The following is a 57,295-nucleotide window of genomic DNA, read 5'->3' as shown; positions in this document are numbered from 1 at the left end:
TCAACAGTTCCTAGGCGGCGTCCACGCCGACCCGCAGCTCGAAGGAGACCCCACACTCCTGCAGCAACGCCTCCAGGTCATGGACCTCCCCGGCACCCGCGAAGCGCGAGTCGACGTAGGACTCCCCCGGTGTCGAGTTGATCACCAGCCCCGCCTCACTGAGCTTGAGCGCTTCGTGGCACCGCACGGCCCCTGGTTCAGGCCGCCCAATAGGCGCGCGCCTTCATCGAGCGCCGCGGGATCTTGTAGTCCTCGCGCAGCACCCGGGCGATCTCGCGGGTGGTGCGGTTGTCACACGCCACCCAGCCGAAGTGATCCGGGGCCTCGAACGCCGCCGCGGCCACCGCATCGATGAGCGCCCCGCCGTTGTCCGCCCGGTCCACCCAGGTGACATTGTCTCGGGCGGTGGGCAATTCGCGGTCATCGTCGTGTGCGGACTCCAGGAACACCCGCGCCGGGGCGTCACCGATGGCGTCGAGCAGCGAGTTGATCGCCGGCAGCGAGGCGGCGTCACCGACGATGATGTAGCCGGCGGGGGCCGGTGCCGGGAGGGCGAAATCGCTGCCCAGCACCGTGACTTCGAGGACGTCGCCGGGCCGGGCCGCGCGCGCCCAGCGGGTCGCGACACCGTCGTGCATCGCGAAGTCGATGTCCACCGTGCCCGCGGCGGGATCGGGGTTGACCAGGGTGTAGCCGCGCTGGTGAGCGCGTGCACCGTCCGGGAACCAGCCCCGGATCCACATCGTCGGGTGAATCAAGCACTCGGCGAGCAATCGTTGGCCGGTGAAGTGCAGGCGCAGATAGTTCGGGGTGATCTCGGTCCGGCCGGTCACCGTGAGTTCGTAGTCGCCGCCGCGCCAGAGCTTGACGAGCATGCCTTCCAGACCGCGTGTGGCCATCAGCCCACCTCCCCTTACGAAGGCAAGGCTACCCTAATAACTCGCAGGCGGACTACCTACTGCGGACCCGGGTGAACCGGTGCAACACCCAGGCGAGCGGAATCGTCGCCACCATGGTCGCGACGAACAGGCCGATCATCGACCCGGTGTAGACCGGCTTGCGCAACACCTCCACCATCACCAACTCCATGACGACCAGGTGGATCAGGAAGATCTCGTACGAGATCTCGCCGAGGAAGACCATCGGCCGGCTGGCCAGCAGCCGCGAGTACCAGGACCGGTCTCCCGCCCTCGTCGCCCCGGGCAGCGCCAGCGGTGCCACCACCAGCGTCGCAATCGCGGCGTAGAAGACGGTCTTGACGATGGCCTCGCTGAGCAGCGCCGGCGAGGTGGTCGGCTCCCCCGCGATCGGGGTGGACGCGATGAAGTAGCTGACCACCGCCAGCGGGATGCACACCAGCCCGTAGGCCCGGGCGCCGGTCGTCTCGATCACCGCGAGCAGCATCCCGCCGACGAACCAGGCCAGGTAGGTCGGTAGCCACAGCCGGGCACCGTCGGGCAGAAAGTCGGTGGTGTGCACCAGGGTCAGCCAGGCCGGGCTGACCGCGAACAGCACGGCCAGGCCCAGATACATCAGCCCGGGCCGCCAGCGGCGCCGGCACAGCAGCACCAGCAGCAGCCAGGCCAGTGCGGGCAGCGCCACGTAGAACGCCGCCTCGACCGCCAGGCTCCACATCTGGGTGAGGCCCTGGTGCAGGAAGGAGTAGACGTAGTTGTCGGCGTAGATCTGGGTCAGGGACAGGTTGCGCAGCAACCCTTCCCAGGTGTGGCCGGGGTTCGGCCCGGCCTCCCGGAAGTGGTAGATCGCGTAGGCGGCGAGCACGGTCACCACATAGGCGGGCATGATCCGACGCACCCGGTGCCAGGCGTACCGGCGCACCGACGGGGCCGGCAATCCGGCCGCGGAAGCCTTCACCCAGGGTCGGAACAGCAGGAACCCGGACAGCACGAAGAAGATCGGCACCCCGATCTCCGCGCGGGACAGGGTCAGCCCGTAGTAGCCCTGCGGGTACTTGCCGGTGGTGTACGCGGCATGCGTCAGCACCACCAGCAGCGCCGCGACTGCACGGACACCGGTGAGCGCGGCGACCCTGTCGGTGACAGTGACGGACTCCAGGCCACCCTGGACGTCGCGCTGCAGCGTCACGAGTCCTTGCGGCGGGGCTTCTGTCCGCCGCGATCCGGCTGCAGGTTGATCAGGATGCCCTGGATACGGGTCTTCTCCAAGGCCTTGAAGACCTTGCCGGGCAGTTTGGCAGGCAATTCCACCAACGAGTGATCGACCCGGATGTCGATGTGGCCGAAGTCGCTGCGATTGAGCCCGCCCTCGTTGGCGATGGCGCCGACGATCGCGCCGGGAGCGACCTTGTGCCGTTTGCCGACTGCGATCCGGTAGGTCGCCAGATCGGTACGCGTGCTGTGCTTCTTGCGCTCGCGACCATCCTCGCGGGGGCCGCGGTCGCGTTCGGTGCGCTCCTTGCGCTTCTCCGGCGGCGGCTCGGTCATCAGGAACGCCTCGCCGTTGCGCGATTGCACGGCCAAGGCGGCCGCGATATCGGCCAGCGGTACGTCATTGTCCCGCCCGAAGTCCTCGATGAGGCGACGGAACAGGTCCACACCCGGCGCATTGAGCGCCTCGCTGATCGAGTCGCGGAACTTCTCCACCCGCTGCGCATTCACGTCGTCGACCGAGGGCAGCTGTGACTCGACGAGCTTCTGCCGGGTGACCCGTTCGATCGAGCTCAGCAGGTGACGCTCCCGCGGTGTCACGAACAGCAACGCGGTGCCCGATCGGCCGGCCCTGCCGGTCCGCCCGATCCGGTGCACGTAGGACTCCGGGTCGTGCGGGATGTCGAAATTCACCACGTGCGAGATGCGCTCGACGTCCAGGCCGCGGGCAGCGACGTCGGTGGCCACCAGGATGTCGATGGTGCCGTCCTTGAGCTGAGCGATGGTGCGCTCCCGCTGGGCCTGCGCGATGTCACCGTTGATCGCCGCGGCCGCGAACCCACGGGCGCGCAGCTTCTCGGCGACCTCCTCGGTGGCCTGCTTGGTACGGACGAAGACGATCATCGCGTCGCCCTCTTCGACCTCCAGCAGCCGGGTCAGCGCATCCATCTTGCGCGGATAGGACACCTGGTAGTAGCGCTGGGTGATGTTCTCGGCGGTCTGGGTCTTGGACTTCACCATGACCTCGACCGGATCGTGCAGGTACTTGGCGGTGATCTTCTTGATCGCCGGCGGCATGGTCGCCGAGAACAGCGCGACCTGTTTGTATTCGGGGGTATCGGCGAGGATGCGTTCCACGTCTTCCGCGAAGCCCATCTGCAGCATCTCGTCGGCCTCGTCGAGCACCAGGTAGTCCAGGTGCGAGAGGTCCAGGCTGCCCTTCTCCAGGTGATCGATCACCCGGCCGGGGGTGCCGACGACGACTTGCGCGCCGCGCCGCAGCCCGGACAGCTGCGGACCGTAGGAGGAGCCGCCGTAGATCGGCAGCACGTTGACGTTGAGGTGCGACCCATAGCGCCCGAACGCCTCGGCGACCTGCAGCGCCAGCTCGCGGGTCGGGGCCAGCACCAGGGCCTGGGTGTTCTTGCTGGCGGTGTCGATCTTGGACAGGATCGGGATCGCGAAGGCCGCGGTCTTCCCGGTTCCGGTCTGGGCCAGGCCCACCACATCGGAGCCGTCCAGGATGGCCGGAATGGTCTTCGCCTGGATCGCCGAGGGTGACTCATAGCCGACCTCGGTGACGGCTTGCAGCACCGCCGGGTGAATTTGCAGGTCCGCGAAGGTCAACTCGGCAGTGGGGGTGGGTTCATCAGGCAACGTCATTTCAGGTAGCAGTCTAGAGTGTTCGCGGCGCCGTGCCGGAATCAATGGGCGGCCCGGTACGGTTCGATTCTGTGAGGTGCCCCGCGTTACGAGCTCGAGTTCTGGCGTCCGCTCCCCTGCTGGCCCTGGCGCTGGTCGCCTGCGGGTCGAGCGATTCGACCGTCTCCAAGACCCCCGACGCCCGTACCACCGAGGCGCCGGCGCCGAGCAGCCAGACCGTCGCCGCACCCGCCCCCAGCGCCCCGCCGGCCGACACCCCGGCCCCCGATCCGTGCGCGGTGAACCTGGCCGCCCCGGAGATCGCCCGGGCGGTGTCCGAGCTGCCCCGGGACCCGCGCAGCAATCAGCCGTGGAACCCGGAACCGTTGGCGGGCAACTACAACGAGTGCGCACCCCTGTCGGTGGTGATCGTCAAGGCCAACACCAACGCCGAGAACGCCAACACCCGCGCGGTGATGTTCCATCTGGGCAAATTCATCCCCACCGGCATCCCCGACACCTACGGCTTCAACGACATCGACGAGACCGTCAGCACCGGTGACACCGTCGGGCTGAAGTACACCAACGGGGTGCCCGGTCTCGACAGTGTGGTGCGGTTCCGGTGGAACGGCGCCGGGGTCGAACTCATCGGCAACGTCGGCTGATCCCGCCGGTCCGGACCGACGAACAGGTGTGACGGACCAGTCACAAATCGCACCGGCCCGCCCCGGCGCCCGGATTCGCCCGGCTGTCGGTGCTCTCCCCTAGCCTGGGTGCGTGTTTGTTGCCGAGGGACGGGTCATCTACAGCGCATCCGACCTCGCAGCCGCCGCGCGGTGCGAGTACGCGCTGCTGCGGTCCTTCGACGCCCGCCTCGGCTGGGGCCCGGCAGTCAGCAGCGACGATGACCTGCTGGCCCGCACCGCCGATCTCGGCCATGACCACGAGCAGCGCCACCTCGACGAGATCCAGGCCCGCACCGACGTCACGGTGATCGACCGGCCGCCCTACACGGTGTCCGGGCTGACCGCCGCCGCCGAGCAGACCATGACGGCAGTGCGCCGCGGAGACCCGGCGATCTACCAGGCCGCCATGTTCGACGGCCGGTTCGCCGGATTCGCCGACTTCCTCACCCTGGAGCCCGGCCCGGACGGGCCGCGCTACCGGCTGCGTGACACCAAACTGTCCCGGTCGGTGAAGGTGGAGGCGCTGCTGCAACTGGCCGCCTACGCCGACACCCTGACCACCGCGGGGGTTCCGGTCGCCGACGAGGTCGACCTCGTGCTCGGGGACGGGGCGGTGTCCAGCTACCGGGTCGACGAGCTGCTGCCGGTCTACCTGCCGCGCCGAGACGCCCTGCAGCGCCTGTTCGACACACACCTGGCCGGCGGTGTCCCGGTGTCCTGGGCCGACGAGCGGGTGCGGGCCTGCTTCCGCTGCCCGGAGTGCAGCGTGCAGGTCAAGGAGACCGACGATCTGCTGCTGGTCGCCGGGATGCGCACCACCCAGCGGGCCCGCCTGATCGACGCCGGTATCACCACCGTGCACGACCTCGCCGCCCACACCGGGCCGGTCCCGGAACTGCCCAAGCGCACGGTGGCCGCGCTCACCGGTCAGGCCCGGCTGCAGATCGCCGACCGGGTGGACGGCCGCCCGCCGTTCGAGGTGGTCGACCCGCAGCCGCTGATGGTGCTGCCCGACGCCGACAAAGGCGATCTGTTCTTCGATTTCGAGGGCGACCCGCTGTGGACGGTCAACGGCCGGGACTGGGGCCTGGAATACCTGTGGGGCGTGCTCGAGGTCAACGGCGACTTCACCCCGTTCTGGGCGCACGACCGCGCCAGCGAACGCCAGGCGCTGATCGACTTCCTGGAGATGGTGCGCAAGCGACGCAAGCGCTACCCGCGGATGCACGTCTACCACTACGCGGCGTACGAGAAGAGCACCTTGCTGCGGCTGGCCGGCCGCTACGGCGTCGGTGAGGACGCGGTGGACGACCTGCTGCGCAACGGGGTGCTCGTCGACCTGTACCCGTTGGTGCGCAAGAGCATCCGGGTCGGCACCGAGAGTTACAGCATCAAGTACCTGGAACCGCTCTACATGGGCAACGAGTTGCGCGACGGTGAGGTCACCACCGCCACCGACTCCATCACCCAGTACGCCAAGTACTGCTCGCTGCAGGAGCAGGGCCTGCTCGAGGAGGCGCAGGGGGTGCTCAAGCAGATCGAGGACTACAACCACTACGACTGCCGTTCCACCCGCCGGTTGCGGGACTGGCTGGTGGCGCGGGCCATCGAATCGTCGGTCCCGCCGCGCGGCCCCCAACCGGTGCGCCCCGCCGAAAACGGCACCGCCGCAGACGTTTCCGACGATCTACACCGCAAGATGATGAAGTTCGCCGGCGACGGTGTCGAGGAACGCACACCGGCCCAGCAGGCCGTCGCGATGGTCGCCGCGGCCCGCGGATTCCACAAACGCGAGGACAAACCGTTCTGGTGGAGTCACTTCGACCGGGTGAACAACCCCGTCGACGAATGGTCGGACAACTCCGGGGTTTTCGTCGCCGAGGCCGCCGAGGTGGTCACCGACTGGCATCAGCCGCCACGCGCCCGTAAACCGCAGCGTCATGTCCGGCTGACCGGTGAACTGGCCAACGGTGAACTGGCCCGCGACATGTACGCGCTGTACGACCCACCCGCCCCGGCCGGACTATCCGAGGACCCGGACCGGCGCGCCTTCGGCTCGGTCGCGGTACTGGAATGTGACGACCCCGAGGTACCCACCGAGGTGATCGTCTGCGAGCGCCAGCCCAAGGACGGTGAGGTGTTCGACCAGCTGCCGTTCGCGCTGGTCCCCGGCCCGCCGATCAACACCCGCCCGCTGCAGGAATCCATCGAGGCCACCGCCGCCGCGGTCGCCGCCGGCCTGCCCACGCTGCCCGCCGACGCGGTGACCGATGTGCTGTTGCGCCGGGCACCGCGCACCCGCAGCGGCGCCGCCCTGCCCCGCCCGCAGACCCCCGACGGCAACGCCGAGGCCATCACCGCGGCCCTGCTGGACCTGGACGACTCCTACCTGGCCGTGCACGGGCCGCCCGGCACCGGGAAGACGTTCACCTCGGCCAAGGTGATCGCCCGGCTGGCCGGCGAGCACGGTTGGCGTGTCGGGGTGGTCGCCCAGTCCCACGCCGTGGTGGAGAACCTGCTCGACGGGGTGGTCGCCGCCGGCGCCGATCCGGCCCGGGTCGGCAAGAAGAAGGCCCGCGACGGGGTGCGCTGGACCCAGGTCGCCGAGAAGGACTACCCGGACTTCATCGCCGCCGACGGCGGCTGCGTGATCGGCGGCACCGCATGGGATTTCGCGAACGACGGGCGGGTGCCGCGGCAGAGCCTGGACCTGCTGGTGGTCGAGGAGGCCGGCCAGTTCAACCTGGCCAACACCATCGCGGTGGCCTCGGCGGCGCACAACCTGCTGCTGCTCGGCGACCCGCAGCAGCTCCCCCAGGTCAGCCAGGGCACCCACCCCGAACCGGTGAACGAGTCCGCGCTGGGCTGGCTGGTGGAAGGTCACCACACCCTGCCCCCGGACCGCGGCTATTTCCTGGAGGTGTCCTTCCGGATGCATCCCGACGTGTGCCGGCCGGTGTCCCGGCTGTCCTATGACGGGCGACTGCTGCCCTTCGAAAAGGTCAGTGCGGCAAGGTATCTGGACGGTGTCGCACCGGGCGTGCGGACACTGGCCGTCGAGCACAGCGGCAACTCGACCGACAGCCCCGAGGAGGCCGACGCGATCATCGCCGAGATCCGCGCACTGCTGGGCACCCCGTGGACCGACGAAGACGACACCGTCGCGCTCGACCAGCACCACATCCTGGTGGTGACCCCGTACAACGCCCAGGTGGTGCTGCTGCGGCGGCGACTCGACGCGGCGGACCTGCCCGATGTGCAGGTCGGCACCGTCGACAAGTTCCAGGGCCGACAGGCCCCGGTGGTGTTCGTGTCCATGACCGCCTCCTCGATCGACGACGTGCCGCGCGGCATCGGCTTCCTGCTGAACCGCAACCGGCTCAATGTGGCGATCAGCCGCGCCAAGTACGCGGCGGTGCTGGTGCGTTCGGCGCAGCTGACCGATTACCTGCCCGGACAACCGGACGGGCTGATCGACCTCGGAGCGTTCCTCGCCCTCACCGCGTGTGATACACCGGCGGGGTGACCGAACCGCTGTCCGCCGCGCTGCTCGAGGCACTCGCCGGGATCGTCGGCGCCGGCCAACTGAGCACCGACCCCGATGTGCTGACCGGTCGCGCGGTCGACTACACCGGGCGCTACCGCGGCGCCGCCGGGGCGTTGGTGCGCCCGGGATCGGCGGCGGAGGTGGCCGCGGTGTTGCGGGCCTGCCGGGACGCCGGGGCGTATGTGACGGTGCAGGGCGGGCGCACCAGCCTGGTCGCGGGCACGGTGCCCGAGCGCGGGGATGTACTGCTGTCGACCGAGCGGCTCACCGCCATCGAAGCCGTCGACACCGTCGAGCGCCGGGTGCGGGTGGGGGCCGGGGCGACCCTGGCCGCGGTGCAGCGCGCCGCGGGTGCGGCCAGTCTGCTGTTCGGGGTGGATCTGGCCGCCCGGGATTCGGCGACGGTCGGCGGGATGGCCTCCACCAACGCCGGCGGTCTGCGCACCGTGCGCTACGGCAACATGGGCGAACAGGTCATCGGCCTGGATGTCGCGCTGCCGGACGGCACGGTACTGCGCCGGCACAGCGAGGTCCGCCGGGACAACACCGGCTACGACCTGACCGCGTTGTTCGTCGGCGCCGAGGGCACCCTCGGCGTGATCACCGCCCTCGATCTGCGGTTGCATCCGGTGCCCGCGCACCGGGTCACCGCGGTGGCCGGGTTCGCCGATCTGGACGCGTTGATCCGGGTGGGCCGCCGCTTCCGGGACGCCGACGGGATCGCCGCACTGGAACTCATCGACGCCCGCGCGGCGCTGCTGACCGCCGAGCACCTCGGCATCGCGGCCCCGGTGACCGGGGACTGGATGCTGCTGATCGAACTCGCCGGGGACACCGACCACACCGAGAGCCTCGCCGAGGCGCTGGAGGACGCCGAGCTGGCCGGCGAACCCGCGGTCGGCATCGACACCGTCGCCTCCCAGCGGCTGTGGCAGGTACGGGAATCCGTCGGCGAGGTGCTGGGCGCCTACGGTCCGCCGCTGAAGTTCGACGTGTCGCTGCCGCTGGCCGCCATCCCCGGGTTCACCACCGCCGCGGTGGATCTCGTCGCCGGGCACGCCCCGGAGGCGATCCCGGTGCTGTTCGGTCACATCGGGGAAGGCAATCTGCACCTGAACCTGGTGCGGTGCACCCTCGACGGGGACGCCGAACGTGCGCTGTACTCGGCGATGATGGCGCTGATCGCCGAGCACGGCGGCAACGTCAGCTCCGAGCACGGGGTCGGCAGCCGGAAGCGGGACTATCTGTCGATGGCCCGCACCGAGGCCGACATCGCGGCGATGCGCACGGTCAAGACCGCGCTCGATCCGACGGGATATCTCAACCCTGCTGTGCTGTTCCGGTGACCACCGGCGGCCTAGCCTCGCTGGTATGGCTATCGACGGTCCCGCCGCGCGTCGCTTCGTGTACCTGTCCGCGCGACTGCTGGACCGGCACCGCATGGCCGCCCTGCTTGACGACGCCCCGGTCGAGCCGATCCTGAAAGCCCTTGCCGCCTACCGCAATCCCGACGGCGGCTATGGGCATGCGCTGGAGCCCGACGTCCGCGGACCCAACAGCGAGACGACCTCGACCCTGCACGCCCTGGAGATCCTCGACGAAATCGGCGCGCTGTCGCATCCGCTGGCCGCAGTGTCGGACTGGGTCACCGCGGTGGCCGACCCCGACGGGGGTGTGCCGTTCGCGCTGCGCACCTCCGCCGGATACCCGATGGCCCCGTGGATGGCGCCGGTCGGCGGTTCCCACCTCACCTTCGGTCTGGCCGGGCTGCTCGGCGCGGCCGGCGACGATTCGACCTGGCTTCGGACGGCCACGCACTGGTGTTGGCGGCGCACCGAAGACGTCGACAACCTCGGTGGATACACGCTGAAATTCGCGTTGGCATTTCTGGACCGGGCCGCCGACGCCGACCGCGCGGCACGGGTGATCGAGACGCTGCGGCCGCTGGTGCGCGCCGACGGTTCGGTGCCGGTACAGGGCGGCACACCCGACGAGGCGCTGTCCGCGCTGACGCTGTCCCCGCAGCCCGGTCTGCGCAGTCGCGCGCTGTTCAGCACCGAGCAGATCGAGACCGGACTCGACGCGCTGGAGGCCGGCCAACAGGACGACGGCGGATGGCTGTTCGACTGGTCCGCGTGGGCGCCCGCCCAGTCCACCGAGTGGCGGGGACTGGTGACGTTGCGGGCGCTGCAGACGCTGCGCGCCAACGGCCGGATCTGAGCCCGTCAGTCGTCGCGGGAGTGCCGGCCGCGGGCCGGGCGGGCATGCCGGCCGGCGGGCAGGTCGTCCTCGGTGACCGCCGCCGGCGGTTCCGTCGGCTGCAGCCAGCCCTGCTGATCGCTGTGGAATCCGTTGCGGGCCGGGTGCTCCGGCGGGGCCGGCCAGCCGTCGAGCACGCTGTCCCAGGCCGGCTCCGGTTCGTGCTCGGGCTCCTCGGTGGGATGTGACCAGGTCTCCACCGGGCCCGGATGCCAGACCTCGACCGGGGCGTGCAGCGGGTGTTCCACGTGGTCGTAGAGACGGTCGGTGATCGGGTCGTCGGTGACGACCTCGACGATGTCGGTGGGCGGGTCCGCGGGCGGGGTCACCGGCTGCCAGTCGACCGTGTACTCGATGTAGTCGTCCTCTTCGTCCCACGTCTCGTCGAGCGAATGCTGTTCGTCGACGGGCGCGGCCTGCGCGGGGACCACGGCGGGAACCGGGACCGGCGTCGTGCTGAACCCGCGCAGGAAGATCGCCCCGGCCACCCCGAACAGGGCGACGAACGCCGGCAGCAGCAGCGATTGGGACAGCGCCTCGGAGAACGGGCCGAACAGGAAGCGCGGCAACTCCGGCGCCGGGCCCTCACCGCGCACCGGGGCCCCCGCGCCGGACAGTTCCGCACCGATCCGGCTGGTCATGAACGCGGCCATGGCCGCGCTGCCCAGCACCGCGCCGACCTGCCGGGTGGTGTTGTACACCCCGGAACCGGCGCCCGCCGACTCCGGCGGCAGGTTGCGGGTGGCCGTCGCCGCCAGCGGCGACCAGACGAACGACATCCCGATTCCCATGAAGAGCAGCGGCAGCACCAGCCGCCAGATCGGCGTCGCCGGCGTCAGGTCGATGGACAGCCAGGTCAGTCCGATGGCCAGCATGGAGAACCCGAACCCGATGATGGGCGCCGGGTGGGCCCGGTCGACGATCCGGCCGACCAGTGGGGCCAGCGCACCGGAGGCGATCGCCATCGGCGCGGTCAGCAGCGCCGAACGGGTGAAGGACAGTCCCGCCACGATCGGCGCGAAGAACATCACCGGCAGGATCATCGCGGTGACCGCGAAACTGATGATCGCCACCCCGACGGTGGACAGCGTGAAGTCACGGTCGGCGAAGATGCCCAGCGGGATGAGCGGCTCCCGCGGGTTGACCGACTGCCAGTAGACGAACACCACCATGAGTGCGGCGCCGGTGGCCATCAACGCCCAGATCCACGGCGCCCAGTCGTGCGACTGCCCCTCCTGCAGACCGAACACGATCAGGAACATCGCCAGACCCGACAGCACCACCCCGAGGATGTCGAAGTCGTGGTTCGTGGTGGGCAGCGTCGGCACCAGCCAGTACGCCAACCCCAGACCGATGATGCCGATCGGGACGTTGACGAAGAAGATCCACTGCCAGCCGAGCCCGTCGACCAGCACGCCGCCGGCGATCGGGCCGACCAGCGTCGCGACGCCCGCGGTGGCACCCCACACGCTCATCGCCACACCGCGCCCGGCGGCCGGGAAGATCCGGGTGATCAGCGACAGGGTCTGCGGGGTCAGCAGCGCCGCCCCGAATCCCTGCACCACCCGCGCCGCGATGAGCATCTCGATCGACCCGGACAAACCGCACCACAGCGAGGCGGCGGTGAACACCGCCAAGCCGATCAGGTACAGGTTCTTCGGCCCGAACCGGTCCCCGAGCCGGCCGGCCACCAGCAGCGGCACGGCGTAGGCCAGCAGATAGGCGCTGGTCACCCAGATGACACCGTCGTAGTCGGTGCCCAGCACCTCCATGATCCGCTTGTTGGCGACCGCCACGATGGTGGAGTCGACCAGGATCATGAAGAACCCGACCAGCATCGCCCACAGGGCGTGCCAGGGGTTGGCGGAACCGGCCCCTCCGGTCAGCCGGGGAGCCACGGGCGCGGGTCGATCAGAGCGGTACTCGGACATCTACTTCGTCATCGGGGAGATCGGCGTCTTCGGACAGATCAAGGATCTGCCCGACGGTACGTACCCGCCCGAATCCCGACAAGTCAGAGACGGTCACATCCCGGCCGCGAAACGCTCACTCAGGCGGGTTCGGCGAGCGGGTCGCCGAGTACCTGGTCTGCCGTGAGGTCGTCGGCGTCCTCGTCCGCCGGACGGGAGGAGGTGCCGACGAACAGCATCGCGGCCAGCGCGATCCCGGACCCGACCAGCATCACCAACGCCAGCGCGAACCCGTCGTTGCCGAGCACGCCGACCACCGGGGCGGTCACCGCGCCGAGCCCGAACTGGGCGGCACCCAGCAGCGCGGCCGAGGTGCCCGCGGCGTCGTGGTGCCGGGACAACGCCACCGCCGACGCGTTCGGCAGCACCAGGCCCATCGCGCCGAGGATGACCATCACCGGGGCCAGGAATCCGGCCAGGCCCGCGATGCCGGTGACCGCGAGCACCACGAAGACGGCAGCGGCGAGGACGGAGACGATGAGCGCGACCCGCAGCACCGCCTGCGGCGAGAATCTGCGCAGCAACACCACATTGGACTGTGTCGCCCCGATCAGGACGATCGCCCCCGCCGCGAACACCAGCGCGAAGGATTGCTGGTCCATCCCGTACTCACCCTGCAGCACGAACGGCGCGGCCGAGATGTAGCCGAACAGGCCGGCCATGCTGAGCGCGGCCACCAACACCAGGGTGACGAACCGGAAATCGCGCAGCAGTTCGCCGTACGTCGAGACGATGGACCGCACATGCAACGGCCGGCGGCGGGCCACCGGCAGCGTCTCCGGCAGCGCCAACGCCGCCAGCAGCAGCAACAGCCCGGCCAGCACCACCAGCACCGCGAACACCCAGTGCCAGGACGCCTTGAGCAGCACCACCGCGCCCAGCGACGGCGCGACGACCGGGGCCACCCCGAGCACCAGGATCAGCCGCGACATCACGGTGGCCGCCGCGGTGTCCACATAGAGATCGCCGACGACGGCCACGGCCACCACCGCGGCCGCGGCGGCGCCGAAACCCTGCAGCACGCGCCCGGCGCCGAGCACCCCGACGTTGGGCGCGAACAGGCACACCAGCGAGGCCAGCATGTGCAGCACGATGCCGGCCATCAACGGCAGGCGGCGCCCCAGCGAATCGGACAGCGGCCCGATCACCAGTTGCCCGAACGCCAGCCCGGCAAGGGTGCCGGTGAGGGTCAGCTGCACCACCGCGGAGCTCACCGAGAGGTCCTCGGCGATACCCGGCAACGCGGGCAGATACATGTCGATCGTCAGCGGGCCGAGCGCAACCATCAAACCCAGGACGGTGATCATCCGGAGCCTGCTGGGCGCCACTGGCTCGTTCGTCACGCCCAGGGATGTTGCCACGCCAAGGCGCAGCGCCGCACACCGGTTTTTTCTTCCCGGATCCCGGCGTGACCACCATCACCATGCCCCGGGTTGACGACCGGGCACCCGGAGTGCGCCCCCGCTCGTTGACGGAGCACTAGCCTGGGTATCCGGCCCCCTGGGAGACATTCCGGGGATGCGAGGGGAGAACGCCGATGAACGCTCGTTCCAGCAAAAAGAACCTGCCCGCGGTACGCGAGGGGGCCGACGAGGATCCCAGCGCGGTCGCCAAACTGCTGTCCCAGGTCCTGGAGCGCAGCACCCGGCTGCAGGGTCCGGCGGTCACCGCCTACGTCAACCGGCTGCGCGCCGGCCGGCCCGACGCCACCCCGGCCGACATCGTCGCCGCGCTGGAGAAGCACTACCTGGCCGCGGTGATGGCCAGCGGCGCCGCGGTGGGGTCGGCCGCAGCGTTCCCGGGTATCGGCACGCTGGCCGCGATGTCCGCGGTCGCCGGCGAGACCCTGGTCTTTCTCGAGGCGACCGCGGTGTTCGCGCTCGCCGTCGCCGAGGTGCACGGTGTGCCGGCCGATCATCGCGAGCGCCGCCGCGCGCTGGTACTGGCCGTGCTGGTCGGCGAGGACAGCAAGCATGCGGTCGCCGATCTGCTCGGCACCGGCCGCACCAGCGGGGCGTGGATGGCCGACGGCGCCGCAACGCTGCCGCTGCCCGCGGTCGCCCAGCTGAACAACCGGCTCGTGCGGTACTTCGTGAAGCGCTACACCCTCAAGCGCGGCGCGCTCGCGTTCGGCAAGTTGCTGCCGGTGGGTGTCGGCGCGGTCGTCGGCGGTGTCGGGAACCGGTTGATGGGCAAGCGCATCATCGCCAATGCCCGCCTGGCGTTCGGGAACCCACCGGCGAGGTGGCCCTCGACGCTGCGCATGCTGCCGACCGCGCAGCCATGACAGCGGCCCGCACGCGTTCACCTATCTAGATATGTCGGCCGATAGCTCGAGGCGTTAGCCTTAAGCGGCCGAGTGCGGAAAATCAACAACCAGCGGCGGGTGTGTCAGACGACGTCTGCCGCGACGGACGGAATCGAGGCGAATAGCTGCTGTGAGCAGTTCACCTTCCCCCTTTGGACAGAACGAATGGCTCGTCGAAGAGATGTATCGCAAATTCCGCGAGGATCCTTCGTCGGTCGATCCCAGCTGGCACGAATTCCTGGTCGATTACGCCCCCGAACCGATCGATAATTCGGCAGAGACTGCCCCTGCCAAGACCTCCGCCCCGGCGGCGCCCCAGGCCTCCCCGAAGAGCGGTGCCAACAGCGACGCGCCGGCCAAGAAGCCTGAGTCGAAGAAGACCGACACCACCAAGGCCGACACCAAGACGCCCGAGGCGAAGAAGCCCGAACCCAAGAAGGCCGAGGCCAAGCCGGCCCAGCCCGCCGCCAAGGCGGCCACCGACGGCAGCGAGAACGCCGTGCTGCGCGGCGCCGCCGCGGCCGTGGTCAAGAACATGAACGCCTCGCTGGAGGTGCCCACCGCGACCAGCGTGCGGGCCATCCCGGCCAAGGCGATGATCGACAACCGCGTGGTCATCAACAACCACCTCAAGCGCACCCGCGGCGGCAAGATCAGCTTCACCCACCTGCTCGGTTACGCGATCGTGCAGGCGGTCAAGAAGTTCCCGAACATGAACCGGCACTTCGCCGAGGTGGACGGCAAGCCCAACGCGGTCACACCAGCTCACACGAATCTCGGTCTGGCGATCGACCTGGCGGGCAAGGACGGGTCCCGCCAGCTGGTGGTCGCGGCCATCAAGAAGTGCGAGACCATGGCGTTCGGCCAGTTCATCGCCGCCTACGAGGACATCGTGCGGCGCGCCCGGGACGGCAAGCTGACCGCCGAGGACTTCTCCGGGGTGACGATCTCGCTGACCAACCCGGGCACCATCGGCACCGTGCACTCGGTGCCGCGACTGATGCGCGGCCAGGGTGCCATCATCGGCGCCGGTGCCATGGAGTACCCGGCCGAGTTCCAGGGCGCCTCCGAGGAGCGCATCGCCGAACTCGGTATCGGCAAGCTGATCACGCTGACGTCGACCTACGACCACCGCATCATCCAGGGTGCGGAATCGGGCGACTTCCTGCGCACCGTGCACCAACTGCTGCTCGACGACGAGTTCTACGACGAGATCTTCACCGAGCTCGGTATCCCCTACGAGCCGATCCGGTGGCGCACCGACAACCCGGACTCCATCGCGGACAAGAACGCGCGCGTCATCGAGCTGATCGCCGCCTACCGCAACCGCGGGCACCTGATGGCCGACATCGATCCGTTGCGCCTGGACAAGACCCGCTTCCGCAGCCACCCCGACCTCGACGTGCTCACCCACGGGCTGACGCTGTGGGATCTGGACCGCGAGTTCAAGGTCGACGGTTTCGCCGGTGCCGAGTACAAGAAGCTGCGCGACGTGCTGTCGGTGCTGCGCGACGCCTACTGCCGGCACGCCGGTGTGGAGTACACCCACATCCTGGAACCCGAGCAGCAGCGCTGGATTCAGGAACGCGTCGAGACCAAGCACGGCAAGCCGACGGTCGCCGAGCAGAAGTACATTCTGTCCAAGCTGAACGCGGCCGAGGCCTTCGAGACCTTCCTGCAGACCAAATATGTTGGGCAGAAGCGCTTCTCACTGGAGGGCGCGGAGACCGTCATTCCGATGATGGACGCCGCGATCGACCAGGCCGCCGAGCACGGTCTCGACGAGGTCGTCATCGGTATGCCGCACCGCGGCCGGCTCAACGTGCTGGCCAATATCGTCGGCAAGCCCTACAGCCAGATCTTCGGCGAGTTCGAGGGCAACCTCAATCCGTCCCAGGCGCACGGGTCCGGCGACGTCAAGTACCACCTCGGCGCCACCGGCACCTATCTGCAGATGTTCGGGGACAACGACATTGCGGTATCGCTGGTCGCCAACCCCAGCCACCTGGAGGCGGTCGACCCGGTGCTGGAGGGCCTGGTCCGCGCCAAGCAGGACATGATCGACTTCGCGTCCGCCGACGAGCACGATGCGTTCTCGGTGGTGCCGATGATGTTGCACGGTGACGCCGCCTTCGCCGGCCAGGGCGTGGTCGCCGAGACGCTGAACCTGGCGCTGCTGCGCGGCTACCGCACCGGCGGCACCATCCATATCATCGTCAACAACCAGATCGGTTTCACCACCTCCCCGCACGACTCGCGGTCCAGCGAGTACTGCACCGACGTGGCGAAGATGGTGGGCGCGCCGATCTTCCACGTCAACGGCGATGATCCCGAGGCGTGTGTCTGGGTGGCCAAGCTGGCCATGGACTTCCGTCAGCAGTTCAAGAAGGACGTCGTCATCGACATGCTGTGCTACCGCCGCCGTGGGCACAACGAGGGCGATGACCCGTCGATGACCCAGCCCGGCATGTACGACGTGATCGACACCAAGCGCGGGGTGCGCAAGACCTACACCGAGGCGTTGATCGGCCGCGGTGACATCTCGATGAAGGAAGCCGAGGACGCGCTGCGCGACTACCAGGGCCAACTGGAGCGGGTGTTCAACGAGGTCCGCGAGCTGGAGAAGCACGAGATCGAGCCGAGTGAGTCGGTCGAGGCCGATCAGCAGACGCCGAAGGGGCTGAACACCGCCGTCGACAAGGCGGTGCTGGCCCGCATCGGCGACGCGCACCTGGCCGCCCCGGACGGCTTCAACGTGCACCCCCGGGTGCAGCCGGTGCTGGACAAGCGCCGCGAGATGGCCTACGAGGGCAAGGTCGACTGGGCATTCGGGGAGCTGCTCGCACTGGGTTCGCTTGTCTCCGAAGGCAAGACGGTCCGCCTCACCGGTCAGGACGTGCGCCGCGGCACCTTCACCCAGCGCCACGCCGTCATCATCGACCGCAAGACCGGCGCCGAGTTCACCCCGCTGGACCTGCTGACCACCGACGCCGACGGCAACCCCAACGGCGGCCGTTTCATGGTCTACGACTCGGCACTCTCGGAGTTCGCCGCGGTGGGCTTCGAGTACGGCTACTCGGTGGGCAACCCCGACGCGATCGTGTTGTGGGAGGCGCAGTTCGGTGACTTCGTCAACGGCGCCCAGTCGATCATCGACGAGTTCATCTCCTCCGGTGAGGCCAAGTGGGGCCAGCTCGCCGATGTGGTGCTGTTGCTGCCGCACGGCCATGAGGGCCAGGGACCCGACCACACCTCCGGACGCATCGAGCGGTTCCTGCAGCTGTGTGCCGAGGGTTCGATGACGGTCGCCATGCCGTCGACACCGGCGAACTACTTCCACCTGCTGCGCCGGCACGCACTGGACGGCATCAACCGGCCGTTGATCGTCTTCACCCCGAAGTCGATGCTGCGCAACAAGGCCGCCGTCAGCGAGGTGCGGGACTTCACCGAGGTCAAGTTCCGGTCCATCCTGGAGGAGCCCACCTACGAGGACGGCATCGGTGACCGGTCGAAGGTGACCCGGGTGCTGCTCACCAGCGGCAAGATCTACTACGAGCTGGTGGCCCGCAAGAACAAGGAGCAGCGCGACGACGTCGCCATCGTGCGCATCGAGCAGCTCTACCCGCTGCCGCGGCGCCGGCTCAACGCCACCCTGGAGCAGTACCCCAACGTGAAGCAGTACTTCTGGGTCCAGGAAGAGCCGGCCAACCAGGGTGCATGGCCGACGTTCGGGTTGTCGCTGCCGGAGCTGTTGCCGGAGAAGCTGACCGGCATCAAGCGCATCTCGCGCCGTGCCATGTCGGCCCCGTCGTCGGGTTCGTCGAAGGTGCACGCCGTCGAACAGCAGGAGATCATCGACGAGGCGTTCGCCTGACTTTCGCGAGCGTGCGTGTCTGCGCCCCGACACTCCGGTGTCGGGGCGCAGTTCGTGCACGCTCGTGGCGCTAGAAGCCGAGCAGCCCCAGCGGCACGGGGGACTCACCGTCGGCGATCGAGGCGACCGCGCCCGGGCAGAACGCCGAGATCGCGAAGCCGGTGAACATGGTGGCCGGTCCGAGCGGACGGCCGATGGTGTCGGCGACCCGCCCTGCGACATCGGCGACGTCCTGTCCCCCGTCGGCCAGCATCGGGCACACCGACCGGCCCGCCGAGATCGCGTCGGCCGGGTTGATCCCGCTCAGTGCGGTGCCGTCGAGGGTGCTCAGGAAGTCACCGGCGGGGTCAGCCTGCGCCGGCGCCGCGCAGAGCAGGCCGGCGGAGAGCGCCGCAGCCGCGGTCACCATTAATCGCATACGCATCATGCTGGGAAATCGGCCCCCGTGGGCGGGCCGTTACCGAGGGTGTGCACAAAGTGCACCACCGGGCCGGGAACCCGGTGCGGTTCACCCTGGCGGCCCGGGAGATCGTCGTCACATGATGGTCGCGGGACCCGACCTGTCTCGATACCCGCGGTAACGGCTAAGGTCGATGACAATCGAGCAACCAGTACGTCATGGAGGAGTACGCATGGAGGGCTTTGCCGGAAAAGTTGCCGTCGTCACCGGTGCGGGGTCGGGCATCGGGCAGGCGCTGGCCGTCGAGTTGGGGCGCTCGGGCGCCAAGCTGGCGATCAGCGATGTCGACACCGACGGACTGGCGGTCACCGAGGAACGGCTGAAGGCCATCGGTGTCCCGGTCAAGGCTGACCGTCTCGACGTCACCGAGCGCGAAGCCTTCGAGCTGTACGCGGCGTCGGTGAAGGAACACTTCGGCAAGGTCAACCAGATCTACAACAACGCCGGCATCGCCTTCAGCGGCGATGTGGAGGTCACCTCCTACAAGGACCTCGAGCGGGTGATGGACGTCGACTTCTGGGGTGTGGTCAACGGCACCAAGGCGTTCCTGCCGCACCTGATCGAATCCGGGGACGGGCACGTCGTGAACGTGTCCAGCGTGTTCGGGCTGTTCGCGGTGCCCGGCCAGGCCGCCTACAACTCGGCGAAGTTCGCCGTGCGCGGGTTCACCGAGGCGCTGCGCCAGGAGATGGCGCTGGCCAAGCATCCGGTCAAGGTGACCTGTGTGCATCCCGGCGGGATCAAGACCGCCATCGCGCGCAACGCCACCGCCGCCGAGGGCATCGACGTGGCCGAGATGGCCAAGGCCTTCGACACCAAGCTGGCCCGCACCAGCCCGGAGCGCGCCGCGCAGATCATCATGGAGGCCGTCCGCAAGGACCGGGCCCGGGTGCTCGTCGGCGCGGACGCCAAGATCCTCGACATCATCATCCGGATCACCGGGGCCGGATATCAGAAGCTGTTCGCCACGGCGGCCAACGCGATGGTCCCCAAGCCCAAGAAGTAGTCAGTGCCCCAGCGGGTTGGCGTCGAGCCAGGCGGTCGCGACCGCCCCCGGCTCGGCGCCGGCCGCGGCCTCGGCGCGCAGCTGGGCCAGCGCATCGGTGTCGAGCACCCCGGCCAGCTCGTTGAGCGACCGTAACTGGCTCTGGCTCAACGTGTTCCGGCGGTAGATCGGCACCACGTTCTCGGCCCGGATCAACGCGGTCCGGTCCGCGAGCTCGGTCAGATCCTCGGGGACGTCCGGGGCGGCCGCCGTCGTCCAGGCGATGTCGACCTTGTTCGCGCGCAGCGCCGCCCACAGCGCCTCGACGTCGGCGAACTCCCGGGCCGCGCGCGGTGTGCAGGTGCCGATCGCCTCGGGCACCCGGGCCCCCTGCACCGCACCGGGGGTGATGTCCGCGCACCGCGCGATCAGGGCGGTGACGTCACCGGCCCGCCAGTCCCCCACGGTGTCGGCGGTGACCGCGATGGTCGGTTTGTCCGACGCCCCGTCGGCGTAGTCACCGGCCCCGAGGCCCTCGGGCAGCGCGCCGATCATGGCGCGGTACACCTGCGCGGCCGAGCGGGCCGCGGCGTCCGGGGCGAACCGGGCGAGCACCTCGCCGGTGAATCCGGGGGCCACGTCGACCTCACCGGAGTCCAACCCGCCCAACGGATCCGGGACCTCCCGGACGTGCGCCGGGCTGCCGTAGTAGCGCAGCGCGGCGGCATACAGATGAGCCAACAGCACCGATTCGGTGTCCGCGCCGACGGCCACCGACGGCGGCGCCGGCGGCGGCCCACCGCAGCCTGCGATCAGCAGTGCGGCGAGCAGCACCGCCAGCCGGCGCATCGTCGGGCGGACCTCAGACCCCGGATGCTTCGGCGACCGCGGCGGCCACGGCCGGGCCGACCCGCGGGTCCAACGCGCTGGGTACGATGTGGTCGACCGCCAGGTCATCCCCGACCACCGAGAAGATCGCATGCGCGGCAGCGACTTTCATCTCCTCGGTGATGCGCCGCGCTCCGGCGTCCAGGGCGCCGCGGAACACACCGGGGAAGGCCAGCACATTGTTGATCTGGTTCGGGAAGTCGCTGCGGCCGGTCGCCACCACCGAGGCGTACTTGCGGGCGACGTCCGGGTGGATCTCCGGATCCGGGTTCGACAACGCGAAAACGATGCCCTTGGGCGCCATCGTCGCGATCGCCGCCTCGGGCACCAGCCCGGCGGACACCCCGAGGAAGACGTCGGCCCCGTCGAGAGCCTCGGGCACCCCGCCGGTCAGGCCGCGCGGGTTGGTGCGCTGGGCGAGCTCGGCCTTGAAGGCGTTGAGGTCGCTGCGGCCGGACTCCACGATGCCCTTGCTGTCCAGCACCACGATGTCGGTGACGCCGCTGTTGAGCAGGATGTTGGTGCACGCGACGCCGGCGGCTCCGGCACCGGACACCACGACCTTGAGCGAGGTGATGTCCCGCTCGAGCACCTTGACCGCGCCGAGCAGGGCGGCCAGCACCACGATGGCGGTGCCGTGCTGATCGTCGTGCATCACCGGGCAGTCCAGCGCCTCGATGACCCGGCGCTCGATCTCGAAGCAGCGGGGAGCCGAGATGTCCTCCAGGTTCACCGCGCCGAAGGTCGGGCGCAGCCGGATCAGGGTCTCGACGATCTCGTCGGGGTCCTTGGTGTCCAGCACGATCGGGATGGAGTTCAGACCACCGAAGGTCTTGAACAGGGCGCTCTTGCCCTCCATGACAGGCAGTGAGGCCGCGGCGCCGATGTCTCCGAGGCCCAGCACGGCGCTGCCGTCGCTCACCACGGCCACCAGCCGGTTGGCCCAGGTGTACTTCGCGGCCAACGCCGCATCGGCGGCGATGGCACGGCTCACCTGAGCTACGCCGGGGGTATAGGCGATCGAGAGAGCGCGCTGGGTGTCCAGCGGCTCCTTCAATTCGACCGAGAGTTTGCCACCCTCGTGGGCCGCGAAGATCTCCGCGTCATCGACGACAACCTGGGGGGTCTTAACCATTTCCGACACGTCGGTCACGTTACTTCACGTCCGGAACTCACCGGCACCGGTTCCCCGCTGGTGAGGGGTCGGAAATGCGACTGACTAGTAACATCTGGGCGTGGGAGACGCGGTTTGCGCCCCCGGACCATGGAGGTCGCGATGCCGTCTTTCCGCCCCCTGCCACCGTCTATGCCGAGGGCGGGCGGACGCCGCTCGGCCCCCGCACCGGGCGCCGCCGGGATCCACATCCCGGTCTCGCAGGCCATGGTCGACTGCGGCGTCTACTGCGACGGTGCCCGGCTGCCCGGTAAGTACAGCCACGCGGCGGCCCTGGACAAGGTGCACGAGATCGAGGCCCGGGGCGGCACCGCCTTCGTCTGGATCGGCCTGCACGAACCGGATGATCATCAGATGCAGACGGTCGCCGATGTGTTCGGCCTGCACTCGCTGGCCGTCGAGGACGCCGTGCACGCCCATCAGCGGCCCAAGCTGGAGCGCTACGGCGAGACCCTGTTCCTGGTGCTCAAGACGGTGACCTATGTCGAGCACGAGTCCATGGCCAACGCCCGCGAGATCGTGGAGACCGGCGAGATCATGATCTTCGTCGGGCCGGACTTCGTGGTGACGGTCCGGCACGGTGAGCACAGTGGACTGGCCGGGGTGCGTAAGCGGCTGGAGGAGTCCCCGGCGCATCTGCGGCTGGGCCCGTATTCGGTCATGCACGCCATCGCCGACGCGATCGTCGACAGCTATCTCGATGTCACAGACCTCATCGAGACCGACATCGACACCATGGAGGAGCACATCTTCTCCCCGGTCAAGCAGACCAACATCGAGACCATCTATCTGCTCAAGCGCGAGGTGGTGGAACTGCGCCGGGCGGTCAGCCCGCTGGCCACCGATCTGCAGCGCATCGGCACCGACCACGCCGACATCGTCAACGTCGACGTCCGCCAGTACATGGGCGACGTGCTCGACCACACCATCAAGGCCGCCGACCGGATCGCCGCCTACGACGACATGCTCAGCTCGCTGGTGCAGGCCGCCCTCGGCAAGGTCGCGATGCAGCAGAACGTGGACATGCGCAAGATCTCGGCCTGGGTGGCGATCGCCGCGGTGCCCACCGCGATCGCCGGCATCTACGGGATGAACTTCGAGCACATGCCCGAACTGCACGCCACCTGGGGCTATCCCCTGGTGCTGCTGGTCATGTTCACGGTGTGCACGTTGCTGTACCGGACGTTCCGGCGCAACCACTGGCTCTGAGCGGCGATTTGTGGAGTTTTGGCCGGAATGGTTCCGGCTAAAACTCCACAAATCATCTGGGTCAGGAGGGCTCGGAGGCGCGCCGGCCCGCATCGAACACGTCCACCCCGTCGGTGCGCCAGGCCTCACGCATGGCCTCGGCGCCCTTGAGCCGCACCCAGGCCGCCTCGGTCGGGGTGATCGGGGTGGCCTGCAGCACCGTCACCGCCGAAAGCGGTTCGGGCAGCGCCACATCCTGCACCGGGCTGGGGCCCAGCAGGAACGCGGTGAACGGTGCGGTGCGGGGGCCGGAGGGGGCGTCCACGGTGAACAGCGGCCCACTCAGGTCGACCAGCGCGTCGGGTTCGAGCACCAGCCCCTCCACCGACGGCGCGGCGGCCAGCACCGCCATCGAGCGGGCCAGGCCGACCGGACTGGGCGGGCGCAGCGACACCATCACCTCGGCGCGCGGTCCCAACTGGGTGTCGGTGACGAAGTCGGTCGGGTCGACCATCGGGTAACGCGAACAGCCCAGCGTGACAAAGTGACTCACCCCGTCGGCGTCGGGGCCGAAGCGCAGCACCGAGATCCGTTCTGCGCCCAGGAAGGTGACATTGGCCTCGGCCGGGTCACCGACCACACCGGCGGCGGCGAAGTGCTGCCGCAACCGGTCCCGGACCTCGGCGAGTACGTCGACCACTACTTCGCGGGTGGGACGGACAGATTGACCCCGCTGTCGGCGTCGAACAGGATCAGCTTGGAGGTGTCCACCGCCAGCTCGGTCTTCTGCCCGGAGCGCGCCTGTGAATCGGCCGAAACCCGTGCCACGAACTCGTTCTCACCGACACCGGACTCCGCGGCCAGCTCGGCGAGCTGGGCCGCCTTCGCGCCCGAGCCCTCGGTACGGAAGTGCAGATACTTGTCCGCGCCCAGGGACTCCACCAGGTCGACGTCGACCTCGAAGGTCAGTCCCCGGATCCTGGTGTAGGAATCGATCAGCGCGGCATCGTCGAAGTGCTCCGGGCGGATACCGGCGATCACGTTGGCGGCCTTGGGATGCTGGTCGAGCACCTGCTGGGCCTCATCGGTGAGCACCACCTCGCCGAACGGCAGCTTGATGCTGCCGTCGGTCAGCGTGGCCGGGAAGAAGTTCATCCCCGGGGACCCGATGAATCCGGCGACGAACAGGTTGGCCGGGGTGTGGTACAGCTCGTCGGGGGTGCCGATCTGCTGTGCGACACCGGCCAGCATGACGACCACCCGGTCCCCCAGCGTCATCGCCTCGGTCTGATCGTGGGTGACATACACGGTGGTGGTGCCCAGTCGGTCCTGCAGCCGGGCGATCTCGGTGCGCATCTGCACACGCAGCTTGGCGTCCAGGTTCGACAACGGCTCGTCCATCAGGAATGCCTTGGGGCTGCGGACGATTGCGCGCCCCATGGCCACCCGCTGGCGCTGGCCACCGGAGAGCTGGGAGGGTTTGCGGTCCAGCAGCTGCGACAGGTCGAGGATCTTCGCGGTCTCCTCCACCTTGCGGTTGATCTCGTCCTTGGCGACCTTGGCCAGCGTCAACGGGAAGGCGATGTTCTGCCGGACCGTCATGTGCGGATACAGCGCGTAGGACTGGAACACCATGGCGATGTCGCGGTCCTTGGGCGCCTTCTCGTTGACCCGCTCCCCGCCGATACTCAGGTCCCCGGAGCTGATGTCCTCCAGGCCCGCAATCATGTTCAGCGTGGTGGACTTTCCGCACCCGGACGGACCGACCAGGATGATGAACTCGCCGTCGGCGATGGTGAGGGAGAGGTCCTTCACCGCCGTGGCGCCGTTGGCGTAGCTCTTCGACACCCGATCCAGCACGATTTCGGCCATGAGAATACCCGCTACCCCTTCACCGCGCCGGAGGTCAACCCGGCCACGATCCGTCGCTGAAAAATGAGAACAAAGATGATGATCGGCACGGTGATGACCATCGCGCCCGCCGCGATCGACCCGGTCGGTTCCTCGAACTGCGAACTGCCGGTGAAGTTGGCGATCGCCACCGGCGCGGTGATCGCCCGCTCGGTCGCGGTCAGCGACAACGCGAGCAGCAGGTCGTTCCAGGCGAAGATGAACACCAGGATGGCGGCGGTGACGATCCCGGGCGCGGCCAGCGGCGCGATCACCTTGCGGAAGGCCTGCCCCGGTGTGGCGCCGTCCATCTTCGCGGCCTTCTCCAGATCCCAGGGGATCTCCTTGAAGAAGGCGCTCATGGTGTAGATCGCCAGCGGCAGCGCGAAGGTGATGTACGGAATGATCAGGCCGGGCCAGGTGTCGAACAGCCCGAGCCGGCGCTCGATGTTGAAGATCGGTGTGACCAGGGAGATCTGCGGGAACATCGCGATCAGCAGGGCGACGCCGACCAACAGTTTCTTTCCGGGGAACGCCAAGCGGGCGATCGCGTAGGCGGCCATCCCGCCGATCGTCACCGCGATCACGGTGGTGATCAGCCCGACGCCGATCGAGTTGACCAGCGCCGAGGTGAACATGTTCCCCTCGAAGATGGCCTTGTAGTTGGCGAAGGTGATCTCCGACGGAATCAGCTTGCCGTCCTTGACCGTTGACGTCGGCTTCAGCGACAACGACAGGATCCACAGCACCGGGAACAACGCGTACAGCACGACGAGCACGTTGACGACCGCCCAGCCGGTCACGCGGCGGGCACCCACGTTGTCCGCCATCTAGCGACCCCCCTCGGCAGTGTCGTCGCTGCCGGGCGCGGCAGCTCCGAAGATCTTGATGAAGATGAAGGCGATGACCGCCACGCACAGGAAGATCAGCACGCTGATGGCCGAACCCAGTCCGAGGTTGAACGCCTTGAACAAGTTGTCGTAACCCAGGATCGACACCGAGCCGGTGTCGTTGGCGCCGCCGGTCAGCACGTAGATGTTGTCGAAGATCCGGAACGCGTCCAGGGTGCGGAACAGCAGCGCGACCAGGATGGCCGGCTTGATCAGCGGCAGGATGATCTTGGTCAGCCGCGTCCAGGGCCCGGCCCCGTCGACCTGGGCCGCGTTCAGCAGATCCTGCGGCACCAGCGCCAGACCGGCCAGCAGCAGCAGCGCCATGAACGGCGTCGTCTTCCAGACCTCGGCCAGCACCACGATCGCCAGTGACGGCAGCTGTTCGGTCAGCGGTGCGCTGCCGTCGGGCAACAGGTTGGCCAGATAACCGGTGCCCGGGGTCCATGCGTAGTACCAGCTGTAGGACGCCGCCACGGTCACGATGCCGTACGGCACCAGGATCGCGGTGCGCACGGTGCCCTTGCCGAAAATGGTGCGGTGCATGACCAGTGCCAACGCCATGCCGAGCGCGAACTCGATGGCCACCGAGACGACGGTGATGCCCAGCGTCACGACGAACGCCGTCCACCAGTACCGGTCGGACAGGATGGTGACGTAATTGTCGAGTCCGACGAACTCGGTGTCATCGGGGGCGGCCAGGTTATAGCGCTGCAGGCTCAGCCACACCGCATAGACGATCGGGTAGGCCGTCACCGCCAGCATCAGCAGAACGGCCGGACTGATCAGCCAGAAGGCCAGCCGCCGCTGCGATGCGAGGTCATCGGTCTGGGTCGTGGTGGTCACGGGATGAGCCCCTTGCCGTCGATGGCCTTCTGCACCTGCTCGGCCAGCTCGTCGGCGGTGCGTTCGGGGTCGATCTGGTTGATCGGCGCCAGCGTGGCCGAGATGCGGGTCGACACCGACTGATACACCGGCGTGGCCGGGCGGACGGCGGCGTTGGTGAGCTGCTGCCGGATGATCTCGTACTGCGGGTACTTCTCCTGGAACGCCGGGTCGTCGTACAACGAGGCCCGCACCGCGGGCAGGCCGCCCTCCACCGAGGTGTAGCGCTGGTTCTCGACGTTGCGCAGGCACCGGATGGCCTCGAACGCCTCGGCCTTGTGCTGGGTGTTCTTACCGACCGCGAGGTTCAGACCGCCGAGCGTCACCCGGGCGGGCTCCCCGTCGCGCACACCCGGGAAGGGCGCGAAACCGAACACCTTCTTGCTTGCCTCGTAGGCGATGTCGAACTGCTCATCGGTCGGCGAGAAGCTGCCCGCATCGTTGATCGCCCCGTCCAGGGCCGGATCCTCGTTGAGCGGCAGGAAGGCCACGCCGCCCTTGACGGCGTTCTCCAGCATGGAGGGCAGCACGAACGGCCAGTTGACCTCGAGTGCGGCTTTGCCCTGCTCCAGCGCCAGGCGCGCGGTGCCCTCGTCGGTCTGGGTGATCGACGGGTCCGCGCCCGGGGCGGTGGCAACGTCTTTGATGATCTGCAGCGCCTTGACCGTGGCGGCGCGGTGTTCGGGGGTGTCGGTCAGTGTGACGGTTTTGCCGTCATCGGAAAGAACCCGTCCGCCGGCGCTTTCCAGCAGGGTGTTGAACCACACCACCAGGCCCTCGTACTGCTTGCCCTGCACCGCAATCCAGCTGGGGCCGCCCGCGGCGTACTGACGCTTGGCCTCGGCCACCGCCTGGTCCCAGGTCGCCGGCGGAGCATCCATCAAATCCGCACGGTACCAAAGCAATTGGGTGTTCGTGGTGATCGGCGCGGCGTACAGCTTGTCCTGCCACTTCGCGGTCTCCAGCGGGCCGGGCAAGGTGTTCTCTGTCGCGTCGGCCTCGGCCTGACCGGCCGGATCATCCGACAGTGGCAACGCCCAGCCGGCCTCGGCGAACTCCGCCGTCCAGACCACGTCGAGGGCCATCACGTCGAGCGATTTGTCGTTGCCGGTGAGCCGGCGCGCCAGTTGCAGTCGCTGATCGTCGGCGCCCTTGGGCAACGACACCTGCTTGATGTTGAACCGGTCGCCGAGTTCCTCGTTGCACTTCTGCGCCACCGCGGTGAACGTCGCCATCTCGTTCGCTGGTGTGTAGTAACTGATCACGATGCCGTCGTCGTCCGCGCCGCACGCGGTGGCCACCGACCCGGCCGTCACCGCGGCCATCACCGCAGCACAGAGTCGTCGATTGAGCACTACCGGCCTCCGTCTGCATCGATGTCGCCGGGGCCAAACCCCCGCGGGGCAAACCGTAGAGCCCTATGCACGCAATTTGCAACCGTTTCCCCGGCGCGTTGCCTTTCAGATCGTCAAGCGCGCCAGCAGATCCCGTCCCTGCTCCGCACTCTGCGGGTCGCAGAGCACGTCGTAGCGGCCCGCCACCAGTTGCATGGTGGAGCTGAAATCCCTTGTGCCGCGCGCCATCGCGTACGGAATGGCCGACGTGATCAGGCCGAAGAAGACACCGGCGATCAGGCCGGTGGCCAGCGCGCCCCAGGGGCTGGGGCTGAAGAAGCCCAGGATCAGGCCGATGAACAGACCCAGCCAGGCGCCCGAAAGCACCCCACCGCCGAGCACCTTCGGCCAGGACAGCCGGCCGGTCACCCGTTCCACCTGCATCAGGTCGACACCGACGATGGTGACCTGCTGGACCGGAAACTGTTGGTCGGAGAGGTAATCCACCGCGCGCTGCGCCTCGGCGTAGGTGGGATAGGCCCCGATCGGCCAGCCCTTGGGCGGAGTCGGCAACGCCGCGGGGTTACGGCCTCCCGTCCGCGCGCCGGGGTTCTGGCGGGGCTGCATCGGTCCGCTCATGGCTACTCGTTCTCCTTCGTTGGCGTCGGCGCCGGCCGACGTGCACAGACGGGTACGCGTCCATCGGGTTCGATGAACAACCCTAGTCCCAGCGGAGCCCGCATGTGGCCTGGCCTGGGCATGAATCACGCCGGGGACCAGCACGTACGCTACGTTTGCAGGATGAGCAATCCGGGTGAGGACAAGGACGCGACACCACCATCGGATGCGGGTTCCGGTTCCGAGCCGACCGCCGCCGGGTACGAGGCCCCACCGATCGAGCAGACCCCGCCGTCGGGCCCCAGTTACCCGCCGCCGCCGGCGTACGGCAGCTACGACCCGCCGCCTGCGTATCAGCAACCCGATCCCGCAGCGCAATTCCCGCCGCCGGGCCAGGGCGCCCCCGGTTTCCCGCCGCCATACCCCCCGCCGGGACAGGGCGGCCCCGACTACGCGGGCACGGGCTATCCCCCGCCACCACCCGGCTACGGGGCACCCCAGGGTCCGCCGGGATTCGGGGCACCACAGTTCGGCACGCCCCCGCCTCCCGGGTATCCCCCGGTGCCACCGCCCTACGGTGCGGCCCCCGGCTACGGCGGTTACGGTGCGCCGCAGCCGTCCGGCACGAACTCGTTGGCGATCGGGTCGTTGATCGCCTCGCTCGTCGGCGTCATCTGCGGGATCGGGTCCATCATCGGGATCGTGCTCGGCGTCATCGCCCTCAACCAGATCAAGCAGAGCAACCAGGGCGGCCGCGGGTTGGCGATCGCCGGCATCGCCGTCGGCGGGCTGTCCCTGGTGATCAGCCTCGTGTGGGCCTTCGCGCTGCTGTGAGCGAGGGCCCACCGCAGCCCGCACCGGGCGATCCGGGAAGCCCGGTGGACTATCCGGCCGACGTCGGTCTGCCGCCGCCGGTCTACCCGGGACCTCCCGGCTATCCCGTCTACCCCGGTCTGACCCCGTACCCCGTCAAACCGCCGGGTACCAACGGCAAAGCTATCGCCGCGCTGGTCTGTGCCCTGGCCGGATTGCCGTTCTGCGGTGTCCCGTCGGTGGCCGGTCTGGTGTTCGGCGTCATCGCGATGCGTGAGACCGGGCGCACCGGCCAGGACGGTTACGGCCTCGCCGTGGCCGGCGCCGTCATCGGCGGCCTGACGACCGCCGGGCTGGTGCTGCTGGCGCTGCTGTGGATCGGCGTGCTCGTCAGCGGCTTCACCCTGGCCTAGGCGGGCGGCTGATACGGCGCGGTCGAGCGCGACATGCCCGCGGCCCTGCCCTTGCCCGCCACCACCAGCGCCATCTTCCGGCTGGCCTCGTCGATCATCTCGTCACCGAGCATCACCGCGCCGCGCGCCCCGCCGGCCGCCGAGGTGTGCCATTCGTAGGCCTCCAGGATCAGCTCGGCATGGTCGTAGTCGGCCTGGCGCGGGCTGAACAGTTCATTGCCCGCGGCGATCTGATCCGGGTGCAGCACCCACTTCCCGTCGTAGCCCAACGCCGCCGACCGCCCGGCCACCCGGCGGAATCCCTCGACGTCGCGCACCTTCACATACGGTCCGTCGATCGCGTTGATACCGCGCGCCCGGGCCGCCACCAGGATCTTCATCAGCACGTGATGATGGGCGTCGCCCAGGTCGTAGCCCTCGGGTTGCCCGCCGACCTCGAGGGTGCGCATGTTCAGGCTGGCCGCCATGTCGCCGGGCCCCAGCACGAGGGCCTGCACCCGCGGTGCGGCGGCGATGGCGTCGACATTGGTCAGCCCCAACGCGTCCTCGATCTGCGCTTCGATGCCGATCCGGCCGACCGGCAGGCCGTGCACGGTCTCCAGCTGGGTCAGCAGCAGATCCAGTGCGTGCACGTGGGTCGCGTCGGACACCTTGGGCAGCACGATGATGTCGAGCACCGAACCGGCGGTGGCGACCACCTCGATGACGTCGGCGTGCGTCCACGGCGTGGTCCAGTCGTTGACCCGGACACCTTTCAACGACCCCGAGCCGATCCCCCGGCCGCTCCGCTCCAGCCCGCCGGGCGACCAGCCCGGCTCCATCAGCGCGGCGGCCACCCGGGACCGGGCATCGGCCTTGGCGTCGGGGGCCACCGCGTCCTCCAGATCCAGGAAGACCTGGTCGGCGGCCAGCGTTTTGGCCTTCTCAATCATCTTGTCGCTACTGCCCGGAACAGACAGACACGTCCGGCGGGGGCGATACACGTTGTCCACGCCCCCAGTCTCTACGCTCTAGATCATGGCGGCGGTTACCAGGGTCTATGCGGCCCGCCTGGCGGGGATGGTCGTCCTCGGCCCGGACGGTGAGTCGATCGGCCGTGTCCGCGACGTGGTGGTGAGCATCAGCATCGTCCGCCAGCAGCCGCGCGTCCTCGGGCTCGTGGTCGAATTGCTCACCCGCCGAAGGATTTTCGTGCCGATCCTGCGGGTCACGGCGATCGAGCCGCATGCCGTCACGCTGACCACCGGCAACGTGTCGCTGCGCCGGTTCAGCCAGCGTCCCGGTGAGGTGCTCGCGTTGGGTCAGGTGCTGGAGACCCGCGTCCGTGTCGATGACCCCGATCTGGAGCAGTTGACCGGGCTCGACGTCGTCGTGGTCGATCTCGGGATCGAGCAGACCCGCACCCGGGACTGGGTGGTGACCAAGGTGGCCGTGCGGCCGCAGCGGCGGCTCGGCCGGCGCAGCAACGTCTACGCCGTCGACTGGCAACACGTCCAGGGCCTGACGCCGTCCGGGCTGGCGATGCCCGACCAGGGGGTCGCGCAGCTGCTGGAGCAGTTCCAGGGGCAGCGGCCGATCGAGGTGGCCGACGCGGTCCGCGAGTTGCCGCCCAAACGACGTTTCGAAGTCGTCAACGCCCTCGATGACGAGCGGCTGGCCGACGTGCTGCAGGAACTGCCCGAGGATGAGCAGGTGGCCGTGCTGCGGCAGTTGAAGACCGAGCGCGCCGCCGACGTGCTGGAGGCCATGGATCCCGACGACGCGGCCGATCTGCTGGGCGCGATGGCGCCGGCCGATGCCGAGCAGTTCCTGCGCCGGATGGACCCCGAGGACTCCGAGGATGTCCGGCGACTGCTCAGCCACTCCCCGAACACCGCCGGCGGCCTGATGACCTCGGAGCCGGTGGTGCTGGCACCGGACACCACGGTCGCCGAAGCGCTGGCCCGGGTGCGTGACCCCGACCTGACCCCGGCCCTGGCCTCCCTGGTTTTCGTGGTGCGGCCACCGACCGCCACCCCGACCGGTCACTACCTGGGGTGTGTCCATCTGCAGCGGCTGCTGCGGGAGCCGCCCGCCACGTTGGTCAGCGGCATCATCGACACCGATCTGCCCAGCCTGCGGCCGGAGGTGACGCTGGGGGCGCTGACCCGCTACTTCGCCGCCTACAACCTGGTGTGTGGGCCGGTGGTCGACGAGGAGAATCACCTGCTCGGCGCGGTGTCGGTCGACGACGTGCTCGACCACCTGCTGCCCGGCGACTGGCGCGAAGGTGAGAGCGAGCCGGTCATCATGCCCGCGGGGAAGACGTCATGACCGATACCCGGCGTATCGACACCCCGCGGATGTCCCGCCGGCGCTTCACCCCGCAGTTCGACGTCGAGGCGGCCGGCCGCTTCGGCGAATCCTTCGCCCGGTTCCTGGGCACCGGCCGCTATCTGGCGATCCAGACGGTGTTCGTCGTGGTGTGGATCCTGCTGAACCTGTCGGCGCTGACCCTGCAGTGGGATCCGTACCCGTTCATCCTGTTGAACCTGGCTTTCTCCACCCAGGCCGCGTACGCGGCGCCGCTGATCCTGCTCGCCCAGAACCGCCAGGAGAACCGGGACCGGGTGGCGCTGGAGGAGGACCGCCGGCGCGCCGAGCAGACCAAGGCCGACACCGAATTCCTGGCCCGCGAGTTGGCCGCGCTGCGATTGGCCGTCGGCGAAGTCGCCACCCGCGATTACCTGCGCCGGGAACTCGAAGAACTGCGCGACATGCTGGTCGAGTTGGTGCCGCCCAAGCCCAAGAAGCAGAAGGGCAAGCGGTCAGCCGAGGCCGACGGTGGCGAATCCGACCCCGCCCCGGAAGCGCCGTGATCGTGATTGCATGCCATTGCCGCACCACGGCCGGGGCCGAGTAGGTATGGTGACCTGGTTCACAAGCGGTCGGGTCCGGCAAATCTAGGACGGTTGAGTGGTCAAAGCGGCAGCCTCCGCTCTCGCCGCAGCGCGGCATGGGGCAGAGCGGGTGATGCGTACGGTGGCTGAGTCCGCGCCGAGTACCCGGGGGTTGCTGGGTCTCGCCGTGATCAGCCCGTTGGTTCTCACGCTGGGCGTCGGTGCCTCGGCACCGGTCGCAAAGCCGGTCCTGGAGACGACGGTGACCCCGCTCGCGGCGGTGGTCCCCACTTCCGACGGCGAGTCCGGCGTCAGCGTGGTCGCGGCCAAGAAGGTCCCTCGACCGTTCCAGACCGCGGGCACCGCACTGTCCGCGCCGCCGCCGACCGCCGTGGTCACATCTCCGGGCAGCCTTCGCATTCCGACGGTCGCCCTGAACGCCTACCGCAACGCCGAACGGATGATGGCCGCCTCCGCCCCGGGCTGCGGCATGAGCTGGAACCTGCTCGCCGGCATCGGCCGGATCGAATCCATGCACGCCAACGGCGGCGCCACCGACGCCCAGGGCACCGCGGCGAGGCCCATCCTGGGGCCGGTGCTGGACGGCTCGCTGCCCGGTAACGAGATCATCGTGCAGAGCCGCAACAACGACCGGGTGACCTACGCCCGGGCGATGGGCCCGATGCAGTTCCTGCCCGGCACCTGGTCGCGGTATGCCTCCGACGGCAACGGTGACGGCAAGACCGAGGTGCAGAACCTGTACGACGCGACGCTGGCCGCGGCGCGCTACCTGTGCAGCGGCGGGCTGAGCATGCGTGACCAGAACCAGGTGATGACGGCGATCCTGCGCTACAACAACTCCGTCGCCTACGCCCGCAACGTGCTCGGCTGGGCCGCCGCCTACGCGACCGGCGTGGTCCCGGTGGACCTGCCGCCCATCACCGGTTCGGTCCCGCAGCTCAGGGACGCCAATGTGCATCTGAACGCCGAGGCCGAGGGCCTCGGCCCCGGGCTGCCGCTGAATGCGCTCGGGTTGCCGTCGAACGACCCGATGGCCGTGATGCCGTTCTTCGATCTGGGCCGCGCCAACGTCGCCGACCGGTTGCCGGTGCCGCCCGGACCTGATCAGCCCACCGCGGTGCCGAACTGCTCGGTGTTCTGTATCGGAGAGAACACCCCGGCCCCGGCAGCACCGCCGGCACCGTTCAACCCATTCGCTCCGCCGCCGGCCGCGGCACCGTTCAATCCGTTCGCACCGCCACCCGCCGCCGCACCCCCGGCCCCGGCCGCGCCGTTCAATCCGTTCGCACCGCCACCGGCCGCACCCCCGGCGCCGGTTGCGGGAGCGGTCGGCCCCGGCGCCCCGCTCGGCCCCCTGCCCGGCCCCGCGGCCTGAGCGTCCTGAAGGTCGCACCCGAAAGCCCGGGTCGGTAGGCGCGGCCTACACTCGCGGATGATGTCCTCGCCTAATACCGACCTCGAAGCAGCGGTCCGCTCCGCGCTCGTCAAGGTCGTCGACCCTGAACTGCGCCGCCCGATCACCGAGGTCGGCATGGTCAAAGACGTCACCGTCGACGCCGACTCCGGCGTGCACGTCGAGATCTACCTGACCACCTCGGCCTGCCCGAAGAAGGCGGAGATCGTGGACAAGGTGACCGCGGCCGTCACCGACGTCCCGGGCACCGGCGCGGTCAAGGTCAGCCTCGACGTCATGAACGACGAGCAGCGCGCCGAACTGCGCAAGCTGCTGCGCGGCGACTCCCGCGAGCCGGTGATCCCGTTCGCCCAGCCGAACTCGCTGACCCGGGTCTACGCGGTGGCCTCGGGCAAGGGCGGTGTCGGAAAGTCCAGTGTCACGGTCAATCTCGCGGCTGCGCTGGCCGCGCGCGGGCTGTCGGTCGGCGTGCTCGATGCCGATATCTACGGCCATTCGGTGCCGCGGATGATGGGCATCGTGGACCGGCCCACCCAGGTCGACTCGATGATCCTGCCGCCGATCGCGCATGACGTGAAGGTCATCTCGATCGCCATGTTCACCCAGGGCAACACCCCGGTGGTGTGGCGCGGACCGATGCTGCACCGCGCGCTGCAGCAGTTCCTGGCCGACGTCTACTGGGGCGATCTGGACGTGCTGCTGCTCGACCTGCCGCCGGGCACCGGTGATATCGCCATCTCGGTGTCCCAGCTGATCCCGGGGGCGGAGATCCTGGTCGTCACCACTCCGCAGTCGGCCGCGGCCGAGGTCGCCGAGCGGGCCGGGGCGATCGCGCTGCAGACCCGCCAGCGCATCGTCGGCGTGGTGGAGAACATGGCCGGGCTGACCCTGCCCGACGGCACCACGATGAACATCTTCGGTGAGGGCGGCGGCGCGCAGGTCTCGGCCTCGCTGACCCGCTCCGTCGGCGCCGAGGTGCCGCTGCTGGGCCAGGTGCCGCTGGAGCCGGAGCTGGTGTCCGCTGGTGATTCCGGGGTGCCGCTGGTGCTGTCGAAGCCGGACTCCCCCGCCGCCAAGGAGCTGCGCAAGATCGCCGATGGACTCGGCGCCCGCAAGCGCGGTCTGGCCGGTATGTCGCTGGGGCTGGATCCCGCCGGCCGGTAGGTTCCTGCCAGGCCCGCCGAGATCGACGAAAAGGCGGACTCCGCCCCGTACTTCGGCGCCCGCTTGTTCGTTTGGGCGCGCAGCTGAAGCTAGGTGGCGTCGGCGTCGAAGCGGGTGACGCCGGGCTGGGCCGGGGCAGACGGCGGCGGCGGTGCCGGGGGCGCGGGCGGCTGGGCCGGCTTGGGCGCATCCGAGGACACCGGTTTGACCGGCTTGTCGAAGTTTCCGGTCAGGAACGAGTCATCACCGTCGAGCAGATGCTTGGTCAGCGCGGCGCGCGGCGTCATGCCCCGCAGCTTCTGCAGTTCGCTCAGCGGTTCCCGCAGATCCTCGAACTCCGGGCCGAGGTCCTGGCGCAGCTGATTGGTGGCGCCGCTGAGGTACTCGCGCGCCTGCCGCACCGCACCGGAGGTCCACCGGATCGCGCCGGGTAGCCGTTCGGGGCCGAGGATGACCAGACCGGCCACCACCAGCAGCAGCATCTCGCCCCAACCGACGTTCGCGAACATGTCAGGCCGCGCCGTCGCCGATCGGAGTGACGGTCAGGGTGACCCGGCGTCCGTCGCGGACCACCTCGATCGGTGCGGGCTCGCCGATCTTGAGCTGGCGGACGGCGACGACGAACTCGTCGGCGTCGGCCACGTCGCGGCCACCCACCTTGACCACCACATCGTTCTCCAGGATGCCGCCCTGCTCGGCGGGACCGCCGGCCTTGACGTCGGCGATCTGCGCGCCGGAGGCCAGGTCGTTGCTCACCGACCGTGCCGTCAGACCCAGGGTCGGATGCGAGATCCTGCCGGCCTCGATCAGCTTCTGCACCACGTCCTTGACCTCGTTGACCGGGATGGCGAACCCGAGGCCGCTGGCGCTGTCGGACAACGACTTTCCGGCGGTGTTGATGCCGATGACCTCCGCGGCCATGTTGATCAACGGGCCACCGGAGTTGCCGTGGTTGATGGAGGCGTCGGTCTGCACGCCGTCGATGACGGTGTCGGTGTCCGACCCGTCACCGGACAGCGGGATGGGCCGGTGCAGCGCACTGATGATGCCGTGGGTCACGGTGCTGCGCAGGCCCAGCGGGGCACCGGCCGCGATCACCTGCTCGCCGACCTGAAGTTTCTCCGAATCCCCCAGGCGGGCGACGCTGAGGTTGTCGACATTGTCGACCTTGATCACCGCCAGGTCGGTCTTGGGATCACGGCCCACGAGGTTGGCCGGGACCTCCTTGCCGTCGTTGAACACGACGGTCATCTTGTACTTGGCCGGGTCGGACGCGGCCTCGGAGATCACGTGGTTGTTGGTGACGATGTAGCCGCGGCCGTCGATCACCACGCCGGAGCCCTGCGACCCGGACTGGTCGCTGGTGGCCTCGATGGTGACCACCGAATCGGCAACGGCGGCAGCGACTTCGGCGAACTGCCCGGCGGGCTCGGCCGGGCGGTCGCTGGTCTCCAGGGTGACCTTGGAGGTGGTGAACGCCTCGACCACCTCGGCGGTCTTGCGGCCGACGACACCGCCCAGCGCACCGATGACCAGCGCGATAATCGCCAGGACCACCAGTGCGACGGCCGAGACCCGACGGCCGAACAGCACATCGCGGACACCCAACTTGCCCTGCGGTGCCTGCACGACGGTCGGTCCGCTGGGCGAGACGGCCGGGGAACCCAGCGCCACGGCGGCGGCCGGGTCGCGCCACGGATCGTCGACCTCGTCATCATCGACGTCCCGTTCGGCTTCCAATGCTCCGGCGTCGGCCGGATGGCGCTGCAGCGAGTCACCGCCGGCATAGGGCCGACCGAACGCCTCGGCCAGCACCGGGTCGGGAGACAGATTCTTGGGGGTGTATTCACCCTGGTCGCGGTGCTTGTCCGCGCCGAGGAAGGAGCCGCTCACGCCGTCGGGCCGGCCGAAGGCACGCTGCTGCGCCGGGTCGACCGGCGGACGCGAAACCGGACGGGGCGCCAGACGGGGATTGCTGCCCGATTGGTCCTGATTGGTCACCCGTGCATCACTCCCCGTTCAAGCGCGCGCCACCGACGGCACCCGCGACTGATCGTCCTGGCATCAACCCTACCGGCGCTTACGCCGAGCGCGACCTGTGCCTTCGACGAGGTGCTGGGGCGTTTCCTCGGTGGGTGTCACCGGGGTGCGGTCGGGTATCTGGGACAACAGACCCAGCAACGAGTTGGGCATGGCGATCGGACAGGCCTCCCGTAACGCGGACCGGGCCTGGCGCTGCGCATCCACTTCGTTGGCGCACTGCGGGCACAAAGACAGATGGTGCCCGGCCCGCAAGTGGGCGGTCATCCGCAGTTCACCGTCCACGTAGGCCGCGATGGCCTCGGTGGAGAGATGCTCGGTGGAGCCGAACTGGCGTGGACCGACGGGCTCATTGCTCTGCGACGCGAACTGAGCGGGAAGCCAGGAGAACGCACGACGGAACACATCGCCCGGGTCTGCCATCACCCGACTCCTTTCGGACCGCCCCGCTTCGCACTCTGCTCATTTGAATGTAGCGCGGCAGGCCGCACCTCACATCCATCATGATCAGGCAGAAGCGCTGAGCTCCTCCGAATGCTTGGCCAGATGTTCGCGCAAGGCCTGCCGACCACGGTGGATCCGGCTACGGACGGTGCCGAGCTTCACACCGAGGGTGGCGCCGATCTCCTCGTAGGACAGCCCCTCGATGTCACACAGGACCACCGCGGCGCGGAACTCCGGCGGCAGCGAGTCCAGCGCGGCCTGCAGGTCCGGGCCCAGCCGCGAGTCGTGGTAGATCTGCTCGGGGTTGGGGTCGTCGGCCGGCACGCGGTCGTAGTCCTCGGGCAGCGCTTCCATCCGGATGCGCGTGCGGCGACGCACCATGTCCAGGAACAGGTTGGTGGTGATGCGGTGCAGCCAGCCCTCGAAGGTGCCCGGCTGGTAGTTCTGCAGCGAGCGGAACACCCGGATGAAGGTCTCCTGGGTGAGGTCCTCGGCGTCCTGCTGGTTGCCCGAGAGGCGGTAGGCCAGTCGGTACACCCGGTCCGCGTGCTGGCGGACCAGTTCGTCCCAGGACGGCATGGCGGCCTTGTCGCCGGTGGCGTCGAACACCGCGGTACCGACGAGTTCGTCGGAGGGCTCCACCCAGTCGCCGTCGGTGTACTGCTCCAGGTGAGGCATCGAGACAGGAGATGCACCGGCGGGAGCGACCGGGTTGGCGGTGACAGAGGGTGTGGTGATCGTCAGATCCTCCATATCAGGGGTGCAGACCACGGTGACGCGGGTCTGCTGCGCGTTGTCGAAAGCGTTGCCGATGGAAACGTGGCCGAGGCCATCCGTATTCCGTGCTCGCAAGCTGTCGCCGTGTTCCATGGGAAGTACCGTCTCCGACCGGGGTGTGCCTGGCATATGAGCAAACTGAACAAAACCTGAGAAAGCAGATACCCGGTCGACGACCAGGGAAAACCCGGCGATTCCAGGTGTGATTTACCCATCACAGGCGGGCGTGTCGCGACTCGGGCGATCCGGGTTCGGCCTACGCTGCGGGCATGGCCAGCACCGACGATTCCGCTCGCGCCCTGTCGATCGTCTCGCACGCGGAGCAGTCGATCAGCGAGGACGAGGTGACCGCCGCTGCCCGTGACCGTGCCGTGGACAGCGGCGCCGGCGCCGTCACCCCGGCCGTCGGGGCGCTGCTGAGCGTGCTGGCCCGGCTCACCGGGGCCAAGGCGGTGGTCGAGGTCGGCACCGGCGCGGGGGTCAGCGGTTTGTGGTTGCTGGCCGGGATGCGCGAAGACGGAGTCCTGACCACGATCGATGTCGAGCCCGAGTACCAGCGGCTGGCCAAGCAGGCGTTCAGCGAGGCGGGCGTCGGCCCGTCCCGCACGCGGCTGATCAGCGGCCGCGCCCAGGAGGTGCTGCCCCGACTGGCCGACGAGTCCTACGATCTGGTCTTCATCGATGCCGTCCCGACCGATCAGCCGCAGTTCGTGGCCGAGGCGGTGCGCCTGCTGCGCCCAGGTGGCGCCATCGTGGTGCACCGTGCCGCGCTCGGCGGCCGCGCCGGTGATGCATCGGCCAACGACGCCGAGGTCAGCGCGGTGCGAGAGGCAGCCCGGCTGATCGCCGAGGACGAGCGGTTCACCCCGGTGTTGATCCCGCTCGGCGACGGTCTGCTCGCCGCCGCACGCGACTGACCTTTTGCCGGCGCCCTCCCGCCCTCCTGTCCCGCGAGCAGACGTAAAACTGACCAAAATCGCCCGAAAAAGGGCAGGTATGCGTCTGCTCACCGTTGTATCCACAGGCACCGCAGCCCCGTCCTTGGTTGAACGTCGACCACCGCCGACGATCCCTTCATGGCCATCGACGACGTGCTCGCCGCCCACGGTGGCCTCGCCACAGCTCGACAACTCCTCGAGGTCGCCTCGCATCGCACCATCGCGCGCCGGCTGCGCGCCGGGACGATCTTTCGGGTCAGCCACGGCGTGTATTCCTCGACTCCGCCCGACACGTCGGTGCGGCTTGCTGCGCTGGACTTGTTGTCGCGCACCGAAATCGTGGCATGCCTGCATACCGCCGCCGAGCTCTTCGGTTTCGACACCGACCACGACCACCGCCTGCACATCCTTGATCCGGGCGTGCGACTGCGGTCGACACCGGAACTTTCGGTGCACCAGCGCGTCGGAGCGCCGCTGTGCAGGGTCGGCGGCCGATTGGCGACCACACCGGCGTGGACCGCCATCGAGATCGGGCGCACGGTTCGACGCGGACGCATCCTCGGCGTACTCGACGCCGTGCTGCGCTCACAACGCTGTACCGCACTGCAACTGGCAAATACTGTGGTCGAGCAGCATGGGCGGCGCGGGATCGTGGCGGTCCGGTCCCTGCTGCCACTTGCCGACCCCCGATCCGAGTCACCGATGGAGAGCGAAGCTCGGCTGGTCTTTCACGACGGGGGCCTGCCGTCCCCGGAACTGCAGTACGAGATCGTTGACCGGTACGGAAAGCTCTGGCGCGTCGATTTCGCCTGGCCACAAGCCATGTTGGTCGCCGAATACGAAAGCATGGAATGGCACGCGAACCCCGCCGCGTTGCGACACGACCGCATGAAAGTGGCCAGACTGCAGGAATGCGGCTGGACCTCGCTCCCCATCGTCATCGATGACGTCAGGCGGTACCCAGATCAGCTGGTGAACAGGATCTTCGGACATCTTGAGCGCCCGCGGCGCGCGAGCTGAAACCAAAGCACCTCCCGCCTGCGAGCAGACGCAAAACTGTCGAAATAGGGGCGAAATTGCGTCAGTTTTGCGTCTTCTCGCCGGAAAGCGGGAGCAATCCCTTGACGGTGACTGAACGCGTGTTTAGTGTATTGAACATGCGTTCAGCCGACGATCTGACCACCACCGCCCGGATCCGGGATGCGGCCATCCGGCAGTTCGGGCAGCACGGCTTCGGTACCAGCGTGCGCGCGATCGCCGCCGAGGCCGGCGTCAGCGCCGGGTTGGTCATCCACCACTTCGGTTCCAAGGACGCGCTGCGCAAGATGTGCGACGACTACATCGCCGAGCAGATCCACGGCTCGAAGGCGGAGACCATCCAGTCTTCGGACCCAGGCACCTGGCTGGCCCAGATGGCCGAGATCGAGGAGTACGCGCCGATGATGGCCTACCTGGTGCGCAGCATGCAGGCCGGCGGCGACCTCGCCAAGTCGTTCTGGACCAAGATGCTGGACAACACCGAGGACTATCTGGAGATGGGCGTGCGGGCCGGCACCGTCAAGCCGAGCCACGACCCCAAGGCGCGGGCCAGGTTCCTCGGAATCATCGGTGGCGGCGGGTTTCTGCTCTACCTCCAGCTGCACGATAACCCCACCGATGTGCGCGCCGTGCTGCGCGACTACGCCGAGGACATGATGCTGCCCGCGCTGGAGCTCTACACCAACGGGCTGATGACCGACTCCACCATGTACGACGCGTTCCGGGCCGAACACGACCGCACCCACCCAGCCGACGAAGGAGCACGCCGATGACGCACCCATCCGCACCCGCAGTCGAAATCCAGAACCTGACAAAGAAATTCGGCCGCAACAAGGCGCTGGACGGACTGGACCTGACGGTCTCCCCCGGCGATGTCACCGGGTTCCTCGGCCCCAACGGTGCCGGGAAGTCCACGACCATCCGGGTCCTTCTCGGACTGCTGCGCGCCGACGGCGGCACCGTGCGCCTGCTCGGCGGCGACCCGTGGCACGACGCCGTCGCCCTGCACCGCCGGATCGCCTATGTACCTGGGGATGTCAACCTGTGGCCCAATCTCACCGGAGCACAGGCGATGGACTTCTTGGCCCGCCTGCGCGGCGGCGCCGACACCCGGCGCCGCGACGAGTTGATCGAGCGTTTCGAGCTGGACCCGCACAAGACGGCCCGCACCTATTCCAAGGGCAACCGGCAGAAGGTCGCCATCATCGCCGCCTTCAGCACCGATGCCGAAATGTACATCCTCGACGAACCCACCTCTGGACTGGATCCGTTGATGGACAAAACCTTTCAGCAATGCGTCACGGAGGCCGCGGGACGCGGAGCGGCGGTCCTGCTGTCCAGCCACATCCTCGCCGAGGTCGAGAAGCTCTGCGACAACGTCACCATCATCCGGGCCGGGCGCACGGTCCGCTCCGGCGCACTTGCCGAACTGCGGGACCTGATGCGCACCAGCGTGACCGTCCGCACCCGCGGCGACGGCACCGCGCTGCGCGACCTGCCCTACATCCATGACTTCAGCGACCGGGACGGGCAGCTGAGCTTCTCGGTGGACCGTGCCGAGCTCGACGGCACCATGGACCGGCTGGCCACCCTCGGCATCGATGAACTGTCGGTGACGCCGGCCTCTTTGGAGGACCTGTTCCTCCGCGAGTACCGGGCGGTCAGCTGATGACCATAACCGCGCACCGGGCGCCGGCGGCCGAGTCACCGATCACCGGCACCGCGACCCTGCTGCGACTGGCCTTGCGCCGGGACCGTATCCGGCTCACGGTGTGGGTGTCGCTGCTGACCCTGCTGATGGCCTACACCCCCGGCGCGCTGAAACTGGCGTATCCGGGTGAGGAACAGCGCCTGGCCCGGATCAACCTGATGCAGACCCCGGCCGGGACCATCATGGGCGGGCCGATGTTCGGGCGGAACGAAACGGCGCTGGGCGCCATGGTCGCCAACGAGCTGATGCTGACCATGATCGTCGCGACCTCGATTCTGGCCGTCCTCACCGTCATCCGGCACACCCGCCGCGACGAGGAGAGCGGCACCGCCGAACTGGTGCTGTCCTCGGTGGTCGGCCGCTACGCGCGCACCGCCGCGGCACTGCTGCTGATCGGCGCCGTCAACATCATCCTCACCGCCACGATGACCGTCTCGCTGACCATCGCCGGGTTCGACCTCCCCGACAGCGCCGCCATGAGCCTCGGGATCACCGGGGTGGCAACGATGTTCGGCGCGGTGGCCGCCGTCACCGCGCAGCTGTGGCGACAGGCGCGCACCGCCACCGGCGCCGCGATGGGTGTGCTGGCGCTGGCCGCCCTGATCCGTGGTGTCGGCGATGTCATCGACCGATCCGGCAGCGCGCTGAGCTGGTGCTCCCCCATCGCCTGGGCGCAGCAGATGCGGGCGTTCGTCGACCTGCGCTGGTGGCCACTGGTCCTGCTGATCGCGCTGACCGTCGTGTTGATCGGCGCCGCCGCGGTCCTGGAAGGACGGCGCCAGTACGACGACGGCATCATCAGATCCACCGGCGATCGCCCCGGCGCCCACCCGATTCCGAACGTGTTCGTCCTGCATCTCACCTTGGCCCGCGGTCAGCTGATCGGGTGGGGTATCGGATTGTTCCTGGCCGGGCTGGCTTTCGGGTCGATGACGAACTCGCTGCTGAACGCCGCGGCCGACAACGAACTGCTGGCCCGGGTGCTCGCGGTCTCGGGCACCGACGGGGTCTACACCACCATGACCCAGTTCCTGGCCGCGGCGGCCGGTGGTTATGTCGTCTCGGCGGTGCTGCGCACCTTCAGCGACGAGGAATCCGGGCTGTCCGAACCCGTCCTGGCCGGCGCGGTATCCCGTTGGCAGTGGCTGCTGACCGCGGTGGCCGCCGCCCTGGCCGGGGCGGGCGCACTGCTGTTGTGCGCCGGGTTGGGCAATGGGCTGGGGGCCGGCCTCACCCTTGGCGAGCCGGCCCTGATCGCGCGGCTCACGCTGGCCGCGCTCGCCCACATCCCGGCCATGGCGGTGCTGGCCGCGGTCGCGGCCCTGGCCGTCGCGCTGCGCCGGCCCTGGATCGGCTGGCTGGCGGTCACCTTCGTGGTGGCGTCGCTGTATCTCGGTGCGCTGCTGCGGCTGCCGCAGTGGCTGCTGGACCTCTCACCGGTCGGGCAGACCACGGCGCCAACCGATTTCCCGGTGACCGCGCTCGCCGTCATGGCCGTAGTCGCGGCGGGACTCTGCCTGGCTGCCGGGCAGATCTACCGAAATCGAGATGCTGTGTAGGAGGCACGAGATGAAGCTCGTCATAAAGTTCATCGCGTCCACACTGGCCGGCCTGGTCTTCTTCGGTGCGGTCCTGTTCATACCGGCCGGGACCGTGCACTACTGGCAGGGCTGGGCTTACCTGGTGGTGTTCATGATCACCACGCTGGGCCCGAGCGTCTACCTGGCGGTCACCGACCCGGCGACGCTGCAGCGCCGCCTGCATGCCGGTCCGACGGCCGAAACCCGTCCGACTCAACGCCTCGTCGCGGTCGGATACACCGTCGCGTCCGGCGCGTGCCTGATCGTCAGCGCGCTCGATCACCGCTTCGGCTGGTCGACGGTGCCGACGGCGGTCACCATCGCCGGGCTGGTTCTGGTGGCGGTCGGGCTGAGTGCGGCGCAGGTGGTGATCCTCCAGAACCGTTATGCCGCAGCCAACATCACCGTGGAGGCCGATCAGCCGTTGGTGTCGACCGGTCTGTACGCGTGGGTGCGGCACCCGATGTACAGCGCCGTGACGGTGATGATGATCGGGACCCCGCCGGCGCTGGGTTCGTGGTGGGGACTACTCGTGCTCATCCCGATGCTGGCCGTACTGGCCGTCCGGATCCTCGACGAGGAGGCGCTGCTGACCGACCGACTGCCCGGCTACCGCGAGTATCGAACCCGGGTCCGGCATCGGCTCGTTCCCTACCTGTGGTGACCCGCCGCCGCGGAGATACAGTTTGCATCCATGACCGCAAAACCGTGCCCGGGTGGCGGGAAGAACTGGACGGTCGACATCGCCGGCAAACCGATCTGCCCGCGCTGCCGGCGCACGATCGCCACGGTCGCCGGTAAGGGACGCACCCCGCGCAACACCCCGGTGGTTCCCCCGCACGACCGCCCGACCGGCAAGGCCAACCCGCGCCGAAGCTAGCTGGTTCCGCGCCGTCGGATCGCATACTGATCAGATGGAACTGCTCACCGGGTTCGGCCTGGCGACCGCGGCGGGACTGAACGCCTACATCCCGCTGCTGGCCCTGGGGTTGCTATCCCGGTACACCGATCTGGTCGCCTTGCCCGTCGGCTGGTCCTGGCTGGAGAACGGCTGGGTGATGCTGATCGTGGCGGTGCTGCTGGTGGTCGAGATCGTCGCGGACAAGATCCCCGCGCTGGACTCGGTGAACGACGTCGTGCAGACCTTCGTGCGCCCGACCGCCGGAGGCATCGTCTTCGGCTCCGGCACCGCGGCCGAGACCGCGGCCGTTGCCGATCCGGGGGCCTTCGCCGCCTCGGGCCAGTGGATCGGCGTCGTCATCGGCATCGTCACCGCACTGGTCGTGTCGCTGACCAAATCCGCGGTCCGCCCGGTCGCCAACCTGGGCTCGGCGGGCATGGCCGCGCCGGTACTGAGCACCGCCGAGGACGTCACCAGCGTCGGACTGGTGTTCGTCTCACTGCTGCTACCGCTGCTGGTACTGGCCGTGCTGGCACTCGTCGCGTTCGCGGTCTTGCAGGTGTGGCGCCGACGGAAGCGCAACCGGACCGCGACCGGCTAGATCCACACGCCCTTTCCGACGGCGACCACGCCGCCGGAGCTGATGGAGAACCGCTCGCGGTCCTTATCCAGGTCCACCCCCACCATTTCGCCGGGGCCGACGACCACGTTCTTGTCCAGGATCGCCCGGCGCACCACCGCACCGCGACCGATCCGCACGCCGGGCATCAGCACGCTGCCCTCGACGATGGCGCCGTCCTCGATGGCGACGTTGGACGACAACACCGAATTGCGCACCGAGGCAGCCGAGATGATGCTGCCGGCCCCCACCACGGATTCCTGTGCGGATCCACCGTTGACGAACTTGGCCGGCGCCAGGTTCTCCGCGCCGCCGCGGATCGGCCAACGCTTGTTGTACAGGTTGAACACCGGATGCACCGAGACCAGATCCATGTGCGCGTCGTAGAACGCGTCCAGGGTCCCGACGTCACGCCAGTAGCCGTGATCGCGTTCGGTGGCGCCGGGCACCTCGTTGTCGTCGAAGTCGTAGACGCCGGCCATCCCGTCGGCGACCAAGCGCGGGATGATGTCGCCGCCCATGTCGTGATCGGAGTGGTCCTCGTCGGCGTCGGCCTTGATGGCGTCGATGAGCACCTTGGTGGTGAAGATGTAGTTGCCCATCGAAGCGAAGGTCTGTTCCGGATCGTCCGGGGTGCCGGGCGGGTCGGCGGGCTTCTCCACCCAGCCCCGGATGCGGCCGGAGTCGTCGGCGTCGATACAGCCGAACGCCGAGGCCTCCGAACGCGGCACCCGGATGCCGGCCACCGTGGCACCGGCTCCACTCTCGATGTGGTGCTGCAGCATCTGTTCGGGATCCATCCGGTACACGTGGTCGGCACCGAAGATGACGATGTAGTCCGGGTCCTCGTCGTAGATCAGGTTCATCGACTGGTAGATGGCGTCGGCCGAGCCGGTGTACCAGCGGGGGCCGAGCCGCTGCTGGGCGGGAACCGGCGTGATGTACTCACCGGCGAGCCCGGACAGCCGCCAGTTCTGCGAGATGTGCCGGTCCAGCGAATGCGATTTGTATTGCGTCAGAACGCAGATGCGCAGGAACCGGGCGTTCACGAGGTTCGACAGCACGAAGTCGATCAACCGGTAGCCGCCGCCGAAGGGCACCGCCGGCTTCGCCCGGTCTGCCGTGAGCGGGTAAAGCCGTTTACCCTCCCCTCCAGCCAGGACGATGCCCAGCACATGTGGCGCTTCCCTCATGCTGCCAACCTATCTGGCCTGCCGCAGCGCGGCTAGCCAAACGCCCGATCGAAGTCCTGATGGTCACGGTGTATGAGCGCCGGTCGACATGCCCGGGCGCTGATCATGATTCGCGAATTGGATGAGGGGTGCGCCGCGATCGGCCGCCCGTTACCGTGCTCACATGCGCGTGGCGATGATGTCCCGGGAGTATCCGCCAGAGGTGTACGGCGGGGCAGGTGTACACGTGACCGAGCTCGTCGCGCAGCTGCGGCGGCTGTGCGAGGTGGACGTGCACTGCATGGGCGCGCCGCGGGACACCGCGATCGTCGCGGCACCCGACCCGGCGCTGGCCGGCGCCAACCCCGCGCTGTCGACGCTGTCGGCGGATCTGGTGATGGCGAACGCGGCGGCCGGAGCGACGGTGGCGCATTCGCACACCTGGTACACCGGGATGGCGGGCCATCTGGCCGCGCTGCTGCACGGCATCCCGCACGTGCTGACCGCCCACTCGCTGGAACCGATGCGGCCCTGGAAGGCCGAGCAGCTCGGCGGCGGGTACCGGGTGTCGTCCTGGGTGGAACGCACCGCCGTGGAAGCGGCCGACGCGGTGATCGCGGTGAGCTCCGGCATGCGCAACGACGTGCTGGCCACCTATCCGGCGCTGGACCCGGCGCGGGTGCACGTGGTGCGCAACGGCATCGACACCGCCGTCTGGTACCCGGCTGACCCGGCCCCGGCGGGCTCGGTGCTGGCCGAACTCGGGGTCGACCCGAACCGGCCGATCGTGGCGTTCGTCGGGCGGATCACCCGGCAGAAGGGCGTCGCCCATCTGGTCGCGGCGGCACACAAATTCGATCCGGAGATCCAGTTGGTGCTCTGCGCCGGCGCCCCGGATACCCCGGAGATCGCGGCGGAGGTCAGCGCCGCGGTGCAGGATCTGGCCGCGGCGCGGTCCGGTGTGTTCTGGGTGCGGGAGATGCTGCCGACCGACAGGATCCGTGAAATTCTCTCGGCGTCAGCCGTTTTCGTGTGCCCGTCGGTGTACGAGCCGCTGGGCATCGTGAATCTGGAGGCGATGGCCTGTTCGACGGCGGTGGTCGCCAGCGATGTCGGCGGCATCCCCGAGGTGGTGGCCGACGGGCAGACGGGGCTGCTGGTGCACTACGACGCCACCGACACCGCGTCCTACGAGACCCGGCTCGCCGAGGCGGTCAACAGCCTGGTAGCCGAACCGGAGCGGGCACGCCGCTACGGCGCGGCGGGCCGGCAGCGGTGCATTGAAGAGTTCTCCTGGGCGCACATCGCCGAGGAGACTCTTCGGATCTACAACCTGGTGACCCGCTAGCCGGATCTCCGGCTGCGCGGCGCCTTGGGGGCCTGCGCCTAGCTGGTCACATTCTTGAGTTCTTCGCCGAGCGCGGCGGCCTCATCGGGAGTCAACTCCACGACGAGCCGGCCACCGCCTTCCAGTGGTACCCGCATCACGATGCCGCGCCCCTCTTTGGTCGCTTCCAATGGACCGTCACCGGTCCGGGGCTTCATCGCCGCCATCGTGTGCTCCCTCCGCGTGAGCCGGCCCGCACGGGACGGACCCGATCAAGCCGGCATGTACCGGCACAGAATTGGTACTGAACTTCTCCTATTGTTCCCTATGGCAGCGCTGCGGTGTGAAAAGACCCGGCGAAAGGCCCCGACCGTGACCGGATCGACAGCGGCTACGCCCGTGCCGGGACCCAGCAGGAGGCCGTGTGGTCGTCGACCATGCCGGTCGCCTGCATCAGTGCGTATGCCGTCGTCGGTCCCACGAAACGGAATCCCCGGCGCTTGAGTTCCTTGGCCATCGCGGTGGATTCCGGGGTGACCGCCGGTACTGCGGACAGCTGGGCCGGCCGCGGCCGGGCCGGCGGCGCGAATGACCACAGCAAATCCGACAGCTCGACATCCAGATCGGCGATCACGCGGGCGTTGTTGATCGTCGCCTCGATCTTGGCGCGGTTGCGCACGATCTCGGCATCCTCCATCAGCCGGGCGATGTCCCGGTCGGTGAAGCGGGCCACCTTGTCCACCTCGAAGCCGGAGAACGCACGCCGGAACCCCTCCCGCTTGCGCAGAATGGTCAGCCAGGACAACCCGCTCTGGAAGGCCTCCAGGCTGACCCGTTCGAACAGCGGCACCGTGCCGCGCAGCGGCATGCCCCACTCGGTGTCGTGGTACTCCCGGTAGAGCACCCCGTTGGGGCTGGAATCGGTTGGCACCCAGCCACATCGAATGCGACCGTCGGCCGCCGCCGACTCGCTCACGATTCATCCGAGCGGGCGTGTGCGGGCTCGTGCTCGGCCTGCGGCTGGTCATCCTCGACGCCGTAGGCGGCTCGCAGCGCGGCCAACTCGCCACGCAGCGAGTCGAGTTCGGCGCCGAGGCGGTCCAGCACCCAGTCCACCTCGCCGGTCTTGTAGCCGCGCAGCGTCTGGGTGAACTTCACCTGCTCGACGTCGCTGCCGGTCACCCCGGAGGCGGGCAGCACCGTCGCCGTGGTGCCGTGGGGCAACGGCGGCAGTTGCTCGCCGCGGCCGAACAACACACTGCCCAGGGCAAACAACACGGCACCGACGAGGATCAGCACCACCAGGTACAGCAGTATCAGCGTCACGTTCTCGATACTGCCCTACCGGTGTGACAGTTCAGGACGCTAACGCGGCCGCAGTGTGTTCATCGGCGGCCGGTCGGCCAGCGACACCGACGAGGTGCGGGCGGTGTAGTCGTCGCCGTCGGCGAAGAACTGGGTGAGTCCGACGCCGGAGTCCTCGATGCCGCAGCGGGACAGCAGCGTGGCGATCACCTGCCGGCTCATGGACGCCAGTTCGGTCAGCGGCCGGTTGCGGTGCTCACGCACCCCCAGATTGACCTGGGCGATCCCGTCGAGCCCGAACCGGTTGTAGGTGTCGACCAGCAGACCGATCTCGACGCCGTAGCCGGGGGCGAACGGCACCGAGGTCAACAGCTCCCGGGTGCCGGCGTACTCGCCGCCCAGCGGCTGCAGGACGCACGTGAGCTCGGGGCGCAGCGCCGCAAGCAGCGGCCTGGCGACCAGTTCGGTGACCCGTCCGCCACCATTCTTGTCCTCACTGCCGCTCACCTTGAGCGGCCGCCGGTAGAAACCCTTGACCAGGTGCACACCCTCGGTGGTCAGCAGCGGCCCCAGCAGTTTGGGCACGAACATCGGATCCGGATCGATCAGATCGGAGTCGACGAACACCACCAGGTCCCCGGTGGTGGCGGCCAGCGACCGCCACAGCACCTCGCCCTTGCCGGGACGCGGCGCCAGCTCGGGCAGCGCCACCTCGCGGCTGACCACCCGGGCACCCGCGGCCAGGGCCCGGATCTCGGTGTCGTCGGTGGACCCGGAGTCCAGCACGATCAGTTCGTCGACCAGACCACCGAGCAACGGGGTGATGGTCTCCACCACCGAAGCGACGGTCTCCTCCTCGTTGAGGGCCGGCAACACCACCGAGACGGTGCGGCCCGCTTTCGCGGCGACCAACTCCTCCACCGTCCAGGACGGACGACCGAAACTGTGGTCCGTCATCCAGCGGTGCCCCGTCACCGCGTCAGTCTCGTCGATCTCGCCCAGTTCTGGTGTCAGCTCCGATATGAGAGTCATGCGCGATACGCCTTCGGCTGCTCGCTGTACGTCATGCCAGTCCCCTTACCGTGCGCGTCGGCGGACGCGATCCGCGGATCGACGCGACCATTTCCAGTACGCGTCGAGTGGGACCGACCTCGTGAACCCGGAACATGGCGGCTCCGTCGGCGGCGGCCAGAGCCGTTGCCGCCAGCGTGCCCTCCAGGCGTTCGGTCAGTCCCACACCCAGAGTCTCCCCGACAAAATCCTTGTTACTCAGGGCCATCAGGACCGGCCATCCCGTGTTTACAAGATCTTTCACATGGCGCAACAAACTAAGACCGTGGTAAGTGTTCTTGCCGAAATCATGGGTGGGATCGATCACGATCGCCTCCCGCGGCACACCGACGGCGACTGCGTGTTCAGCCGCCGAGGTCACCTCCGCGATGACGTCGTCGACCACCCCGCGCTCGGTGATGCCGTAGTTCACCCGGAACGGGCGGGTCCGCGGAACGGCTCCGCCGGTGTGCGAACAGACCAGCCCGGCCTTGAACTCGGCGGCCACCTCGGGCAGTCCCGGGTCGGCCCCGGCCCAGGTGTCGTTGATGAGATCCGCACCGGCGGCGCAGGCCTGCTTGGCCACGGTCGCGCGCCAGGTGTCCACGCTGATCAGTTGGTCGGGATAGGCGCCGCGCAGCCATTCGATGAACGGCACCACCCGGGCGATCTCCTCGTCGGAGTCCACGGTGTTACCCGGGCCGGCCTTGACGCCCCCGATGTCGACGATGTCGGCGCCCTCGGCGATCACCCGGTGGGCGGCCTCCTTTGCCGCCTCATCGGTGAACGTGGCGCCGCGGTCGTAGAAGGAGTCCGGGGTGCGGTTGACGATCGCCATGATGAGCGCTCGGTCGGCGGCCACCGGGCGGCCGAGGAATGTTCTCCCGTCGCGTCGGTCAGCCTGCGAGGTCGTCGTGTGCACCCGTCCAGGCTATAGGCCGCCGGATCCGGCGCATTTTCGCTGGGCAGACGCGGTGCGAAGCCGCTAAATTGGTTGCCGGGCCGGTCGGGGGGTCATGCTGCGGGAGTAGAAATGGCGCTGGTCGGCCGGCACGCGGAGTGCGTCGCCCTCGACTTCCTCATCCGAACGATCCGAGACGGCGGCAGCGCTGCTCTGGTCCTCAGCGGAGACGCCGGCATCGGAAAAACGGCTCTACTCGATGAACTGGCACAACAAGCCGTGGGCTGCCGGGTCATCCGGATCGCCGGGATCGAGTCCGAGATGGACTTGGCGTTCGCCGCCTTGCACCAACTGTGCACCCCGTTGTGGGGCCGGAGCGGACGCCTGCCCGTGCCCCAGCAGAGGGCCGTGCGTCGTGCATTCGGGGCCGATACCGGTTCTCCGCCCGATCGATTCCTGGTCGGGCTCGCGGTACTGAGTCTGTTGGCGGATGCCGCCGAAGACCAGCCCTTGCTCGTGCTGGTCGATGATCAGCAATGGCTCGACGGCGCGTCGGCGCAGATCCTGGCTTTCGTGGCCCGACGCCTGGGCGCAGAATCGGTCGCGATCGTTTTCGGCACGCGTTCCCCGGGGCTCGACCTCACCGGACTGCCGCAGTTGCACATAGACGGGCTGAGCGACGACGAATCCGGTGCGCTGCTGTCCACCGCCTTGAGCGGGCCGGTGGACCCGCGGGTCCGCGACAGGCTCATTGCCGAAGCGCGCGGCAACCCGCTGGCATTGCTGGAGTTACCCCGGTCGCTGACCCGCCAGGAACTGGCCGGTGGATACGGCCCGCCCGGTGCGCCGGTCTCGCACAGCCTCGAAGCGACGTTCCGTCGGCAGATCGACACGCTGCCCGAACCGACGCGCCGGATGCTTGCCCTCGCGGCCGCGGACCCGGCCGGGGACCCGGCATTGTTGTGGCGGGCAGTGGACGAACTCGCGCTCGATCCCGAGGCCGTCACACCCGCAATGGAAGCCGGCCTGATCAGCATTGACGGGCGGGTCCGGTTCCGGCATCCGTTGATCCGATCGACGGCCTATCGGGGTGTGCCGCTGTCCGATCGCCAGGCCCTCCATGGGGCGCTGGCCGCCGCCACCGATCCGGACGCCGACCCCGATCGTCGAGCCTGGCATCTGGGCCACGCTGCGGTGGCTCCCGACGATGACGTCGCCGACGAACTTCACCGCTGTGCGGAACGCGCGCAATCCCGGGGCGGTGTGACGGCGGCGGCGGCCTTCCTCGAGCGCTCCGCAGAGCTGACCCGCGCCTCGTCCCGTCGCTGTGATCGAGCCATCGCCGCGGCAACCGCCAAGGCCCAATCCGGGATGCTCGACGCGGCAAGGGACCTTTTGAAGATGGCGGCGGGATCGCCGATGACCGAACTCCAGATGGCCCGGACCGACCTGGTGCGTGCGCAGATGGCGTTCATCAGCAACCACGGCCGCGACGCCGCGCCGCTGCTGCTCGGTGCCGCACAGCGGTTGGAGTCCATCGACCCGACACTGGCGCGCGAGACGTACCTCGATGCCTTGTCCGCGGCGATCTTCGCCGGCCGGCTGGCCGGCGCTGCCGGTGCAGCCGAGGTGGCCAAGGCCGCGTCCGCGACCGCTTCGGACACCGGCTCGCTGGGACCGGCCGATGCGCTGCTGGACGGCTTGGCCATCCAGTACGACGGGGACTTCAGCCGCGGCCTCCCGCTGCTCCGACACGCCCTGGGCAGCTACGGCGAGGGCATGTCGCTCGATCAGGAACTGCGATGGATGCTGTTGGCCTGTATCGCCGCTACTCGGATCTGGGACATCGACCGGCACCGAAGTCTCGGGGTCCGCTACGTCCAGTTGGCTCACGACACCGGCGCCGTGAGCCAACTGCCCCTGGCCCTGAGCGGGGCGTTCCTGCCCCTGCTTCTCGATGGCGATTTCGACGAGGCCGGTCGGGTGGCCGGCGAGATGAGCGCAGCCATCGACGCCATGGGCAAGACCTTGACCCCGTACAGCGCCATCGTCCTTGCGGCGTGGCGGGGCCGTCCCGACGAACTCGCGGCGCTCGGCGATGACGCGCGCGCCGATGCGCAAACCCGGGGTGAGGGGCACGGTCTGACGGTGATCGCCTGGGCCGAGGCTGTTTTGGCCAACGGCAGCGCGGACTACAAGGCCGCACGGGACGCCGCCGCCTACGCGTCGGCCTGCCGGGGCGATGGCGGAGCCTCCTGGTGGGCGCTGCCCGAACTCGTCGAAGCCGCCGCCCGCCTCGGCGATACCTCGACCGCCGGAGCCGCCCTGAATCGGTTGATCGAGATGACCACCCCGAGCGACACCGACTGGAGTCTCGGCGTCGAATCCCGCGCACGGGCGCTACTTGCCGACGATGCAACCGCCGAAGACCTGTACCGGCGGGCCATCGAGCACTTCCGAACCGCAGGTTTGCGACCCGACCTGGGCCGCACTCACCTGCTATACGGCGAATGGCTTCGCCGGCAACGCCGTCGAGTCCACGCCCGCGCCGAGTTGCGCGCAGCTCATGAATTGTTCGGGTCGATCGGGATGGAGATGTTCGCCGACCGCGCCCGCCGTGAACTGGCGGCCACCGGCGAGAAGGCCAGGCGACGGGCGATACCGGAAACCGCCTCGGACCTGACCGCGCAGGAAACGCAGATCGCCAGGCTCGCCCGTGAAGGGTTGTCGAATCCAGAAATCGGCGCACGACTGTTCATCAGCGCCCGGACCGTGCAGTACCACCTCGCCAAGGTGTTCGCCAAACTCGGCATCCGGTCGCGCGGCGAACTCGCCGCTGCGCTCACCGACGTCGGCTGATCAGACTGTCCGGTGGCGGATGCGAACCGCCGCGTACCGCGTCCACGATGTTCTCCGAAGGCGACCCGACCCCGACCAAGGAGAACATCGGATGAAGATGCGCGCAGCGCGGATGTACGGGTATCACCAGCCCCTGCGTCTGGAAGAGGTGGACATTCCCCACATCGGCCCGGACGAGGTCCTCGTCAAGGTGGGAGGGGCGGGTATGTGCCGCACCGATTATCAGCTCATCGACGGCTACTTCGACCGCGGGTTGCCGTTGGACTACCCGATCACCCCGGGCCATGAGGTGGCCGGCTGGGTCGACGGGGTCGGGTCCGAAGTGCCCGCGTCGACCGGGCTCGCCGAAGGCGACCAGGTGGTGGTGTTCGGCAGCTGGGGTGACGGCGCGTGTCGGCAGTGCCACAACGGCAATGAACAACTCTGCGCGCACGGCGTGTGGGCCGGCTTCTCCCGGCACGGCGGATACCAGGAGTACATCCCGGTCAATTACCGCTATCTGATCAAGGTGCCGGGGCACGGCGGCCTGGCACCGGAGAATCTGGCGCCACTGACCGATGCCGGACTCACCCCGTACCGCGGTCTCAAGAAGCTACGCGATGCCGGGCACCTACGGGCCGGCGGAACCATCGGCGTCAGCGGAATCGGCGGGCTCGGAAGCTACGGCGCGCAATACGCCAAATTGCTCTCCGGCGGCGCCGACGTCGTCGCGTTCGCCCGCAGCGACGAAAAGCTGGCAATCGCCAAGAACAACGGCGCCGACCACGGTATCAACGTGCGCGACAAGGATGCGGACGCCATCCGCGACGAGCTCGAAAGCCTCACCGGGCGGGCCGAACTCGACGCGGTCATCGAGTGCGCGGGCGCCGAGGACGCTCTCAGGCTGGCGTTCAGCCTGTTGGCGGCCGAGGGCGCCATCGCCTCGGTCGGCCTCATCGGCAACCGGATCGACATCCCGTTGTTCCCCCTGGTGGCCCGGGAGTACACCTATTTCGGCTCGTTCTGGGGCAACTACAACGATCTCACCGAAGTCCTGGCTCTGGCCGAGGCCGGACAGATCAAGGACACCATCACGCGGGTCCGGTGGGAGGACGTCAACGACACTCTGGAAGCGATCGGCCGCGGCGATGTGCTGGGCCGCGCCGTGATCGTCTACGACTGAGAGAACTGTTCATGCTCAGAAGAATTCGTCTCGGACTGTTCCTTGCGTTGGCCTTGATGTCCGCACTACCGATGGGAACGGCGATGGCGCAACCGTATGACCGCACCGAAACCGCCAACCTCGCCACGGTCCGCGTGGGCTTCGACGCCTGGGCGGACGGGACGGGCAGCCCGTACGACGCACTCGCAAAGAACGTCCAGTGGGAGATCGTCGGCAACTCCGCGGCCTCCCGGATGTATACGAGCAAGGCCGATTTCATCGACAACGTCATCACACCGTTCAACGCCCGGATGTCCGAGCGGCTGATCCCGACGATCCGCGACATGTACGCCGACGGTGACACCGTGGTGGTGTTCTTCGATGCCCAGGGCACGGCCCGCGACAACGTGCCCTACCGCAACACCTACGCGTGGTTGCTCACCCTGCGCGACGGTCAGATCGTGACGGCCTCGGCGTTCTTCGACTCCATCGCTTTCAACGATCTGTGGCAGCGGGTCACACCCTAGCGCGGAGTCCGAGCCACCGCGTGATCCGCTGAGATGCGCGCAGCGGTTGCTACCCGGCGGCCATTGCGCGCATCTGCGCGCGCTACCTGGGGCGCTTGCCCGCGACGACCTCGTCGATGTACTCCGGATAGAAGGGCACGTAGCCCTCGCTCTTGCCGGCCAGCACGTACAGCGGGTCCTCGACGTCCTCGCCGTAGCCCTGCTTGCGCAGTTCGACCTTCTGACTCTTGAACGTCGAGGTGTGCGCCAGCTCGGGCACGATCCGGACGAACAGCGGCACCGCGTACGCGGGCAGGTGCGCGAACGCCGTCTTCGCCAGCGCGGCCCCGTCGAAATCGACGCCCGATTTCAGCTGCAGCGCAACCATTCCCGCGCGGCCACCGGCACCGGGCACCTCGACGCCGAACACCGTGGCCTCTTCGACCTGCGAATCACCGGACAGCCCGGCCTCCACCTCGGTGGTGGCGACGTTCTCGCCCTTCCACCGGAAGGTGTCGCCGAGCCGGTCGGCGAACGCCGCGTGCCCGAGGCCCTGCGACCGCATCAGGTCACCGGTGTTGAACCAGACGTCACCGTCCTTGAAGGCGTTGCGCACCAGCTTCTTCTCCGACGCCGACTTGTCGGTGTACCCGTCGAACGGCTGCAGACTGCTGACCTTGGACAGCAGCAGGCCAGGCTGCCCGCGCTTGACCTTGCGCAGCCGGCCGTCATCACCTCGGGTGGGTTCGCCTGTCTCCAAGTCGTATTCGACGAACGCGACCGGGCTCGGGCAGATGCCGGTCGACTTCGACACGTTGAACACGTTGACGAACGCCGTGTTCCCCTCACTGGCGGCGTAGAACTCGCAGACCCGCGGAATGCCGAAGCGGGTGGTGAACTCGTCCCAGATCGCCGGACGCAGCCCGTTGCCGCAGATCACCCGGACCTTGTGCTGACGGTCGGTCGGCTTGGGCGGCTGGTTGAGCAGATACCCGCAGATCTCCCCGATGTAGACGAATGCGGTGGCGTCGTAACCGATCACCTCGTCCCAGAACCGCGATGCGGAGAACGACTTACCCAGCGCCAGAGTGGCTCCCGCGTTCAGCGCCGAACCGACCGCGACGGTCAGGGCGTTGTTGTGGTACAGCGGCAGACAGCAGTACAGCGTGTCGTTGCTGCTCAGCCGCAGCCCGAGGCCGCCGAAGCCGGCCAGCGCCCGCAACCAGCGATAGTGCGTCATCACGCTGGCCTTGGGCATGCCGGTGGTGCCCGAGGTGAAGATGTAGAACGCCTTGTCCTTGGCCAGCACCGCAGCGGTGGCCGCCGGGTTGGTGGTCGGTGCGGTGACGGCGGCCTGCTTCAGTTCCTCGACGGTGATCAGACCGTCGGTCGCCACACCGCTGTCGGTGATCGACTCGATCAGATCGGCCTCGGCGACCACGGCCTTGGCGTCCAGCAGTCCGATGCTGTGCGCGAGCACCTTGCCGCGCTGGTGGTAGTTGAGCATTCCGGCGGTGGCGCCGCACTTGACCGTCGCCAGCATCAGCAACACCGCG

The 57,295-nt window shown here is 68.7% G+C and carries 52 protein-coding genes and 1 pseudogene (2 of these 53 only partly in view); 26 read left to right on the top strand and 27 right to left on the bottom strand.

Going from position 1 to position 57,295, the window contains the following annotated elements; all coding sequences use genetic code 11:
* The 4 genes and pseudogenes from V4U86_RS06710 to V4U86_RS06695 all read right to left on the bottom strand — a co-directional run.
* A pseudogene (locus tag V4U86_RS06710) lies at positions 1 to 187 on the bottom strand (universal stress protein) (its annotated part extends 137 nt beyond the left edge of the window); the annotation flags it as partial.
* A 10-nt stretch (positions 188 to 197) separates the two neighbouring features.
* Positions 198 to 899 (bottom strand): siderophore-interacting protein, encoded by a 702-nt coding sequence (locus V4U86_RS06705; protein ID WP_395310497.1) that lies wholly within the window; start codon positions 897 to 899, stop codon positions 198 to 200.
* A 52-nt stretch (positions 900 to 951) separates the two neighbouring features.
* On the bottom strand, positions 952 to 2,106 hold the full coding sequence (locus V4U86_RS06700) for an acyltransferase family protein (protein ID WP_395310496.1): 1,155 nt from the start codon (positions 2,104 to 2,106) through the stop codon (positions 952 to 954).
* Positions 2,103 to 3,791: a DEAD/DEAH box helicase gene (locus V4U86_RS06695; protein ID WP_395310495.1), complete on the bottom strand. Its 1,689-nt coding sequence runs from the start codon at positions 3,789 to 3,791 to the stop codon at positions 2,103 to 2,105. Before V4U86_RS06695 ends, V4U86_RS06700 begins: the two co-directional genes overlap by 4 nt.
* Positions 3,792 to 3,835: 44 nt before the next feature.
* Here V4U86_RS06695 and V4U86_RS06690 point away from each other — a divergent pair, with 44 nt between their 5' ends.
* From V4U86_RS06690 to V4U86_RS06675, 4 genes are all read left to right on the top strand, one after another.
* The gene (locus tag V4U86_RS06690) at positions 3,836 to 4,435 is read left to right on the top strand and encodes an LppP/LprE family lipoprotein (protein WP_395311937.1); all 600 of its coding nucleotides are present in this window, start codon (positions 3,836 to 3,838) and stop codon (positions 4,433 to 4,435) included.
* 112 nt (positions 4,436 to 4,547) lie between these two features.
* Complete coding sequence (locus V4U86_RS06685) at positions 4,548 to 7,982, top strand: TM0106 family RecB-like putative nuclease (protein WP_395310494.1); 3,435 nt, start codon at positions 4,548 to 4,550, stop codon at positions 7,980 to 7,982.
* A 20-nt stretch (positions 7,983 to 8,002) separates the two neighbouring features.
* Complete coding sequence (locus tag V4U86_RS06680) at positions 8,003 to 9,349, top strand: FAD-binding oxidoreductase (RefSeq protein ID WP_395311936.1); 1,347 nt, start codon at positions 8,003 to 8,005, stop codon at positions 9,347 to 9,349.
* 25 nt (positions 9,350 to 9,374) lie between these two features.
* Positions 9,375 to 10,223 (top strand): hypothetical protein, encoded by an 849-nt coding sequence (locus V4U86_RS06675; protein ID WP_395310493.1) that lies wholly within the window; start codon positions 9,375 to 9,377, stop codon positions 10,221 to 10,223.
* 5 nt (positions 10,224 to 10,228) lie between these two features.
* Here the strand turns inward: V4U86_RS06675 and V4U86_RS06670 are convergent, their stop codons facing one another.
* Together V4U86_RS06670 and V4U86_RS06665 are read right to left on the bottom strand one after the other, a co-directional pair.
* Positions 10,229 to 12,100, bottom strand: coding sequence for an MFS transporter (locus V4U86_RS06670; protein WP_395311935.1), 1,872 nt, complete (start codon positions 12,098 to 12,100; stop codon positions 10,229 to 10,231).
* A 212-nt stretch (positions 12,101 to 12,312) separates the two neighbouring features.
* Entirely contained in the window at positions 12,313 to 13,539 is a 1,227-nt protein-coding gene (locus tag V4U86_RS06665) for a multidrug effflux MFS transporter (protein WP_395311934.1), read from the bottom strand.
* A 230-nt stretch (positions 13,540 to 13,769) separates the two neighbouring features.
* Here V4U86_RS06665 and V4U86_RS06660 point away from each other — a divergent pair, with 230 nt between their 5' ends.
* On the top strand, positions 13,770 to 14,519 hold the full coding sequence (locus tag V4U86_RS06660) for a hypothetical protein (protein ID WP_395310492.1): 750 nt from the start codon (positions 13,770 to 13,772) through the stop codon (positions 14,517 to 14,519).
* Between the two features lie 202 nt (positions 14,520 to 14,721).
* Entirely contained in the window at positions 14,722 to 18,414 is a 3,693-nt protein-coding gene (locus tag V4U86_RS06655; protein WP_395310491.1) for a multifunctional oxoglutarate decarboxylase/oxoglutarate dehydrogenase thiamine pyrophosphate-binding subunit/dihydrolipoyllysine-residue succinyltransferase subunit, read from the top strand.
* A 70-nt stretch (positions 18,415 to 18,484) separates the two neighbouring features.
* Here the strand turns inward: V4U86_RS06655 and V4U86_RS06650 are convergent, their stop codons facing one another.
* Entirely contained in the window at positions 18,485 to 18,841 is a 357-nt protein-coding gene (locus tag V4U86_RS06650) for a DUF732 domain-containing protein (protein ID WP_395310490.1), read from the bottom strand.
* Between the two features lie 205 nt (positions 18,842 to 19,046).
* Between V4U86_RS06650 and V4U86_RS06645 the strand changes: the two genes are divergently transcribed.
* Entirely contained in the window at positions 19,047 to 19,880 is an 834-nt protein-coding gene (locus tag V4U86_RS06645; protein ID WP_395310489.1) for an SDR family NAD(P)-dependent oxidoreductase, read from the top strand.
* Here V4U86_RS06645 and V4U86_RS06640 read toward each other — a convergent pair whose 3' ends face one another.
* On the bottom strand, positions 19,881 to 20,708 hold the full coding sequence (locus tag V4U86_RS06640; RefSeq protein ID WP_395310488.1) for a hypothetical protein: 828 nt from the start codon (positions 20,706 to 20,708) through the stop codon (positions 19,881 to 19,883).
* 13 nt (positions 20,709 to 20,721) lie between these two features.
* Entirely contained in the window at positions 20,722 to 21,882 is a 1,161-nt protein-coding gene (locus V4U86_RS06635; RefSeq protein ID WP_395310487.1) for an NAD(P)-dependent malic enzyme, read from the bottom strand.
* 141 nt (positions 21,883 to 22,023) lie between these two features.
* On the opposite strand from V4U86_RS06635, the gene corA reads away from it, so the two are divergent.
* Complete coding sequence (gene corA, locus V4U86_RS06630) at positions 22,024 to 23,130, top strand: magnesium/cobalt transporter CorA (RefSeq protein ID WP_395310486.1); 1,107 nt, start codon at positions 22,024 to 22,026, stop codon at positions 23,128 to 23,130.
* 61 nt (positions 23,131 to 23,191) lie between these two features.
* Here corA and V4U86_RS06625 read toward each other — a convergent pair whose 3' ends face one another.
* The 6 genes from V4U86_RS06625 to V4U86_RS06600 all read right to left on the bottom strand — a co-directional run bounded on the left by V4U86_RS06625 (position 23,192) and on the right by V4U86_RS06600 (position 28,747).
* Positions 23,192 to 23,809 (bottom strand): suppressor of fused domain protein, encoded by a 618-nt coding sequence (locus V4U86_RS06625; protein ID WP_395310485.1) that lies wholly within the window; start codon positions 23,807 to 23,809, stop codon positions 23,192 to 23,194.
* A complete protein-coding gene (locus tag V4U86_RS06620; RefSeq protein ID WP_395310484.1) occupies positions 23,809 to 24,981 on the bottom strand; it encodes an ABC transporter ATP-binding protein in 1,173 nt (390 codons plus the stop codon). Before V4U86_RS06620 ends, V4U86_RS06625 begins: the two co-directional genes overlap by 1 nt.
* Positions 24,982 to 24,992: 11 nt before the next feature.
* Positions 24,993 to 25,817 (bottom strand): carbohydrate ABC transporter permease, encoded by an 825-nt coding sequence (locus V4U86_RS06615; RefSeq protein ID WP_395311933.1) that lies wholly within the window; start codon positions 25,815 to 25,817, stop codon positions 24,993 to 24,995.
* Between the two features lie 12 nt (positions 25,818 to 25,829).
* Entirely contained in the window at positions 25,830 to 26,735 is a 906-nt protein-coding gene (locus tag V4U86_RS06610; RefSeq protein ID WP_395310483.1) for a carbohydrate ABC transporter permease, read from the bottom strand.
* Positions 26,732 to 28,129, bottom strand: coding sequence for an ABC transporter substrate-binding protein (locus tag V4U86_RS06605; protein WP_395310482.1), 1,398 nt, complete (start codon positions 28,127 to 28,129; stop codon positions 26,732 to 26,734). Before V4U86_RS06605 ends, V4U86_RS06610 begins: the two co-directional genes overlap by 4 nt.
* Positions 28,130 to 28,234: 105 nt before the next feature.
* A complete protein-coding gene (locus V4U86_RS06600) occupies positions 28,235 to 28,747 on the bottom strand; it encodes a general stress protein (protein ID WP_395310481.1) in 513 nt (170 codons plus the stop codon).
* Positions 28,748 to 28,909: 162 nt separating this feature from the next.
* On the opposite strand from V4U86_RS06600, the gene V4U86_RS06595 reads away from it, so the two are divergent.
* Positions 28,910 to 29,560: a DUF4190 domain-containing protein gene (locus V4U86_RS06595; RefSeq protein ID WP_395310480.1), complete on the top strand. Its 651-nt coding sequence runs from the start codon at positions 28,910 to 28,912 to the stop codon at positions 29,558 to 29,560.
* Positions 29,557 to 29,952 carry a DUF4190 domain-containing protein gene (locus tag V4U86_RS06590; RefSeq protein WP_395310479.1) on the top strand — a complete coding sequence of 132 codons (396 nt, stop codon included), beginning with the start codon at positions 29,557 to 29,559 and terminating at the stop codon, positions 29,950 to 29,952. The genes V4U86_RS06595 and V4U86_RS06590 overlap by 4 nt, the downstream gene beginning before the upstream one ends.
* On the opposite strand, the gene V4U86_RS06585 is transcribed toward V4U86_RS06590, so the two are convergent.
* Positions 29,949 to 30,944 carry an HpcH/HpaI aldolase/citrate lyase family protein gene (locus V4U86_RS06585; RefSeq protein WP_395310478.1) on the bottom strand — a complete coding sequence of 332 codons (996 nt, stop codon included), beginning with the start codon at positions 30,942 to 30,944 and terminating at the stop codon, positions 29,949 to 29,951. The genes V4U86_RS06590 and V4U86_RS06585 overlap by 4 nt on opposite strands.
* A gap of 25 nt (positions 30,945 to 30,969) precedes the next feature.
* On the opposite strand from V4U86_RS06585, the gene V4U86_RS06580 reads away from it, so the two are divergent.
* The 4 genes from V4U86_RS06580 (at position 30,970) to V4U86_RS06565 (ending at position 35,430) form a co-directional block, all read left to right on the top strand.
* Positions 30,970 to 32,265, top strand: coding sequence for a magnesium transporter MgtE N-terminal domain-containing protein (locus V4U86_RS06580; RefSeq protein ID WP_395310477.1), 1,296 nt, complete (start codon positions 30,970 to 30,972; stop codon positions 32,263 to 32,265).
* Positions 32,262 to 32,810: a DUF1003 domain-containing protein gene (locus tag V4U86_RS06575; protein ID WP_395310476.1), complete on the top strand. Its 549-nt coding sequence runs from the start codon at positions 32,262 to 32,264 to the stop codon at positions 32,808 to 32,810. The genes V4U86_RS06580 and V4U86_RS06575 overlap by 4 nt, the downstream gene beginning before the upstream one ends.
* A 154-nt stretch (positions 32,811 to 32,964) precedes the next feature.
* On the top strand, positions 32,965 to 34,227 hold the full coding sequence (locus V4U86_RS06570; RefSeq protein ID WP_395310475.1) for a lytic transglycosylase domain-containing protein: 1,263 nt from the start codon (positions 32,965 to 32,967) through the stop codon (positions 34,225 to 34,227).
* A 60-nt stretch (positions 34,228 to 34,287) separates the two neighbouring features.
* Positions 34,288 to 35,430 carry an Mrp/NBP35 family ATP-binding protein gene (locus tag V4U86_RS06565; RefSeq protein WP_395310474.1) on the top strand — a complete coding sequence of 381 codons (1,143 nt, stop codon included), beginning with the start codon at positions 34,288 to 34,290 and terminating at the stop codon, positions 35,428 to 35,430.
* A gap of 89 nt (positions 35,431 to 35,519) precedes the next feature.
* Here the strand turns inward: V4U86_RS06565 and tatB are convergent, their stop codons facing one another.
* From tatB to sigE, 4 genes are all read right to left on the bottom strand, one after another.
* Positions 35,520 to 35,939: a Sec-independent protein translocase protein TatB gene (tatB, locus tag V4U86_RS06560; protein WP_395310473.1), complete on the bottom strand. Its 420-nt coding sequence runs from the start codon at positions 35,937 to 35,939 to the stop codon at positions 35,520 to 35,522.
* Position 35,940: 1 nt separating this feature from the next.
* On the bottom strand, positions 35,941 to 37,431 hold the full coding sequence (gene htrA, locus V4U86_RS06555; protein ID WP_395310472.1) for a serine protease HtrA: 1,491 nt from the start codon (positions 37,429 to 37,431) through the stop codon (positions 35,941 to 35,943).
* A gap of 69 nt (positions 37,432 to 37,500) precedes the next feature.
* A complete protein-coding gene (rseA, locus tag V4U86_RS06550) occupies positions 37,501 to 37,893 on the bottom strand; it encodes an anti-sigma E factor RseA (protein WP_395310471.1) in 393 nt (130 codons plus the stop codon).
* A gap of 84 nt (positions 37,894 to 37,977) precedes the next feature.
* The gene (gene sigE, locus V4U86_RS06545; protein ID WP_395311932.1) at positions 37,978 to 38,667 is read right to left on the bottom strand and encodes an RNA polymerase sigma factor SigE; all 690 of its coding nucleotides are present in this window, start codon (positions 38,665 to 38,667) and stop codon (positions 37,978 to 37,980) included.
* Between the two features lie 293 nt (positions 38,668 to 38,960).
* On the opposite strand from sigE, the gene V4U86_RS06540 reads away from it, so the two are divergent.
* From V4U86_RS06540 to V4U86_RS06505, 8 genes are all read left to right on the top strand, one after another.
* Positions 38,961 to 39,608, top strand: a complete 648-nt coding sequence (locus tag V4U86_RS06540) for an O-methyltransferase (RefSeq protein ID WP_395310470.1) — start codon at positions 38,961 to 38,963, stop codon at positions 39,606 to 39,608.
* Positions 39,609 to 39,767: 159 nt separating this feature from the next.
* Entirely contained in the window at positions 39,768 to 40,649 is an 882-nt protein-coding gene (locus V4U86_RS06535) for a type IV toxin-antitoxin system AbiEi family antitoxin domain-containing protein (protein WP_395310469.1), read from the top strand.
* A 137-nt stretch (positions 40,650 to 40,786) separates the two neighbouring features.
* Positions 40,787 to 41,440 carry a TetR/AcrR family transcriptional regulator gene (locus tag V4U86_RS06530; protein WP_395310468.1) on the top strand — a complete coding sequence of 218 codons (654 nt, stop codon included), beginning with the start codon at positions 40,787 to 40,789 and terminating at the stop codon, positions 41,438 to 41,440.
* Entirely contained in the window at positions 41,437 to 42,336 is a 900-nt protein-coding gene (locus V4U86_RS06525; RefSeq protein ID WP_395310467.1) for an ABC transporter ATP-binding protein, read from the top strand. Before V4U86_RS06530 ends, V4U86_RS06525 begins: the two co-directional genes overlap by 4 nt.
* Complete coding sequence (locus V4U86_RS06520; protein ID WP_395310466.1) at positions 42,336 to 43,937, top strand: ABC transporter permease; 1,602 nt, start codon at positions 42,336 to 42,338, stop codon at positions 43,935 to 43,937. Before V4U86_RS06525 ends, V4U86_RS06520 begins: the two co-directional genes overlap by 1 nt.
* A 10-nt stretch (positions 43,938 to 43,947) precedes the next feature.
* Entirely contained in the window at positions 43,948 to 44,622 is a 675-nt protein-coding gene (locus V4U86_RS06515) for a methyltransferase family protein (RefSeq protein WP_395310465.1), read from the top strand.
* 30 nt (positions 44,623 to 44,652) lie between these two features.
* Positions 44,653 to 44,838 (top strand): hypothetical protein, encoded by a 186-nt coding sequence (locus tag V4U86_RS06510; RefSeq protein ID WP_395310464.1) that lies wholly within the window; start codon positions 44,653 to 44,655, stop codon positions 44,836 to 44,838.
* Between the two features lie 34 nt (positions 44,839 to 44,872).
* Positions 44,873 to 45,460 (top strand): DUF4126 domain-containing protein, encoded by a 588-nt coding sequence (locus V4U86_RS06505; protein ID WP_395310463.1) that lies wholly within the window; start codon positions 44,873 to 44,875, stop codon positions 45,458 to 45,460.
* Here V4U86_RS06505 and glgC read toward each other — a convergent pair.
* Positions 45,457 to 46,671 (bottom strand): glucose-1-phosphate adenylyltransferase, encoded by a 1,215-nt coding sequence (gene glgC, locus V4U86_RS06500; protein WP_395310462.1) that lies wholly within the window; start codon positions 46,669 to 46,671, stop codon positions 45,457 to 45,459. The genes V4U86_RS06505 and glgC overlap by 4 nt on opposite strands.
* A gap of 163 nt (positions 46,672 to 46,834) precedes the next feature.
* On the opposite strand from glgC, the gene glgA reads away from it, so the two are divergent.
* Positions 46,835 to 47,998 carry a glycogen synthase gene (gene glgA / locus V4U86_RS06495; RefSeq protein ID WP_395310461.1) on the top strand — a complete coding sequence of 388 codons (1,164 nt, stop codon included), beginning with the start codon at positions 46,835 to 46,837 and terminating at the stop codon, positions 47,996 to 47,998.
* A 38-nt stretch (positions 47,999 to 48,036) separates the two neighbouring features.
* Here the strand turns inward: glgA and V4U86_RS06490 are convergent, their stop codons facing one another.
* From V4U86_RS06490 to folP, 5 genes are all read right to left on the bottom strand, one after another.
* Positions 48,037 to 48,204, bottom strand: coding sequence for a DUF3117 domain-containing protein (locus V4U86_RS06490; RefSeq protein WP_066857137.1), 168 nt, complete (start codon positions 48,202 to 48,204; stop codon positions 48,037 to 48,039).
* A 164-nt stretch (positions 48,205 to 48,368) separates the two neighbouring features.
* Positions 48,369 to 48,908, bottom strand: a complete 540-nt coding sequence (locus V4U86_RS06485) for a DNA-3-methyladenine glycosylase I (protein ID WP_395310460.1) — start codon at positions 48,906 to 48,908, stop codon at positions 48,369 to 48,371.
* A 41-nt stretch (positions 48,909 to 48,949) separates the two neighbouring features.
* A complete protein-coding gene (locus V4U86_RS06480; RefSeq protein WP_395310459.1) occupies positions 48,950 to 49,303 on the bottom strand; it encodes a DivIVA domain-containing protein in 354 nt (117 codons plus the stop codon).
* A gap of 39 nt (positions 49,304 to 49,342) precedes the next feature.
* Positions 49,343 to 50,239, bottom strand: a complete 897-nt coding sequence (locus V4U86_RS06475) for a glucosyl-3-phosphoglycerate synthase (protein ID WP_395311931.1) — start codon at positions 50,237 to 50,239, stop codon at positions 49,343 to 49,345.
* A 106-nt stretch (positions 50,240 to 50,345) separates the two neighbouring features.
* Positions 50,346 to 51,170, bottom strand: a complete 825-nt coding sequence (gene folP / locus V4U86_RS06470) for a dihydropteroate synthase (RefSeq protein WP_395311930.1) — start codon at positions 51,168 to 51,170, stop codon at positions 50,346 to 50,348.
* Between the two features lie 195 nt (positions 51,171 to 51,365).
* Between folP and V4U86_RS06465 the strand changes: the two genes are divergently transcribed.
* The 3 genes from V4U86_RS06465 (at position 51,366) to V4U86_RS06455 (ending at position 55,760) form a co-directional block, all read left to right on the top strand.
* On the top strand, positions 51,366 to 54,092 hold the full coding sequence (locus tag V4U86_RS06465) for an ATP-binding protein (protein WP_395310458.1): 2,727 nt from the start codon (positions 51,366 to 51,368) through the stop codon (positions 54,090 to 54,092).
* Positions 54,093 to 54,183: 91 nt separating this feature from the next.
* Positions 54,184 to 55,254 carry an NAD(P)-dependent alcohol dehydrogenase gene (locus V4U86_RS06460; protein ID WP_395310457.1) on the top strand — a complete coding sequence of 357 codons (1,071 nt, stop codon included), beginning with the start codon at positions 54,184 to 54,186 and terminating at the stop codon, positions 55,252 to 55,254.
* Between the two features lie 56 nt (positions 55,255 to 55,310).
* The gene (locus tag V4U86_RS06455) at positions 55,311 to 55,760 is read left to right on the top strand and encodes a nuclear transport factor 2 family protein (RefSeq protein ID WP_395310456.1); all 450 of its coding nucleotides are present in this window, start codon (positions 55,311 to 55,313) and stop codon (positions 55,758 to 55,760) included.
* An 82-nt stretch (positions 55,761 to 55,842) separates the two neighbouring features.
* Here V4U86_RS06455 and fadD6 read toward each other — a convergent pair whose 3' ends face one another.
* Positions 55,843 to 57,295, bottom strand: the 3' portion of a protein-coding gene (gene fadD6 / locus V4U86_RS06450) for a long-chain-acyl-CoA synthetase FadD6 (RefSeq protein ID WP_395310455.1). It continues 320 nt past the right edge of the window; only the last 1,453 of its 1,773 coding nucleotides appear in the window; its start codon lies beyond the right edge, outside the window; the stop codon is at positions 55,843 to 55,845.

It is taken from the genome of Mycobacterium sp. AMU20-3851 (assembly GCF_043974665.1).
GTDB lineage: Bacteria > Actinomycetota > Actinomycetes > Mycobacteriales > Mycobacteriaceae > Mycobacterium.
Note: the sequence above shows the minus strand (reverse complement) of the source record. Positions and strands in the feature narration are given on the sequence as shown.

Coding starts and splice junctions, on each gene's coding strand:
- V4U86_RS06475 (WP_395311931.1), bottom strand. CDS start 50,239: ATGACGGACCACAGTTTCGGTCGTCCGTCCTGGACGGTGGAGGAGTTG.
- V4U86_RS06565 (WP_395310474.1), top strand. CDS start 34,288: ATGTCCTCGCCTAATACCGACCTCGAAGCAGCGGTCCGCTCCGCGCTC.
- glgA (WP_395310461.1), top strand. CDS start 46,835: ATGCGCGTGGCGATGATGTCCCGGGAGTATCCGCCAGAGGTGTACGGC.
- tatB (WP_395310473.1), bottom strand. CDS start 35,939: ATGTTCGCGAACGTCGGTTGGGGCGAGATGCTGCTGCTGGTGGTGGCC.
- V4U86_RS06635 (WP_395310487.1), bottom strand. CDS start 21,882: ATGGTTAAGACCCCCCAGGTTGTCGTCGATGACGCGGAGATCTTCGCG.
- V4U86_RS06675 (WP_395310493.1), top strand. CDS start 9,375: ATGGCTATCGACGGTCCCGCCGCGCGTCGCTTCGTGTACCTGTCCGCG.
- V4U86_RS06695 (WP_395310495.1), bottom strand. CDS start 3,791: ATGACGTTGCCTGATGAACCCACCCCCACTGCCGAGTTGACCTTCGCG.
- glgC (WP_395310462.1), bottom strand. CDS start 46,671: ATGAGGGAAGCGCCACATGTGCTGGGCATCGTCCTGGCTGGAGGGGAG.
- rseA (WP_395310471.1), bottom strand. CDS start 37,893: ATGGCAGACCCGGGCGATGTGTTCCGTCGTGCGTTCTCCTGGCTTCCC.
- sigE (WP_395311932.1), bottom strand. CDS start 38,667: ATGGAGGATCTGACGATCACCACACCCTCTGTCACCGCCAACCCGGTC.
- V4U86_RS06525 (WP_395310467.1), top strand. CDS start 41,437: ATGACGCACCCATCCGCACCCGCAGTCGAAATCCAGAACCTGACAAAG.
- V4U86_RS06515 (WP_395310465.1), top strand. CDS start 43,948: ATGAAGCTCGTCATAAAGTTCATCGCGTCCACACTGGCCGGCCTGGTC.
- V4U86_RS06505 (WP_395310463.1), top strand. CDS start 44,873: ATGGAACTGCTCACCGGGTTCGGCCTGGCGACCGCGGCGGGACTGAAC.
- folP (WP_395311930.1), bottom strand. CDS start 51,170: ATGGCGATCGTCAACCGCACCCCGGACTCCTTCTACGACCGCGGCGCC.
- V4U86_RS06600 (WP_395310481.1), bottom strand. CDS start 28,747: ATGAGCGGACCGATGCAGCCCCGCCAGAACCCCGGCGCGCGGACGGGA.
- V4U86_RS06640 (WP_395310488.1), bottom strand. CDS start 20,708: ATGCGCCGGCTGGCGGTGCTGCTCGCCGCACTGCTGATCGCAGGCTGC.
- V4U86_RS06520 (WP_395310466.1), top strand. CDS start 42,336: ATGACCATAACCGCGCACCGGGCGCCGGCGGCCGAGTCACCGATCACC.
- V4U86_RS06535 (WP_395310469.1), top strand. CDS start 39,768: ATGGCCATCGACGACGTGCTCGCCGCCCACGGTGGCCTCGCCACAGCT.
- V4U86_RS06670 (WP_395311935.1), bottom strand. CDS start 12,100: ATGCTGGTCGGGTTCTTCATGATCCTGGTCGACTCCACCATCGTGGCG.
- V4U86_RS06580 (WP_395310477.1), top strand. CDS start 30,970: ATGGCGGCGGTTACCAGGGTCTATGCGGCCCGCCTGGCGGGGATGGTC.
- corA (WP_395310486.1), top strand. CDS start 22,024: ATGCCGTCTTTCCGCCCCCTGCCACCGTCTATGCCGAGGGCGGGCGGA.
- V4U86_RS06575 (WP_395310476.1), top strand. CDS start 32,262: ATGACCGATACCCGGCGTATCGACACCCCGCGGATGTCCCGCCGGCGC.
- V4U86_RS06460 (WP_395310457.1), top strand. CDS start 54,184: ATGAAGATGCGCGCAGCGCGGATGTACGGGTATCACCAGCCCCTGCGT.
- V4U86_RS06660 (WP_395310492.1), top strand. CDS start 13,770: ATGAACGCTCGTTCCAGCAAAAAGAACCTGCCCGCGGTACGCGAGGGG.
- V4U86_RS06490 (WP_066857137.1), bottom strand. CDS start 48,204: ATGGCGGCGATGAAGCCCCGGACCGGTGACGGTCCATTGGAAGCGACC.
- V4U86_RS06705 (WP_395310497.1), bottom strand. CDS start 899: ATGGCCACACGCGGTCTGGAAGGCATGCTCGTCAAGCTCTGGCGCGGC.
- V4U86_RS06655 (WP_395310491.1), top strand. CDS start 14,722: ATGTATCGCAAATTCCGCGAGGATCCTTCGTCGGTCGATCCCAGCTGG.
- V4U86_RS06645 (WP_395310489.1), top strand. CDS start 19,047: ATGGAGGGCTTTGCCGGAAAAGTTGCCGTCGTCACCGGTGCGGGGTCG.
- V4U86_RS06465 (WP_395310458.1), top strand. CDS start 51,366: ATGGCGCTGGTCGGCCGGCACGCGGAGTGCGTCGCCCTCGACTTCCTC.
- V4U86_RS06540 (WP_395310470.1), top strand. CDS start 38,961: ATGGCCAGCACCGACGATTCCGCTCGCGCCCTGTCGATCGTCTCGCAC.
- V4U86_RS06510 (WP_395310464.1), top strand. CDS start 44,653: ATGACCGCAAAACCGTGCCCGGGTGGCGGGAAGAACTGGACGGTCGAC.
- V4U86_RS06595 (WP_395310480.1), top strand. CDS start 28,910: ATGAGCAATCCGGGTGAGGACAAGGACGCGACACCACCATCGGATGCG.
- V4U86_RS06455 (WP_395310456.1), top strand. CDS start 55,311: ATGTCCGCACTACCGATGGGAACGGCGATGGCGCAACCGTATGACCGC.
- V4U86_RS06665 (WP_395311934.1), bottom strand. CDS start 13,539: ATGATCACCGTCCTGGGTTTGATGGTTGCGCTCGGCCCGCTGACGATC.
- V4U86_RS06530 (WP_395310468.1), top strand. CDS start 40,787: ATGCGTTCAGCCGACGATCTGACCACCACCGCCCGGATCCGGGATGCG.
- V4U86_RS06650 (WP_395310490.1), bottom strand. CDS start 18,841: ATGATGCGTATGCGATTAATGGTGACCGCGGCTGCGGCGCTCTCCGCC.
- V4U86_RS06690 (WP_395311937.1), top strand. CDS start 3,836: ATGGGCGGCCCGGTACGGTTCGATTCTGTGAGGTGCCCCGCGTTACGA.
- V4U86_RS06620 (WP_395310484.1), bottom strand. CDS start 24,981: ATGGCCGAAATCGTGCTGGATCGGGTGTCGAAGAGCTACGCCAACGGC.
- V4U86_RS06570 (WP_395310475.1), top strand. CDS start 32,965: ATGCGTACGGTGGCTGAGTCCGCGCCGAGTACCCGGGGGTTGCTGGGT.